Here is a 57,671-nt window from a genome sequence, read left to right on the forward strand (position 1 = left end):
CATTGTGGGAAAGCCCCGCACCAGGTAACTGGTGCGGGGCTTTTCTGCGTTTACGGGCAGATCGGCGACCCGCGCCGGGGCGCACCGTTCCACCAGTCCGCCGGAGGGCTCGGGGAGGCTATAGGCGGCCGGCGGACTTGAGGGCCAGGTAGGCGTCGGCGAGGGCCGGGGCGAGGGTGTCGGGGGTGGTGTCGACGACGTGGACGCCGTGGCGGGAGAGCTGCTCGGCCGTACGTCGGCGCTGGGCCTGGGACTGGGTGCCCGCGGCGGCCTCGTAGATCGCGGCCGCGTCGCCGCGGGAGCGGGTCATCTCGGCGACGTGCGGGTCCGCGACCGAGGCCAGCAGGACCGTGTGCCGCTGGGTGAGCCGGGGGAGGAGGGGCAGCAGGCCTTCCTCGATCGGGGCCGCGTCGAGGCTGGTCAGCAGGACGACCAGGGAGCGGCGCGGGGCGCTGCGGAGGATGGTGGAGACCAGGGCGCGGGAGTCGGTTTCGACGAGCTCCGGTTCCAGGGTGGCCATGGCGTTGACGAAGGCGGGCAGGGTGTCCGCGGCCGAGCGGGCCTGGACCAGCGCGCGGGGGCGGCGGTCGTGGGCGAGGAGGTCGACGCGGTCGCCGGCGCGGGTCGCCAGGGCGGCCAGGAGCAGGGCCGCGTCCATGGCGGAGTCCAGGCGGGGGGCGTCGCCGACGCGGCCCGCGGACGTACGGCCGGTGTCGAGGCAGATCAGGATGTGGCGGTCGCGCTCGGGGCGCCACGTACGGACGGCCACCGCGGGCCGGCGGGCGGTGGCGCGCCAGTCGATGGAGCGGGTGTCGTCGCCGGGGACGTAGTCGCGGAGGCTGTCGAACTCGGTGCCCTCACCGCGCGTCAGGAGGCTGGTGCGGCCGTCGAGTTCGCGGAGCCGGGCCAGTCGGGAGGGCAGGTGCTTGCGGCTGGTGAAGGGCGGCAGGACGCGGACCGTCCAGGGGACGGTGTGGGCTCCCTGGCGGGCGAGGAGGCCGAGCGGTCCGTACGAACGGATCGTCACGCGGTCGGCGTGGCGGTCGCCGCGGCGGGTGGGCAGCAGACGGGTGGTCAGGCGGCGGCGTTCGCCGGCGGGGACGACCAGGTCGTGCCGGGACGCCGCGGGTTCGGTGCCGGGGAGCCAGGCGCTCGGGGGCCAGGCGTCGCGGACGCGGGCGCGGAGCCTGCGGGTGCCCGGGTTGGTCACCGTCAGGTGCACGTCGGCCGGTTCGCCCAGGCGTACGGAGGTGTCGCCGGAGCGGTCCAGCCGCAGGGTGCGGACGGGCGCGGCGAGGGCGTAGTCGAGCGCGCAGGCCACGGCGAGGGGGCCGTTGACCGCGAGCATGCCCGTCCAGCTCGGTTCGAGGAGGCCTACGGGGATGCTGCCGAGGGCCGCGAGCAGCGCGGCGCGTCCGGTGAGGGCCATCAGCGCGGGACGGGGACGTGGGAGAGGATCGCCGAGATGACCGAGTCGGAGGTGACGCCTTCCATTTCGGCTTCCGGGCGTAGTTGTACGCGGTGGCGCAGGGTGGGCAGGGCGAGGGCCTTCACGTCGTCGGGGGTGACGTAGTCGCGTTCGCTCAGCCAGGCCCAGGCGCGGGCGGTGGCCAGCAGGGCGGTCGCGCCGCGGGGGGAGACGCCGAGGGTGAGCGAGGGGGATTCGCGGGTGGCGCGGCAGATGTCGACGACGTATCCGGCGATCTCGGGGGAGACGCTCACGTTCGCCACGGCGTCGCGGGCGGCCGCGAGGTCGGCGGGGCCGGCGACGGGGCGGATGCCGGCGGCGTGCAGGTCGCGCGGGTTGAAGCCGGCGGCGTGCCGGGTGAGGACGCCGATCTCGTCGGCGCGGGAGGGCAGCGGGACGGTGAGTTTGAGGAGGAAGCGGTCCAGCTGGGCTTCGGGGAGGGGGTAGGTGCCCTCGTACTCGACCGGGTTCATGGTGGCGGCGACGAGGAAGGGTTCGGGGAGGGCGCGCGGTGTGCCGTCGACGGTGACCTGTCGTTCCTCCATGGCTTCGAGGAGGGAGGACTGGGTCTTGGGAGGGGTCCGGTTGATCTCGTCGGCGAGGAGGAGGTTGGTGAAGACCGGGCCGTTCTGGAAGGAGAACTCGGCGGTGCGGGCGTCGTAGACGAGGGAGCCGGTGACATCGCTCGGCATCAGGTCGGGGGTGAACTGGACGCGCTTGGTGTCGAGTTCGAGGGAGGCGGCGAGGGCCCGTACGAGGAGGGTCTTCGCGACGCCGGGGACGCCTTCGAGGAGGACGTGGCCGCGGCACAGGAGCGCGACGACGAGGCCGGTGACGGCCGGGTCCTGGCCGACGACGGCCTTGCCGATCTCGGTGCGGATCGCTTCCAGTGAGGAGCGGGCGCTGTCCGTGGTGGCCGTCATGAGGTGCGGACCTCTCTTTCGAGGGCGTCGAGTTGGTCGGCGAGCGCGACGAGTGCCGCGTCGTCGGCGGGGATGGGGCCGAAGAGCAGGGTGGTGACGTCGTGCGCGCCGCCGGGGATGCGGGCGCAGACGCCGGGGACGAGCGCCTCGGGTGCGTGGGCCCGGCCGGGCGGTACGCCGACGAGTGCGGCCAGGCGTTCGCGGGTGGCGGCGCGCAGGACGGTGGCGGCGCGGTCGCGGGCCCCGGCCTTGCGGTAGAGACGGGCGCGGCCCTCGGCGGCCTCGGAGGCGCGGACGGCCACGGGCAGTTGTTCGGTGACGAGCGGGCCGAGGCGGCGGGCGCGCCAGAGGGCGGCGAGGGTGGCGGCCACCAGGAGCTGGAGCAGGGCCCAGCCCCAGCCGGCGGGGACGAGTTCCAGGAGGGACTTGTCCTCGGGGTCTTCGCCGGCGGGGGCGGTGTCGGCGGGGCTGGGCAGGTACCAGACGACCCCCGGGCGGGAGCCGAGGAGTTGGAGGGCGAGGGAGGCGTTGCCCTCGTGGGCGAGGGTGCGGTTGAGCAGGATCGTGTCGGAGCCGAGGAGGACGGTGTCTCCGCCGGGGGTGGCGGTGGGGAGGACGAGGAGGGTGGGGTTGCCGTCGCTGGGGTAACAGGCGGTGGCCCCGGGGGTGTCGGTGGCGTAGCGGTGCTCGCCGCCGGTGTCGGCGCGGCCCGCGGCGTGGGCGGCGGGGAGGGCGCAGCCGGGGTCGAGACGTTTGTGGTGGGCGGTGCCGTCGGTGCGGGCGCCGGGGGCGAGCTGCGGCAGGGTGGGGCCGCCGGGGGCGACGAGGACGGTGCGGCCGCCGGAGAGGTCGATGGCGGAGCGGACGGCGCGGAGCTGGCTGTCGCCGAGCAGGTCGGGGGCGGTGACCACGAGGGTGGTGCCCGGTCCGGCGGCGTCGGCGGCTTCGCGGGCGGTGGTGACGACCTGGCTGGTGACGCCGCGCTGCGCCAGCAGTTCGGCGAGGGCGCGGCTGCCGTAGGGGTCGGCGGAGCGGGGGTCGAGGTGGCCGTGGTGGTTGCCGGACTGGAGGGCGGCGAGGGCTGTGGAGCCGGCGAGGAGCACGGCGAGGGCGATGAGGAAGCCGCGGGTCCGGGTCCACAGCTGGGCGCCGGTGGGCGCGGTGGAGGTCCCGGTCATGCGGTGGGTCCCGTCAGGAGCGGCTTGGCGCGTTCCAGGGCGAGGTCGAGGGTGCGCAGCCGGGCGTAGGTGTCGGGGTCGCCGGTGCGGCCGCCGTAGGTGACGTCGTCGAAGGCGCGGGCCGCCGCGCGGAGGTCGGCGGCGTGATGGGGGAGGGGGCCGGCGGCTTCGGCGGCGGCCTCGTCGGCGGTGCGGCCGGGGCGGGGGTCGAGCAGGGTGCGCTCTTCCAGGGAGCGGACGACGGCGCGCATGCGTTCCTGGACGGCTTCGGTCCAGCGGCCGGCGGTGGCGTGGGCTTCGGCGGCCGCGCGGTGGTCGGCGGCGCTGCGCGGGCCGTCGTCGAAGAGGGTGCCGGGGTCGGTGGCGGTCCGGTGGGGGGTGCCGAGCCGCCACCAGAGGGCGGCGATGACGAGGAGGGTCAGCAGGAGGACGGCGAGGAGGCCGAGGCCGCCTCCGGGGGTGGCCCCGGAGGCGCGGCCGAAGAGTTCGTCGACCCATTCCCAGAAGCGGTCGAGGGCGCGTTCGATGAGCCCGGGGTCGTTCTGGTGGTAGACGGGCTTGGACAGTTCGCGTTCGGCCGCCTCGCGGGCGGGGTCGCGCGGTGTGGTCACCGGTGGTGTCGGTGCGCCGGGCAGTGCGGCCGCGGCGCGGATGATGAGGCCCCCCGTACTCATCGGCGCGTCAGCCTCCGGTGGGCGGGGCCGTCGCGTCGGCTCCGTAGTTCTCCAGGCCGGCCGCGCGGGCGAGTTCCAGGTCGAGGGCTTCGCGCCGGATGCGCTGGTCGATGTACAGGAGGACGGTGACGCCGGACTGGATCGGCATGGTGATGGTGAGGGCGATGACGCTGCCGATCGCGGTGAGGATCAGGGAGCCCCAGCTGTTGAGGGCGGTGCCGTCGGCGAGGCCTTCCAGTCCGCCGCCGAAGAGGGCGACGGAGACGGCCAGCAGCGGGTAGACGATGATCGCCGACACCAGGGCGGTGATGAGGGCGGTGAGCGCCGTGATGCCGAAGATCCGCCACCAGGAGCCGTTCACCAGCTTCGACGAGCGGGCCAGCGCGGTGCGGATGGTGGCCTTCTCCAGCATCAGCGCGGGTGAGGCGAGGCTGAGCCTGATCCACAGCCAGGTGACGAGGACGGCCGCGGCGAGGCCGCCGAGGACTCCGAGGCCGAGGCTGCCGGCCAGGACGCCGGGCAGGATCAGCAGGACGAAGACGGTGACGGCGCCGAAGCCGATGAGCAGGGTCAGTCCGGCGAGCCGGAGCAGCTGGCCGCGGGCGTCGCGCCAGGCGCCGCCGACGGTGGAGGGCCGGCCGAGGACGGCCCTGCTGAAGATCATGGTGAGCATGGCGGTGACCAGAAGTCCGCCGAGGAGCTGGAGGAGGTAGGCGGCGAGGGTCAGCAGGGCGCTGGTGTCGCTGAAGTCCTCCATGCGCGCCTGTGAGCCGGGCTCGATGGTGAGGCGGTCGCCGGAGTACTTCTGCACGAGCACGCTGAAGACCTGGACCAGTACCGCGACGGCGAGGCTGATGGAGAGCACCGAGCGCCAGTGCGTACGCATGGTGGTGACGGCGCCGTCGAGGATCTCGCCGAGGCCGAGGGGGCGCAGCGGGATGACGCCGGGCTTGGCCGCCGGGGGCGGCCCCCAGGTGCCCCAGCCGCCGCCCGCGCCGCCGGTGCCACCTGTGCCGTTCTGGCCGCCGTACGGGGTGCCGTACCCCCGGCTGTCACCCGTTTGGGCGTACGAGCGCCCGCCGGCGCCCTGCTGGGGCCGCTGCGGGGGTGTGGCGGGGGTGTCGGACGCTCCGGTGCCGGGGCTCGACCACTGGCCGGGCGGGGGCTGCTCGGCGGACCACTTCTGGTCGCCGGCGGGCCGCGCGGGCGGCTGGGTGCCCTCGGCGCCCTCGCCGTCGGACGGGGATCCGGGCGTCGCCCAGCCCGGAGAGTCGTTCATCGTCGCTCCTTCACGCGTGCCCGCCGGGGCGGGCGCGCTGGTCGGCTGCCATCGTGCCACGGGGGAACGCCGGGGGGACCGGCCGTCCCCCCGGTATCCCGGCCGCCCGTACTCTCAATTGTCGCCCGGATCCGGGGGAGACTGGAGGTCCTGATCACCACGCAGGTCCGAGGGGCGATTTCCAGCCCTTTTGGCTGTGGGACAGCTCACCGCCAGGTAACGATTAGCTAATGGGATGATGTCAAGCATGAAGGGACGAGTCCTTGTCGTCGACGACGACACCGCGCTGGCCGAGATGCTCGGCATTGTGCTGCGTGGAGAAGGTTTTGAGCCGTCGTTCGTAGCGGACGGTGACAAGGCGCTGGCTGCCTTCCGGGAGGCGAAGCCGGATCTCGTGCTGCTCGACCTGATGCTGCCCGGACGGGACGGCATAGAGGTCTGCAGACTGATCCGGGCCGAGTCCGGGGTGCCGATCGTCATGCTCACCGCGAAGAGCGACACGGTGGACGTCGTCGTGGGCCTGGAGTCCGGGGCCGACGACTACATCGTCAAGCCGTTCAAGCCGAAGGAGCTGGTGGCCCGCATCCGGGCCCGCCTGCGCCGGTCGGAGGAGCCCGCGCCCGAGCAGCTGGCCATCGGTGACCTGGTCATCGACGTGGCCGGGCACTCGGTCAAGCGGGACGGCGCCTCGATCGCGCTGACCCCGCTCGAATTCGACCTGCTGGTCGCCCTCGCGCGCAAGCCCTGGCAGGTCTTCACCCGTGAGGTGCTGCTGGAGCAGGTCTGGGGCTACCGGCACGCGGCGGACACCCGCCTGGTCAACGTGCACGTGCAGCGGCTGCGCTCCAAGGTCGAGAAGGACCCGGAGCGCCCCGAGATCGTAGTGACGGTGCGTGGTGTCGGCTACAAGGCCGGACCGAGCTGACGTGCAGCCCGGCAAGCCCCCCAGCGGCTCCCGCCGAGGAGTCCTGCGGGGCGGTCGGCCGCTCCGTGCGGCCGACGGCGCACCCGGCGGCCCCGTGCTGCGGCTGTTCATACGCCTCCTGCGCCGGCCGCTGCTTCCGGCTGTCCGGCTGTGGCGGCGCAACATCCAGCTCCGGGTGGTCGCGGCGACCCTGCTGATGTCGCTGGCCGTGGTGCTCGCGCTGGGGTTCGTCGTCGTCGCCCAGGTCAGCAAGGGCCTCCTCGATGCCAAGGAGCAGGCGGCGCAGAGCCAGGCCGCGGGCGGGTTCGCCGTCGCCCAGGAGAAGGCCAACACGCCGTCGGCCGCGGACGGGCCCGACGCCACCGACAACAAGGTCGGCCGGGACGCCAGTACCTGGATGAACTCGCTGGTCAAACAGCTCGCCAGTGGTGGCCAGACGGCCTTCGAGGTGGCCGCGCTCGGCGCCGGCACCGGTGAGCAGGGCCCGCCCGGCGCCCAGGGCGTCAAGGGCGCCCGCGCCTCCGGGAACGTGGATCCGACCGCGAGCGTCCCGCTGGGGCTGCGCAAGGCCGTCAACCACGCCACCGGCACCTTCAAGACCTTCTCGGAGATCAAGTACACCTCCGGGTCCGACGAGAAGGCGCCCGAGCCCGCGCTGGTGGTGGGCAAGCGGCTCACCGACATCAACGGCGACCCGTACGACCTGTACTACCTCTTCCCGCTGACCCAGGAGGAGGAGTCCCTCAACCTGGTCAAGGTAACCTTCGCCACCGCCGGCGTGTTCGTGGTCGTCCTGCTCGGCGCCATCGCCTGGCTCGTCGTACGCCAGGTCGTGACCCCCGTCCGGATGGCCGCCGGGATCGCCGAGCGGCTCTCGGCCGGGCGGCTCCAGGAGCGGATGAAGGTCACCGGCGAGGACGACATCGCCCGCCTGGGCGAGGCCTTCAACAAGATGGCCCAGAACCTCCAGCTCAAGATCCAGCAGCTGGAGGACCTGTCCCGGCTGCAGCGCCGCTTCGTCTCCGACGTCTCGCACGAGCTGCGGACCCCGCTCACCACCGTCCGGATGGCCGCCGACGTCATCCACGACGCCCGGGTCGACTTCGATCCCGTCACCGCACGCTCCGCCGAACTCCTTGCCGGGCAGCTCGACCGCTTCGAGTCGCTGCTCGCCGACCTGCTGGAGATCAGCCGGTTCGACGCGGGCGCGGCCGCGCTGGAGGCCGAACCCGTCGACCTGCGCGACGTCGTGCGCCGGGTCATCGACGGCGCCGAGCCGCTCGCGGAGCACAAGGGCACCCGCATCCGGGTCCTCGGCGACACCCAGCCGGTGATAGCGGAGGCCGACGCCCGCCGTGTGGAGCGGGTGCTGCGCAACCTCGTCGTCAACGCCGTGGAGCACGGCGAGGGCCGCGACGTGGTGGTCCGGCTCGCCTCGGCGGGCGGCGCCGTCGCCGTCGCCGTACGGGACTACGGGGTCGGGCTCAAGCCCGGCGAGGCCACCCGCGTCTTCAACCGCTTCTGGCGGGCCGACCCGGCCCGCGCCCGCACCACCGGCGGGACCGGCCTCGGCCTGTCCATCGCCGTCGAGGACGCCCGGCTGCACGGCGGCTGGCTCCAGGCGTGGGGCGAGCCGGGCGGCGGCTCCCAGTTCCGGCTGACCCTGCCGAGGACCGCCGATGAGCCGCTGCGCGGATCCCCGATCCCGCTGGAGCCCGAGGACTCCCGGGGCAACCGCGCCCGGGCCGCCGCCGAGGCGGCCGGCGCGGGCACCGCACCGGCCCACCGGCCCCGGGAGGGCGCGGACCGCTCGCCGATACCCCCGCGCTCCGCGGTCGCCGGCGCGCTCCCGGTCCCCGCGGACCCGACGGCCCTGCCGGGCAACGGGTCCCGCGTCGTGGCCAGGGGAGCCGACCAGGCAGCGCAGGAGCAGTCAGCAGAGGATGGAACAGGTGGACGCTGAGCCCAGGAGTTCCCGCGCGCCGGGCCGCCGGAGGCCCCCCGCGGGCCGGTGCGGCGCGCTCGGTGCGACCGCGCTGACCGGGCTGCTGCTCGCCGGCTGCGCCTCGATGCCCGACAGCGGCGAGATCCGGCAGGTGCAGGCCTCCCACGGCGTCGACTCCCAGGTCCGCGTGTTCGGGGTGCCGCCCGCCGACAAGGCCAGCCCGGCCGAGATCGTCGACGGCTTTCTTGAGGCGATGACGAGCGACGACCCGATGCTCGACACCGCCCGCAAGTACCTCACCGAGGACGCCGCGAAGAACTGGAAGCCCGGCTCCGCCGTCACCGTCCTGTCCGCCGGCCTCGACCGGTACCCGGTGCCCGGCGAGAAGGAGCCCGACCAGCCCCGCTGGAAGGTCACCGGCAAGAAGCTCGCCACGGTGGACGAGCGCAGCGCGTACCAGCCGGAGACCGGCGGCGGGCGGTACGAGGAGTACCTCCAGCTGGTCCAGGTCAACAAGCAGTGGCGGATCGCGACCCCGCCCAGCAGCCTCGTGCTCAGCGAGTCCGACTTCCAGCGCATCTACAAGCCGGTCAACAAGTACTACTTCGCGGGCGGCACGCTCGTGGCCGACCCGGTGTACGTGCGTCAGCGCAGCGACCCGGAATCGCGGATGGACCCCACCACGCAGACGGTGCAGTCGCTGCTGGCCGGGCCCTCGAAGTGGCTCGGGCCCGTCGTCACCTCCAGCTTCCCCAGCGGGACGGCGCTGCGCGACGGCACCAAGTCCCTTTCGTACGACGGCCAGAACACGCTGCGGGTGCCGCTGAACGCGAAGGCCGACAACGTCGCCCACCCGCAGTGCCAGCGGATGGCCGCCCAACTCCTGTACACGGTCAAGGACCTGACGGCCTCGCGGCTCGACCGGGTCGAACTCCTGCTCTCCGACGGCAAGTCCTCGCTGTGCTCGGTGACCGGCGGGGCGGCGGCGGCCATCGCCAACCGGGTGCCGAGCCCCGACCACCAGTACTACGTCGACAAGGACTCCCGGCTCGTCCGGATGACCCTCGACGTCACCAGCGAGGACCAGCAGCACCAGGCCAAGCCCGAGCCGGCGCCCGGGCCGCTGTCCACCGCCACCGCGTTCAAGGTCGGCTCGGCGGCGGTCTCCTACGACGAGAAGCGCGCCGCGGTGGTCTCCCAGGACGGGCGCGGGCTGTACGTCGTCAACCTGACGACGGCCGGCCCGATGCCGGCGTCGGTCCTCAGCAGCGCGGCGGGCAAGCTGACCGCGCCCAGCTGGGACGCCCTGGGCGACCTGTGGATCGCGGACACGGATCCGCAGAACGCGGCGCTGTGGCGGGTGCCGGGCGGGACGGGGACCCCGCAGAAGGTCGAGGTCGCCGGGCTCGGCAGCGGGCGGATCTCCGCGCTGAAGGCCTCCTCCGACGGGGTGCGGATCGCGCTGCTCGTCGAGAAGGAGGGCTCGCGCAAGAACCTGTTCATCGGGCGCGTCGAGCGGCCCGAGAGCAAGGCGGACGCCTCGGCGGTGTCGGTGCGCGAGCTGCGCCCGGGGGCCCCGCAGATGGCCGAGGTGACGGCGATGAGCTGGGCGCCGCGCGGCCGGCTGCTGGTGGTCGGCCGGGAGAGCGGCGGGGTCATGCAGGCCCGTTACATGCTGGCCGACGGGTCGATGGTCGCGGCGGGGCTGCCCGGGGCGGCCGGACTGAGCGCGATCGCGGCGTCGGAGGACGAGAGCAAGCCGGTGGTGGCGTTCTCTGAGGACGGCATCGTCTGGCTGCCGCCGGGTGCGCAGTGGCGTACGGCGGCGGCGGGCGGCAGGGCGCCGGTCTATCCGGGCTGACCGGCTGCCCACCGGCTGCCGCTCGTGGCTGACCGGCGCTGACCGGCGCTGACCGGGGCCGAGCTGCGACTGCTCGCGGCCGACCGGGGCTGAGCTGCGGCTGACCGCGGGTGAGCTGCGGCTGACCGCGACTGACCGCTGCCGGGCCGCGGGTTTCGCGCCCCTGTGCGGGGTTGTCCACAGGGGTGGCGCGGTGCTGCCCGGCGCGGCACGGTGAGCGGTGTGCGCGGATGGTGGCGGGAGCTCGCGGGGCTGGTGCTGCCGGTGGGCTGCGCCGGCTGCGGGGCCGGCCGCGAACCGCTGTGCGGCGGGTGCCGGGCGGCGCTCAGTGGGGCCGGGGCGGGGTGTGTGCGGCCCGCTGCGGCGCCGGCGGGGCTGCCCGCGGTGTATGCGGCCGCCGCGTACGGCGGGGCGGTACGAGGGGTCGTACTGGCGCACAAGGAGCGCGGGGCGCTGCCGCTGGCCGGGGCGCTCGGCACGGCCCTCGCGGCGGCCGTCCGGACCGCCGCGCCGGGGTGCGCGGGGGAGTTGGTGCTGGTTCCGGTTCCGTCGGCGCGCCATCGCGTGCGGGCGCGCGGGCACGACCCGGGGCGCAGGATCGCGCTGGCCGCCTCCGCGCGGCTGCGGCGGACCGGGGTGCCGGCGCGGGTGGCGCCCGTACTGAGGCTCAGGCGTGCGGTGGCGGACCAGGCGGGTCTGGGGGCGCGGGAGCGCCGGGCGAACCTGGCGGGGGCCCTGGAGGTGTCCCGGGGCGGGGTGGAGCTGCTGGCCAGGGGGGCCGCGGCGGCGCCGGAGGGCCGGCCGGGCGGGCCCCGGATCGTGCTCGTGGACGATGTGGTCACCACCGGCGCCTCGCTCGCCGAGGCGGCCCGGGCGGTGCGCGCGGCGGGGATCGGCCCGGTGGCCGCGGCGGCCGTGGTCGCCGCTCCGGCGGGCGCGTTCGGATGGGGAGATACCCCCCGCAACCCGGACAGAGCAAAAAACCCGTGAATAGATTTGGAACTGGAGGGGAAGGCGCATCGTTGCAGGTAGTACGAGGGACAGACCACCTGATCGGAGGTACGTTCCGGTAGCGGGTGCCGACAACCGCCATAGAGGGATATGTTCGGTTGTGAGGAACTGGCGAGCCTTGGGCCCCACGCATCGGATCGCATGTTTCGAAATATTTCGGATCTTCGTGTCAGAGGCTGTCTCTCGACTCCGAAGTCGGTGGGGTGTAGATCTTGCCGATGGGGGAGGAGGAGGTGAAAGTCGCCAAGTCCGAGGCTCCGGTGCTCACCGGAGTCTGGTGCGAAAGGGAGACGCTTCGCCCCTGGGGCGGAGCTATCCGGGAACGGAGTTCTGCGTGGACATCGTCGTCAAGGGCCGCAAGACCGAAGTGCCCGAGCGGTTCCGCAAGCACGTGGCAGAGAAGCTGAATCCCGAGCGGATCCAGAAGCTCGACGCCAAGGTGATCAGCTTGGACGTCGAGGTGTCCAAGGAGCACAACCCGCGCCAGGCCGACCGTTCCGACCGCGTGGAGATCACCCTGCACTCGCGGGGACCCGTCATCAGGGCGGAAGCGGCAGCCGCCGACGCGTACGCGGCGCTGGACCTGGCTCAGGACAAGCTGGAGGCCCGGCTGCGCAAGCAGCACGACAAGCGCTACACGCGCCGTGGCAACGGCCGGCTCTCGGCGGCGGAGGTCGCCGACGTGGTGCCGGGCGTCGCGCAGCTGAACGGCAACGGCCAGCCGTTCACCGAGGAGCAGGCGGACGCGATCCCGACGACGCGGATCGGCTCTCTGGAAGTGCAGGGCGAAGGCCCGCTCATCGTCCGGGAGAAGACCCACTCGGCCGCGCCCATGTCGCTCGATCAGGCTCTGTACGAGATGGAGCTGGTCGGCCACGACTTCTACCTGTTCGTCGACTCCGACACGAAGATGCCGAGTGTCGTCTACCGGCGCCACGGCTATGACTACGGAGTGATCCACCTCAACGCCGACGAGGCTTCCTCCTCGGCCGAGTCCGCCGCGGGCGCCGGCGGGGCGCTCGGCGGCTGACCTTCGTTCGCTGCCCCCGCGGGACGCGTGTCGTGTCCCGCGGGGGCACCTGTGTGAGTGACCCGGGCGGCGCGCGGACGGCGTGTATGCGCCAGCGTGGCTCGCGAGAGCCCCCGGGGGATGCCCCGGGCATGGAATCATGGCGGGCAGTCAACCGGCGGCCGACCCCGCACGGTTGGCGCGGCGGCTCGGCACATGCACATGCAGGGGGAGGAACGATGGCGGACGGCTTCGGACCGGTGCGCGGCGACGACGGTGCGAACTGCGGGGCTCCCGAGAGCCCTGCCGGGGAGCCGATCCGAGTCCTCGTGGTGGACGATCACGCGCTGTTCCGGCGAGGGCTGGAGATCGTGCTCGCCCAGGAGGAGGACATCCAGGTCGTCGGCGAGGCCGGGGACGGCGCGGAGGCCGTGGACAAGGCGGCCGACCTGCTGCCGGACATCGTGCTGATGGACGTGCGGATGCCGCGGCGGGGCGGGATCGAGGCGTGTACCTCGATCAAGGAAGTGGCCCCCTCCGCGAAGATCATCATGCTGACGATCAGCGACGAGGAGGCGGACCTCTACGACGCGATCAAGGCCGGCGCGACGGGATACCTGCTGAAGGAGATCTCGACGGACGAGGTGGCCACGGCGATCCGCGCGGTGGCCGACGGCCAGTCGCAGATCAGCCCCTCGATGGCGTCGAAGCTGCTGACCGAGTTCAAGTCGATGATCCAGCGCACCGACGAGCGCCGGCTGGTGCCGGCGCCGCGGCTGACGGACCGGGAGCTGGAGGTCCTGAAGCTGGTCGCCACCGGGATGAACAACCGGGACATCGCCAAGGAGTTGTTCATCTCCGAGAACACCGTGAAGAACCACGTGCGCAACATCCTGGAGAAGCTGCAGCTGCACTCCCGGATGGAAGCCGTGGTCTACGCGATGCGCGAGAAGATCCTCGAAATCCGCTGATCAGAGCGCCGCGAGCGCCGCCCTGACGGATTCCGCCTCCGCCGGGGAGGCGGCGCGCTCGACGCGGACCGCGTCGCAGCCGACCCAGCTCGCGGCCTCGCGCAGCGCCTGCGCCATCGGGCCGGCCGCCTTCGGGCTGGTCAGGGAGAGCTGGCGGGCCACCAGCGTGGTGCCCTCGCGGGCCGGGTCGACCCGGCCCTGGAGCCGGCCGCCCGCCAGCAGGGGCATCGCGAAGTAGCCGTGCATCCGCTTGGGCTTGGGGACGTACGCCTCCAGCCGGTGGGTGAATCCGAAGATCCGCTCCGTGCGCGGCCGGTCCCAGACCAGGGAGTCGAAGGGCGAGAGCAGCGTCGTGCGGTGGCGGCCCCGGGGCGGGGCGGCCAGGGCCTCCGGCGCGGCCCAGGCCGACTTGGACCAGCCCTCGACCTGCACCGGGACCAGGCCCGACTCCTCGACCACCGCGTCGAACTGCTCGCCCCCCAGGCGGTGGTAGTCCGCGATGTCGGCCCGCGTGCCGACTCCCAGGGACTGCCCGGCCAGGGCGACCAGGCGGCGCAGGCACTCGCGGTCGTCGAGGTCGTCGTGGAGCAGGGCGTCGGGTACGGCGCGCTCGGGCAGGTCGTACACCCGCTTCCAGCCACGGCGTTCGCTGCAGACCACCTCGCCGGTGTCGAGCAGCCACTCCACCGCGATCTTGGTCTCGGACCACTCGAACCACTCGCCGCCGTTCTTGGCGCCGCCCAGCTCGGTCGAGGTCAGCGGGCCGTCGGCCCGCAGGCGGTCCAGGACGGCCTTCGTCGAGAGCTCCTTGTCGCGCAGGACGTGCCAGCGGTGGCCGCGCGCCCGGCGGGCGCGGCGGCGGAACGCGAAGTGCGGCCACTCCTCGATGGGCAGGATGCAGGCCGCGTGCGACCAGTACTCGAAGGCGTGCCCGTCGCTCCAGTACGCCCGCTCCACCGCCGGCCGGCCGACCGCGCCCAGGCGCGCGTACGGGATCAGCTCGTGCGACCTGGCCAGGACTGAGATCGTGTCGAGCTGGACGGCGCCCAGGTGCCGCAGCACCCCGCGCACCCCGCCGCGCCGGTCCGGCGCGCCGATGAACCCCTGCGCGCGCAGGGCGATCCGCCGGGCCTCGTCGGCGGACAGGGACACGGTCGGGGTCGGCTGCGGTGCGGCGGCGGTGGTCATGCCGGCACCCTAGACGGCGTCACTGACAGCGGGCAGGTAGGGCAGCGCGGAGGGCAGCCCGAGGTCCGAGGGGAGCAGGGCGCCCACCCAGCAGTCGCGCAGGGTGTCCCTCGTCCGGAGCGCGGCCCGCATCGTGCCCTCCACGCGGAAGCCGGCCTTCTCGGCGACGGCCAGGGAGCCGTGGTTGCCGACCTCGGCGCGCCATTCCAGCCGTACGGCGCCCAGCTCGGTGAAGGCCCAGCGGGCGGCGGCCAGGACGGCCTCGGTCGTGTAGCCCCGGCCGCGGTGTTCCCTCACGGCCCAGTAGCCGATCTCGTACAGCCCGGGCCCGGGCAGGTGGATGCCGACGGAGGCGACCAGGGGGCCGTCCGGGGCGAGGCGCACGGCGAAGGCGTACCCGCTCTCCTCGCGCCAGCCGGCCGGGGCCACCTCGCCCACGAAGGACCGCGCGTGCTCGCGCCCGTAGGGGCTGGGGACCAGCGTCCAGCGCTGGATGCCGGGGTCCTGGCAGGCGGCGTACACCTCCTCCTCGTCGTCGGGACCGAAGGGGCGCAGCCGCAGCCGCGCAGTGTTCAGGGTGAGGGGCTCCATGACCGGATTCTGCGCGCCGCCGGCCGGACCCGGCGAATCAGTTTTCGCGCACACCGGCACCTTCCGGGTATCCCGTACGTTCTCATTCCGGGCACCCGTGCCCTGCGGATAGTGCGGACCTCCCGACGCGACCGCGTCCTCGCTTACGATGGCCGTTGCGGTGGGGCCCACCCTCCGTGCCCGTGTACGAACCAGTGCCAGGCCCGACCGGCAAGGAGACAAACCTCGGTGTCCGTCTTCAACAAGCTCATGCGTGCAGGCGAAGGCAAGATCCTGCGCAAACTGCACCGCATCGCGGACCAGGTCAACTCCATCGAAGAGGACTTCGTCAACCTCTCCGACGCCGAGTTGCGTGCGCTCACTGACGAATACAAGCAGCGCTACCAGGACGGCGAGAGCCTGGACGACCTGCTCCCCGAGGCCTTCGCGACCGTTCGCGAGGCCGCGAAGCGCGTCCTCGGCCAGCGCCACTACGACGTCCAGATCATGGGCGGCGCCGCGCTGCACCTCGGTTACGTCGCCGAGATGAAGACCGGTGAGGGCAAGACCCTCGTCGGCACGCTCCCCGCGTACCTGAACGCGCTGTCGGGCAAGGGCGTCCACCTGATCACGGTGAACGACTACCTCGCCGAGCGCGACTCCGAGCTGATGGGCCGGGTGCACAAGTTCCTCGGCCTGGAGGTCGGCTGCATCCTGGCGAACATGTCGCCGGCGCAGCGCCGCGAGCAGTACAACTCGGACATCACGTACGGCACGAACAACGAGTTCGGCTTCGACTACCTGCGCGACAACATGGCGTGGTCGCAGGACGAGCTGGTCCAGCGCGGCCACAACTTCGCCGTGGTCGACGAGGTCGACTCGATCCTCGTCGACGAGGCCCGTACGCCGCTGATCATCTCCGGCCCCGCCGACCAGGCCACGAAGTGGTACGCCGACTTCGCGAAGCTGGTCACCCGCCTGACCAAGGGCGAGCCCGGCCAGCCCCTCAAGGGCATCGAGGAGACCGGCGACTACGAGGTCGACGAGAAGAAGCGCACGGTCGCCATCCACGAGGCCGGTGTCGCCAAGGTCGAGGACTGGCTCGGCATCGAGAACCTCTACGAGTCGGTGAACACCCCGCTCGTCGGCTACCTGAACAACGCCATCAAGGCGAAGGAACTGTTCAAGGCCGACAAGGACTACGTCGTCATCGACGGCGAGGTCATGATCGTCGACGAGCACACCGGCCGTATCCTCGCCGGCCGCCGCTACAACGAGGGCATGCACCAGGCGATCGAGGCGAAGGAAGGGGTGGACATCAAGGACGAGAACCAGACGCTCGCCACGATCACCCTTCAAAACTTCTTCCGCCTCTACAGCAAGCTGTCGGGCATGACCGGTACGGCCATGACCGAGGCCGCCGAGTTCCACCAGATCTACAAGCTCGGTGTCGTCCCGATCCCGACCAACCGCGACATGGTCCGCAAGGACCAGGCGGACCTGATCTACCGCACCGAGGTCGCGAAGTTCGCCGCCGTCGTCGACGACATCGCGGAGAAGCACGAGAAGGGCCAGCCGATCCTGGTCGGCACCACCTCGGTCGAGAAGTCCGAGTACCTCTCGCAGCAGCTCTCCAAGCGCGGCATCCCGCACGAGGTGCTGAACGCGAAGCAGCACGAGCGCGAGGCCTCGATCGTCGCCCAGGCCGGCCGCCGCGGCGCCGTCACGGTCGCCACGAACATGGCCGGCCGCGGTACCGACATCAAGCTCGGCGGCAACCCGGACGACCTCGCCGAGGCCGAGCTGCGCCAGCGCGGCCTGGACCCCGAGGAGCACATCGAGGAGTGGGCGCAGGCCCTGCCCGAGGCGCTCCACCGGGCCGAGGCGGCCGTGAAGGCCGAGTTCGAGGAGGTCAAGGACCTCGGCGGGCTGTACGTGCTGGGCACCGAGCGGCACGAGTCGCGCCGCATCGACAACCAGCTGCGCGGCCGCTCCGGCCGTCAGGGCGACCCGGGCGAGTCCCGCTTCTACCTGTCGCTGGGCGACGACCTGATGCGTCTGTTCAAGGCGCAGATGGTCGAGCGCGTCATGTCGATGGCCAACGTGCCGGACGACGTGCCGATCGAGAACAAGATGGTGACGCGCGCGATCGCCTCGGCGCAGTCGCAGGTCGAGACCCAGAACTTCGAGACGCGCAAGAACGTCCTGAAGTACGACGAGGTCCTCAGCCGCCAGCGCGAGGTCATCTACAGCGAGCGCCGCCGCGTGCTCGAAGGCGAGGACCTGCAGGAGCAGGTGCGCCACATGATGGACGACACCATCGACGCGTACATCGCGGCCGAGACGGTCGAGGGCTTCGCCGAGGAGTGGGACCTGGACCGCCTGTGGGGCGCGTTCAAGCAGCTCTACCCGGTGAAGGTCACCGTGGAGGAGCTGGAGGAGGCCGCGGGCGACCGGGCCGGCATCACGGCCGAGTTCATCGCGGAGTCCGTCAAGGACGACATCCACGAGCAGTACGAGACGCGCGAGAAGACGCTCGGCTCCGAGATCATGCGCGAGCTGGAGCGGCGCGTGGTGCTGTCGGTGCTGGACCGCAAGTGGCGCGAGCACCTGTACGAGATGGACTACCTGCAGGAGGGCATCGGCCTGCGGGCGATGGCCCAGAAGGACCCGCTGGTCGAGTACCAGCGCGAGGGCTTCGACATGTTCAACGCCATGCAGGACGGCATCAAGGAGGAGTCCGTCGGCTACCTGTTCAACCTGGAGGTCCAGGTCGAGCAGCAGGTCGAGGAGCTTCCGGTGCAGGACGCGGCGCCGTCGCTGACGAAGGAGCCGGCCGCGCGTCCCGAGATCCGCGCGAAGGGCCTGGACGCGCCGCAGCGTCCGGACCGGCTGCACTTCTCCGCGCCGACGGTGGACGGCGAGGGCGGTGTCGTCGAGGGCGAGTTCGACAGCGAAGCCGGTGACGGGATGACCCGTGCCGAGCGGCGCAAGGCGCAGAAGGCGGCCGGCGGCCGTCGTCGCAAGAAGTAGCCCCGCGCGCTGGGGCACCCCCGCCGGGGCCGGACACCGTACGAGGTGTCCGGCCCCGGCGTCTTCGTACGGCCGGTTCCTCACGGGCGGGGGCCCTGGATCTCGACCGCCGCGCAGCGCCAGCGCAGGTCGGGGCCCTGCTCCAGGCGGAAGGCCATCGCCGAGACGCGCTCGCCGGTGGCGATGCGGGCGAAGGCCTCGATGACGCCGGGGCCCGGGTGGAAACGGCCGCAGTGGCGCAGCACCGGGCGCAGGCGCTCGCGCGGCGGCCCGGCGGTCGCCAGGGTGACGAGCTGCTCGTAGGCGGGGCCGACGGTGAGTCCCAGCAGCGAGTGGACCGGGCGCTGGCCGCTGACCACCGCCAGCAGGCGTTCCGCGAACCAGTCGTGCGGGCCGCGCGGGCGGCGCTGGTCGCGGCGGCCGGGAGGGCGGGTGGTGTTCCTGGTCCTGGTCCTGGTCATGGCGGTCGTCCCCGAGGAGGCCGGGCCCGGCGGTGGTACCGGGCGGTAACTTGGTTGGGGACCTTCTACGGGCCCGCGAACACGCTCCGCAACGGCCCGCGCCCCGCCGGCGCGGGGCGCGCGTCCTCACCTATCCGGGTGGCGGGCCGGAACCACCGCGCCGCCGCGCCCGCCCCGAGGGGCGGGGGGTGGACGCGGTTGCCCGGCCGGGCGGCGGTCCGAAGGGGGACGGCGACGGCCACCGGACGGAGCCGCCGCCGGGCGCGCGGGCCGGGCCCGGGACGGGTGGCGGTACCCCGGGGGGCGTGGGGGTTTCGCCGCGTCAGTCGTATCCTGAGGGCGTTTCCGACTACCGAAAGCAGCCGGCCATGCGCGTGTACGTCCCCCTGACCCTCCAAGGGCTCGCCGAGGCGCACGAGGCGGGCGAGCTGGGCCCCGCCCCGCTCCGCGCGTACGCCGTCACCCCCGGGCTGCGGGAGTGGTACGTCTCGGACGACATCGAGGAGCTGGAGTACGCGGCGCTCGGCCGGGCCGCCACAGCCTCGCTGCGGCTGCTCGCCGCCGACGCCGCCGCCCCGCGCAAGCGGGTCGTAGTGGCCGTCGACGTCGAGGACAAGGCCGCCACCGCGACGCCCGGGCTCGACGAGGCCACCCTCGGCCAGGTCACCCTCGCGGCCGCCGTACGGCTCACCGTGGCCGCCGCGGTCCACGTGGACGCCGAGGACGCCCGCGAGGACGTCGCGGCCGCCGCGGCGGCCGTCGACGCCGCCGACGGCGGGGACGACGACGCGCGGTTCACCGTGGACGGCGCCGAGGACCACGAGCTCCTCTGGTTCGGGGTGCAGGAGATTCCGGGGCTGCTGAAGTGACTGTTGCCGAAGTGAGCGGGATAGCCGTCGCCGGCCCGCACATCGTCTGGGACTGGAACGGCACGCTGCTCCACGACATCGACGCCGTCATCGTGGCGACGAACGCCTCCTTCGCCGAGCTCGGTTTCCCGCCGATCAGCCTGGAGACGTACCGCGACCTGTACGTCGTCCCCGTGCCGAAGTTCTACGAGCGCCTGATGGGCCGGCTGCCCACCGACGAGGAATGGCTCGTCATGGACGAGACCTTCCACCGGCACTACTGGGCGGCCGCCGAGGACTCCGGGCTCGCCGAGGGCGCCCGGGAGCTGCTCGCGGACTGGTCGGGCGCCGGGTCCACCCAGTCGCTGCTGTCCCTCGCGCCCCATGACAAGCTCGTACCGCTGGTGCGCGTCCACGGCATCGACGGGCACTTCGTCCGCGTCGACGGCCGCGTGGGTCCCTCGCACACCAGCAAGGCGGGCCACCTCGTACGCCATATGGCCGCCATGGAGGCGGCCGGTGTGACCGCCGCGCGTACGGTCCTCATCGGAGACGCCGTGGACGACGCCCTCGCCGCCGCCCACGTGGGCGCGCGGGCCGTGCTCTACACGGGTGGTTCGCACAGCCGCGCCAGTCTCGAATCGGCCGGAGTGCCCGTCGTGGACTCGCTGGCGGAGGCCGTCCGCACTGCTCGCGAACTGGCCGGATAGCGACTGGCACGAGCGGGCGCCGCCGTCACTGCGCACATCGTCAAACTTAGGCACCTGCTTTTGTACAGATCCGGCCCGTGACGGGCAGGGGGTCCGGCGAGATAGCCTGGTACCCGTGATCAGCGCGATAGTCATCGGAGGCATTGCAGCCTCCGGCCAGCGCCCGGCGCACGACCGTGCCCGGGCTTTCGCTGATCCCCGCTGCCGGGACCTCTCGCCGATCATGGCCGATTCCCTCCACGGCGGCTCTCACGACGGCATAGCGTCGATCCCGAACGGACACCCCGCCTCGCGGCGCTACGTCATTCCTTCCTTCACCTACGTCACGCAATGGCGCGCGACAGGAGCCAGAGGACATGCAGACCAAGCTGGACGAAGCAAAGGCCGAGCTGCTCGCGCGGGCGGCCCGGGTAGCTGAGAACAGCCCGGCCGGGGGGCTACTTCCGACTGGGTCCGAGCAGGGGGAGCGTCCAGACCGGGACACGGTGCTCGCCTACCTCCAGCGCTACTACCTGCACACCGCCCCCGAGGACCTCTTGGACCGGGATCCGGTCGACGTGTTCGGGGCAGCGCTCTCGCACTACCGGCTCGCCGAGAAGCGGCCGCAGGGCACCGCGAACGTGCGCGTGCACACCCCCACGGTCGAGGAGAACGGCTGGACCTCCAGCCACTCGGTCGTCGAGGTCGTCACCGACGACATGCCCTTCCTGGTCGACTCCGTCACCAACGAGCTCTCCCGGCAGGGCCGCGGCATCCACGTCGTGATCCACCCGCAGGTCGTCGTCCGCCGTGACGTCACCGGCAAGCTGATCGAGATCCTCGGTGCCGACTGCGACGCGCACGGCCCCAAGACCGCGCGCCCCCACGACTCCCTCGTCGAGTCCTGGATCCACGTCGAGATCGACCGCGAGACCGACCGCGCCGACCTCAAGCAGATCACCGTCGACCTGCTGCGCGTCCTGTCCGACGTCCGCGAGTCCGTCGAGGACTGGGAGAAGATGCGCGACGCCGCGCTGCGCGTCGCCGACCAGCTCCCGGACGAGCCGACCGCCCCGGACCTGCGCGAGTACGAGCTCGAAGAGGCCCGCGAGCTGCTGCGCTGGCTCGCCGACGACCACTTCACCTTCCTCGGCTACCGCGAGTACGACCTCGTCGACGGCGACTCCCTGTCCGCCGTGCCCGGCACCGGTCTCGGCATCCTGCGCTCCGACCCGCTGCACAGCGGCAAGGAGGACGGCCACCCCGTCTCGCCCTCCTTCAACCGGCTGCCCGCCGACGCGCGCGCCAAGGCCCGCGAGCACCGCCTGCTCGTGCTGACCAAGGCCAACAGCCGCTCCACCGTGCACCGCCCGTCCTACCTCGACTACGTCGGCGTCAAGAAGTTCGACGCCGAGGGCAACGTCGTGGGCGAGCGCCGCTTCCTCGGCCTGTTCTCCTCCGCCGCGTACACCGAGTCCGTGCGCCGCGTCCCGGTCATCCGCCGCAAGGTCGCCGAGGTCCTGTCCGGCGCCGGCTTCGCGCCGAGCAGCCACGACGGCCGCGACCTGACGCAGATCCTGGAGACCTACCCGCGCGACGAGCTGTTCCAGACCCCGGTCGACCAGCTCCAGGCCATCGTCACCTCCGTGCTGTACCTCCAGGAGCGCCGCCGGCTGCGGCTGTACCTGCGCCAGGACGAGTACGGGCGCTACTACTCCGCGCTGGTCTACCTGCCGCGCGACCGGTTCACCACCGGCGTCCGGCTGCGGCTGATGGACATCCTGAAGGAGGAGCTCGACGGCATCAGCGTCGACTTCACCGCCTGGAACACCGAATCGATCCTCTCCCGGATCCACTTCGTCGTCCGCGTCCCGCAGGGCACCGAGCTGCCCGTCCTGACCGACGCCGACGTCGAGCGGGTCGAGGCCCGGCTCGTCGAGGCCGCCCGCTCCTGGGCCGACGGCTTCGGCGAGGCGCTGATCGCCGAGACCGGCGAGGAGCGCGCCGCCGAGCTGCTGCGCCGCTACGGGGGCTCCTTCCCCGAGGGCTACAAGGCCGACCACTCGCCGCGCGCCGCCGTCGCCGACCTGGTCCGCCTGGAGCGGCTGTCCGCCAGCGACAGCGACTTCGACCTCTCCCTCTACGAGCCCGTCGGCGCCGGCCCCGGCGAGCGCCGCTTCAAGATCTACCGCCAGGGCGAGCAGGTCTCCCTGTCCGCCGTGCTGCCGGTCCTGCAGCGCCTCGGCGTCGAGGTCACCGACGAGCGCCCGTACGAGCTGCGCTGCAGCGACCGTACGAACGCGTGGATCTACGACTTCGGCCTGCGGATCCACACCCCCGCCGGCAACGGCGACAGCTACCTCGGCGACGACGCCCGCGAGCGGTTCCAGAACGCCTTCGCGGCCGTGTGGACCGGGCAGGCCGAGAACGACAACTTCAACACCCTGGTGCTCAGCGCCGGGCTGACCTGGCGGCAGGCCGTCGTCCTGCGCGCGTACGCCAAGTACATGCGCCAGGCGGGCTCCACCTTCAGCCAGGACTACATGGAGGACACCCTCCGCAACAACGTCCACACCACCCGGCTGCTGGTCTCGCTCTTCGAGGCCCGGATGTCGCCCGGCCGCCAGGCCGCCGGCAGCGAGCTCGTCGACGCCATGCTGGAGGAGCTGGACGGGGCCCTGGACCAGGTCGCCTCGCTCGACGAGGACCGCATCCTGCGCTCCTTCCTCACCCTCATCAAGGCGACCCTGCGCACCAACTTCTTCCAGAGCGCCGGCGAGGGAAGCGGCAGCAGGAGCCAGGACGGCGGCGCGGGCGAGCAGCACGCGTACGTGTCGATGAAGTTCGACCCGCAGGCCATCCCGGACCTGCCGGCGCCGCGCCCCGCGTTCGAGATCTGGGTGTACTCCCCGCGCGTCGAGGGCGTCCACCTGCGCTTCGGCAAGGTCGCCCGCGGCGGCCTGCGCTGGTCCGACCGGCGCGAGGACTTCCGTACGGAGATCCTCGGCCTGGTCAAGGCGCAGATGGTCAAGAACACCGTCATCGTCCCGGTCGGCGCCAAGGGCGGCTTCGTCGCCAAGAACCTGCCCGACCCGTCGGTGGACCGCGACGCCTGGCTCGCCGAGGGCATCGCCTCGTACAAGATCTTCATCTCGGCGCTGCTCGACATCACCGACAACATGGTCGGCGGCGAGGTCGTGCCGCCCAAGGGCGTCGTCCGCCACGACGAGGACGACACCTACCTCGTCGTCGCCGCCGACAAGGGCACCGCGACCTTCTCCGACATCGCCAACGGGGTCGCCGAGTCTTACGGCTTCTGGCTGGGCGACGCGTTCGCCTCCGGCGGCTCGGCCGGCTACGACCACAAGGGCATGGGCATCACCGCCCGCGGCGCGTGGGAGTCCGTCAAGCGGCACTTCCGCGAGCTCGGCCACGACACCCAGACCCAGGACTTCACCGTCGTCGGCGTCGGCGACATGTCCGGTGACGTCTTCGGCAACGGCATGCTGCTCTCCGAGCACATCCGCCTGGTCGCCGCCTTCGACCACCGGCACATCTTCATCGACCCGACGCCGGACGCCGCGACCTCGTACGCCGAGCGCCGGCGCCTGTTCGAGCTGCCGCGCTCCTCGTGGGCCGACTACGACACGGCGCTGCTCTCGTCGGGCGGCGGGATCCACCCGCGCACCGCCAAGGCCATCCCGGTCAACGCGCAGATGCGCGCGGCCCTCGGCATCGAGGCCGGCGTCACCAAGATGACCCCGGCCGAGCTGATGCAGACGATCCTCCAGGCCCCCGTGGACCTGCTGTGGAACGGCGGCATCGGCACGTACGTCAAGGCCACCGCCGAGACGCACGCCGACGTCGGCGACAAGGCCAACGACGCCATCCGCGTCAACGGCGCGGACGTCCGCGCCCGGGTCATCGGCGAGGGCGGCAACCTGGGCCTGACCCAGCTCGGCCGCATCGAGTTCGCCCGGACCGGGGCCGGCGGCGAGGGCGGCAAGGTCAACACCGACGCCATCGACAACAGCGCGGGCGTGGACACCTCCGACCACGAGGTGAACATCAAGATCCTGCTGAACTCGCTCGTGTCGGAAGGCGACATGACGGTGAAGCAGCGCAACAAGCTGCTCGCCGAGATGACGGACGAGGTCGGCCGTCTGGTCCTGCGCAACAACTACGCGCAGAACACCGCCCTGGCCAACGCCGTGGCCCAGGCGCCGAGCCTGCTGCACGCCCAGCAGCGCTTCATGCGCCGCCTGGAGCGCGCCGGACGACTGGACCGGAGCCTGGAGTTCCTGCCCAACGACCGGCAGATCCGCGAACTGCTCAACAACGGCAAGGGCATGACCCAGCCGGAGCTGGCCGTCCTGTTCGCCTACACCAAGATCACGGCGGCGGACGAGCTCATCGCCACCGAGCTGCCGGACGACCCGTACCTGCGCCGCCTGCTGCACGCGTACTTCCCCGGCGCCCTGAACGAGAAGTTCCAGGACCAGATCGAGGCGCACGCGCTGCGCCGCGAGATCATCACCACGGTGCTGGTCAACGACACCGTCAACACCGGCGGTTCGACCTTCCTGCACCGTCTGCGCGAGGAGACCGGGGCCTCCACGGAGGAGATCGTCCGCGCGCAGCTCGCGGCCCGCGAGATCTTCGGCCTGGCCGAGGTCTGGGACGACGTCGAGGCGCTCGACAACAAGGTCGCGGCCGACGTCCAGACCCGGGTGCGGCTGCACTCGCGGCGCCTGGTCGAGCGCGGCACCCGCTGGCTGCTCAACAACCGGCCGCAGCCGCTGGAGATCACCGCCACCATCGAGCTCTTCAGCGACCGGGTCAGCCAGGTCTGGGAGGAGCTGCCGAAGCTGGTGCGCGGCGCCGACCTGGAGTGGTACCAGTCGATCGTGGACGAGCTGACCGGCGAGGGCGTGCCGGAGGAGCTGGCCGCCAAGGTCGCCGGGTTCTCCTCGGCCTTCCCGACGCTCGACATCGTGGCGATCTCCGACCGCACCGGCGTCGACGCGCTGGGTGTCGCCGAGGTCTACTACGACCTCGCCGACCGCCTGGAGATCACCCAGCTGATGGACCGGATCATCGAACTGCCGCGGTCCGACCGCTGGCAGTCCATGGCCCGCGCCTCCATCCGCGAGGACCTGTTCGCGGCGCACGCGGCGCTGACCGCCGACGTGCTGGCGGTCGGCAACGGCGACTCGACTCCCGAGGAGCGCTTCAAGGCGTGGGAGGACAAGAACGCGGCGATCATCGGGCGGGCCCGGACGACCCTGGACGAGATCCGGGGCTCGGACGACTTCGACCTGGCGAACCTGTCCGTGGCGATGCGCACGATGCGTTCGCTGCTGCGGGTGCACGGCTAGTCGCCCCGTAGACGCCCACGAGGGGCGCCCGGGACCGCTCAGCGGTCCCGGGCGCCCCTCCGGCGTTCCCGGCCGGGTTTCCCCGCCCGGGCGGCTGCGGGCCGGTCAGGCCCGGCGGGTGAAGGCCTCGTACGCGTCGCAGACCTCGGCGGCGGGGCCGTCCATGCGCAGCACCCCCGACTCCAGCCAGATCGCCCGGTCGCAGGTGGCGCGGACGGTGGCGATGCCGTGGCTGACGAGGAAGACGGTGCCGGCGCGCTCGCGGAGCTCCTCGACGCGTTCTTGGCTGCGGCGCTGGAAGGCGGCGTCACCGGTGGCCAGGGCCTCGTCGATCATCAGGACGTCGTGGTCCTTGGCGGCGGCGATCGAGAAGCGCAGCCGGGCGCCCATGCCGGAGGAGTACGTCCGCATCGGCAGCGAGACGAAGTCGCCCTTCTCGTTGATCCCGGAGAAGTCGACGATGCCCTGGTAGCGCTCGCGGATCTGCCCGCGGGACATCCCCATCGCGAGGCCGCCGAGGATGACGTTGCGCTCGCCGGACAGGTCGTTCATCAGGGCGGCGTTCACCCCGAGCAGGGAGGGCCGGCCCTGCGAGTAGACCCGGCCGCGGGTCACCGGCTGGAGGCCGGCGATGGCTTTGAGCAGGGTGGACTTGCCGGAGCCGTTCGTACCGATGAGGCCGATGGCCTCGCCCCTGTACGCGGTGAAGCTGACGCCCCTGACGGCGTGCACCTCGCGCACGCCGGGGCCGGGGCGGCGGGAGAGGAGCCGGCCGAGGGCGGCGGTGGCGCCGCCCTTGCGGCCGCCTGCGTGGACCTTGTAGACGACGTGGACGTCGTCCGCGATGACGGTGGGATCAGCCACGGCCGTACTCCTCCTCGGCCTTCCAGAAGTAGAGGAACCCGCCGACGCCCGCGAGCAGTGCCCAGCCGATGGCGAGCGGCCACACGTGGTGCGGGAGCGAGCGGGCGGTGAAGCTGTCGATCAGCGAGAAGCGCATCAGGTCGATGTAGACGGCCGCCGGGTTGGCCTTGAGGGCCAGCGCCACCCAGTGCGGGAGGTCGTCCCGCTTCAGCACCTTGTCGATGGACCACATGACGCCCGAGGAGTACATCCAGGTGCGCAGGACGAACGGCATCAGCTGGCTGACGTCGGGGCTCTTGCTGCCGATCCGGGCCATGACGAGGGCGCAGCCCGCGCAGAAGACGGCCGTCAGGAGCAGGGTCGGGAAGGCCAGCAGCCAGGAGGGGCCCGGGGTCTGGCCGAGGGCGAGCAGCAGGACGACCAGGGTGCCCATGGTGACGAGCAGCTGCTGGAAGAGCTGGATGACGGTGGAGAGGGGCAGGCTGGCGCGCGGGAAGTGCAGGGCGCGGACCAGGCCGAGGTTGCCGTGGATGGCGCGGGTTCCGGCGTTGACGGAGCTGCCGATGAAGTCCCAGACGAAGATGCCGGTGAGCAGGAACGGGACGTAGTCCGGGACGTTGTGGCTGGCGTTCATGACGACGCCGAAGATGAAGTAGTAGACGGCGGCGTTGAGCAGCGGGGTCGCCAGGTGCCAGAGCTGGCCGAGCCTGGCCGTGCTGTACGTGGCGTGCATCCGGGCGGTGGCGTACGCGGTCACGAAGTGGCGCCGGCCCCAGAGCGCGGCGATGTAGCGGGTCAGGGAAGGCCGGGCGCCGCTGACGATCAGGCCGTGGGCCGCGGCCAGGGCGGCGGGGCTCGACGGGGCGGTGGCGCCCTTCGGGCGGCCCGGTCCGGGCGGCCGGGGCCGGGCGGGCGCGGTGGGAACGGTCACGGGGCGGCGCCCCTTTCTACGGTCTTCCACGGGCTTCCACGGCGTTTTGCGATGGAACGGGTCCGTATCGTCGCTACGGCGAGATTAGGGCGCGCCACGACGGAACGCAACCGTATCGTCGTGACGGGTGGGTGACGGCGTGCCCGGCTATGCTCGGTGCATGACCACGGATCCCGCCCCCGCCCCCTCCCGCCGCGCCCCCGCCGGGGCCGCCGTCCTGCGCGAGGACGTCACCGAGGCGATCCGGGCGGCCGTGCTGGAGGAGCTGGCCGCCGTCGGGTTCTCCCGGATGTCCATCGAGGGCATCGCGCGGCGCGCCGGGGTCGGCAAGACGGCCGTGTACCGGCGCTGGAAGTCGAAGCTGCACCTGGTCCTGGACCTGGTGGGCGCCTTCGCGGCGGACGGGCTGCCGGTGCCGGCCACCGGGTCCCTGTACGGCGACGTACGGGCGCTGCTGGAGGTCATGTCACACGTGCTGCGGCACCCGGTGGCCTCGGCGGTGATCCCCGACCTGCTCGTCGAGGCGGCCCGGAACCCGGAGATCGCGGACGCGGTGCGCGGCGCCCTGCTGGACGGGGAGCGGCGGATGGCCGAGGGCATCCTGACCGACGCGGTCGCGCGCGGGGAGCTCCCGGCCGGCGTGGACGCGGCGCGCGCCCTCGACCTGGCGATCGGGCCGCTGTACTGGCGCCAGGTGGTCGTCCGCGAGCCCGTCCCGGCGCCCTACCTGGACGACCTGGCCCGCTCGGTCGTCGCCGGCCTGAAGGACTCCCGTACCGCTTAGGCCCGCCGGCCCGGCGCGAGGCGGGCCGGCGTCAGCTCCGGGGAGCAGGGCGGCGCCGGGCGGCGGTCTTCGAGGGGGATCACCTCCGGGACCGGACCCGGCTGGCCGAGGAAGACGCGGCGGACCACCCGCTCGGCCGCGTGGCCGTCGTCGTGGGAGCAGAACCGGGCCCGGAACGCGGCGCGCAGCTGCGCCGAGCGGGAGCCCTGCCAGTGGCCCGTGGCGAAGATGTCCACCAGCTCGTCCTCGCTCCGGGCGATCGCCCCCGGTGGACAGGCCCGCAGGTCGAAGTACGTGCCGCGGGCGGCCTCGTACGCCTCCCAGTCCTCCGCGTGGATCACGATCGGCCGGTCCAGCGAGGCGTAGTCGAACATCAGCGACGAATAGTCCGTCACCAACGCGTCCGAGGCCAGACAGAGTTCCTCCACCGACGGGTGGGAGGAGACGTCGACGAGCCGCGGCCGCGCCTCGTGCGCAGAGGCCGTGTCCGCGTACGTCAGGTGCGTCCGCGCCAGGATCGTGAACCGCGGCCCCAGATCGCGCAGCACCCGCTCGAAGTCCAGGTGCTCCGGCCGGCTGCGCCGGTAGTCGCGGTGCGTGGGGGCGTACAGGATCGCCACCGCGCCCACCGGGATGCCCAGGCGCTCGCGCAGCTCCAGGACGTCCGCGCGGGTGGCGCTGTGGAAGACGTCGTTGCGCGGGTAGCCGTACTCCAGCGTCGTGTACGAGGACGGGACCGCCTTCTCCCACACCAGCGTCGAGTGGCGGTTCGCGGACAGCAGGAAGTCCCACTGGTCGGCGCCGCGCAGCAGCCCCGCGAAGTCCGTCGTCGGCGTCGCCGCCGGGCGGTCCAGGAGGTCCAGGCCGACCCGCTTGAGCGGGGTGCCGTGCTGGGTCTGGAGCAGGATCTGCCCCGGCCGCTTGACGAGGGCCCGGTCGAAGTTGACGTTGGTCACCAGGTAGGTGGCCCGTGCGAGGGCCGTCCAGTACGCGGCCGAGCCCGGGCGCACCACGGCCGTCTCCGGGGGCAGCGTGTCCGCGTGGGCCGGGTCGCAGATCCACGCCGTCCGCATCCGCGGCGCCAGCTCCCGCAGCTTGGCCTCGATCGCCGCCGGATTGCAGGCGTAGCCGCCGTGCCAGTACGCGGAGAACACCGCCAGCTCCGGCCACAGCGGGAGCAGCCGCTGGAGGCGGTAGTGCAGCCGCAGCGCCGCCTCCCGCAGCCCCCGCCCCGCGGACACCCCCGTCCGGGCCGCCGCCAGCGCGACCGCGCGGCCCGCCGACAGCGCCCGGTAGGCGTGCCGCAGCCCGAGCCGCATCAGCGCGTGCCGCACCCGGTCCGTCCGGGACGGCGCCGGAGCCGGGGACGGCGCCGCGCCGTGGCCGCCCGCCGGGCGGTGGCGCCGCAGCAGCAGGGAGGCCCGGCGGAAGAACTCCGCCCGGCTCGCGCGCGGCAGGCGGCGCGGATCGGCGTACAGGGCGCAGAAGTGCTCGGCCATCGCGCGGTGCAGCGCGGGGCGCCAGCGCTCCAGCTCGGGGCGGGTGGCGAGCCGGCCGAAGACCCGGTCGTACTGGTCGAAGACGTCGAGGTGGCGGCGGGTGGAGGTGGTCGGGATCGAGCCCGTCCGGCGCCGGCGGTCGTGGACGCAGACCCGGTCGAGTACGGCCACCGACTCCGCCGCCAGCAGGGCGGGACAGGTCCAGGGGGCGTCCTCGTAGAAGCCGGGCGGGAATTGGAGCCCCTCGCGCTCCACGTACTCGCGGCGGTACGCCTTGTTCCACACCACCATCGGCATGCCGAGCAGCGCCGGCCGGTCGGTGAGGCGGAAGCTGGCCGGGCCGTCCTCGCCGAGCCGGTGCGCGGGGCTGTTGCGGACGGTCTCGCCGCTCCAGAAGGTGCGCGCGTAGTCGTAGACGAGGACGTCGGGGGAGCCGGTGGCCTTGAGGCGGTCGGCGATGGCCTGGAGGGCGCCCGGGGCGAGGGTGTCGTCACCGTCGAGGAAGATCAGGTAGTCGCCGGTGGCCCGGGCCAGACCCGCGTTGCGGGCCGGGCCCGGCCCCAGGTTGTGCGCCAGGCGCACGCCCGTGACCCGGGGGTCGCGGGCCGCGTGGTCGTCGATGATCGAACCGCAGGCGTCAGGGGAGGCGTCGTCGACCGCGATCAGTTCCAGATCCGCGTACGACTGGGTCAGGACCGACTCCAGGCTCTCCTGGAGGTACGCCTGCACCTTGTACGCGGGCACGATGACGCTGAACCGGGGCACGGCACATCCAGGGGTCGGCGCGGGCATGTCCAACAGGAACCCCCGGTGTGGCGTTCGGGTTACGCCCCGCGCCCCGTTCGGGTCGCACAGCGTCAACTCCGCACGTCAACCGCATGATCAACAAGGGCTTCGGTGCCGTCACTTGATCGCTCCGGCCATCACCCCCGAGACGAACTGCCGCTGGAACGCGAAGAAGACGACCAGGGGCACGACCATCGACAGGAACGCTCCCGGCGCCAGCACGTCGATGTTGTTGCCGAACTGCCGGACCTGCTGCTGGAGCGCCACCGTGATCGGCGGGTTCGCCGAGTCCGCGAAGACCAGCGCCACCAGCATGTCGTTCCACACCCACAGGAACTGGAAGATGCCGAGCGAGGCGATCGCCGGACCGCCCAGCGGTAGGACCACCCGCGCGAACAGCCGCAGTTCACCCGCCCCGTCGAGCCGGGCCGCCTCCAGCAGCTCCCGCGGGATCTGCGCGAAGAAGTTCCGCAGCAGGAACACCGCGAACGGCAGCCCGAACGCCGTGTGGAACAGCACCACCCCCGCCGTCGTCTCGAACAGGCCGATGGTGCCGAAGAGTTCGGACACCGGGATCAGCGCGACCTGGACGGGAACCACCAGCAGACCCACGACGATCAGGAACAGCCAGTCCCGGCCCGGGAACTCCAGCCACGCGAACGCGTACCCGGCGAGCGAGCCCAGCACCAGGACCAGCAGCGTCGCCGGAACCGCGATCGCCACCGTGCTCAGCAGCGAACCCGTGATGGTGTCGTTGGCCAGCAGCCGCTCGTAGTTCTCCGCCGTCAGCTTCGACGGGGCCGTCAGCGCCCGCCACCAGCCGCCCTCGTTCAGCTCGGTGGGGGAGAGGAACGAGGAGATCAGCAGCCCGAGCGTGGGCAGCAGCCAGAACAGGGCCGCCAGGACCAGGAAGATCCGCAGGACGCCGCCGCCCGCCCGCGCGGCCCATCCGCGCACCGTGTTCATCGGCGGGCCTCCCTGCGCATCCGGCGGATGTTGTAGAACATGACCGGCGCCACCAGCGCCAGCAGCAGCACCGCGATGGCACTGCCCAGCCCCGGATCCGCGTTCGTCCCGAACGAGGTGCGGTACAGCTGGAACGCCAGGACGTTCGCGTCGTCCTGCACGGCGCCCGGCGCGATCACGAAGACCAGGTCGAAGATCTTCATCACGTTGATGACGAGCGTGACCAGCACCACCGCCAGCACCGGAGCCAGCAGCGGCACCGTGATCCGGCGGAACACCTGCCACTCGCTCGCCCCGTCCACCCGCGCCGCCTCCAGCAGCTCCCTCGGTACGGCCGCCAGCCCGGCCCCGATCAGCACCATCGCGAACCCGGCCCACATCCACACGTACGCCCCGATGATCGCCGGGGTGACCAGCGCCGGACCGAGCCACTCCACTCCCGAGTACGCCTCCCGGAAGTTCGAGGCGGGCAGCCGCAGCAGCGCCCCGTCGGCCTTCGCGGACAGCGTGAAGGTGCCGTCGGCGCGGGCCGTCGCCGCATCGACCACCCGGCCGTCCTTGACCGCCTCGATCCGCATCCCGGCATACGCGGACTCCGCCGGGTCGACCGTGTTCGTACGGCCCCCGCCGCCCCGGGTGAAGTCCTGCCAGGCCGTCCCGGTGACCCGGCCGGGCTCGGCACCCGCCGCCTTCGCCGGACGGGTCCCCTCCGGCAGCGCCTCGGCGGCCACCCCGACCAGCGGCAGCAGCACCGGCACCCCCGCCCGTACGGGATCACGCGTCACGAAGGCGCCCCCGTCGGCCGGGACCAGCGGGGAGTCCCGCCCCGGCCGGGCCTTCGGGAACGCCGAGGACTCCGCGAAGGTGTCGTGCACCCCGACCCAGACGGCGTTCGCGACGCCCCGGTGCGGATCGTGGTCGTAGACGAGCCGGAAGATGATGCCCGCCGCCAGCATCGAGATCGCCATCGGCATGAACACGAGCAGCTTGAACGCCGTCCCCCAGCGCACCCGTTCGGTCAGCACCGCGAAGATCAGGCCCAGCGCGGTCGCCGTCGTCGGCGCCAGCACCACCCACAGCGCCGTGTTCCGCAGGGCCGTACGGATCGAGTCGTCGCGCAGTATCTCCAGGTAGTTGTCCGCGCCGACGAAGGTGCCGCCGGAGCGGTCGAAAAGGCTCCGGTACACCGAGTAGCCGATGGGCTGCACGACGAGCGCGCCGAGCAGGACGAGCGCCGGGAGGAGGAACGCCGCCGCGACCAGGCGGCGGCGCCGGACCTCGGCGGACTTCGGCGAAGCCGTGGCCGCCACCGGATCAGCCCCCGTAGGCCTTGGCCGCTTCCGCCTCCAGCTTCGCCTGCGCCCCCGCCACGTCCGACGGGTTCGCCAGGAAGTCCTGGAGCGCCTTCCACTCGCCGGCGCCCGGCGTCCCGCCGAAGCCCGCCGGCGCCTGGTCCGACATGTCGAAGCGGAAATCGTCGCCCGCCGCGATCAGCGACTTCGCGATGTTCCGCTGGATGGCGTTCGGATAGGCACCCGGATCCACTGCCTTGTTCGGCGAGACGAACCCGCCCTCGCGGGCCTGGATCTCCGCCGCGTCCGGCGACGCCAGGAACGTCAGCAGCGCCTGCGCGCCCTTCGACGGCTTCAGCGCGACCGCCACGTCACCGCCCGAGACCACCGGCGCCTTGGCACCCACCGCCGGGAACGGGAAGACCAGGGCGTCCTCGCCCACCTTCGCCTCCGTCTGCGCGATGTTCACCCCCACGAAGTCACCCTCGAAGACCATCGCCGCCGCCGGCCGGTCGCCGCCGGTGAAGGTCTGCGTCACCGACTTCGGGAACTCCGTCGACAGCGCCCCGCTCTGACCGCCCGCCAGGAAGTCCTTGCGGCCGAACAGCTGGCCGAGCGTGGTCAGCGCCTGCTTGACGCTGTCGTCCGTCCACTTGATCTCGTGCTTCGCCAGCTGGTCGTACTTCTGCGGACCCGCCTGCGAGAGGTAGACGTTCTCGAACCAGTCGGTCAGGGTCCAGCCGTCCGCGCCGGCCACCGACACCGCGGGAGTGCCCGACGCGGACAGCGTGTCGGCCACCTCCAGCAGTTCCTTCCACGTCTTCGGCGGCTGGACCCCCGCCGCCTCGAACGCCTTCGCGTTGTACCAGATGAGCGACTTGTTGGCGGCCTTGTAGTACACGCCGTACTGGGTGCCGTCGACCGCGCCCAGCTTCTTCCAGCCCTCGCCGTAATTGGCGTTCAGCTGCGCCTGCGCCTCCGGCCCCACCGGCTGCGCCCACTTCTTCTCCACCGCCGCCGCCAGCGCGCCGACCTGCGGGAGCAGCGCCACGTCCGGCGGGGCGCCGCCCGCGATCTTCGTACCGAGGAAGGTGACGATCGGGTCCTGCGCCGGGACGAAGGTGACCGTGGCGCCCGTGCGCTTCTCGAACTCCTTGAGGACCTTGGTGAAGTTCTCCTGCTCCGGGCCCGTCCAGACCGCCGCCACCTCCAGCTTCTCGCCGGGCAGCTTCGGTAACTCCACCCGCCGTCCGGCCGGTGTCGCACCGCCGGGCGGGTCGGCCTTCTTGTCGCCGCCGTCCCCGCACCCGGTGAGCGCCAGCGCGCCCGCCGCGGCCAGGGCCGCCCAGGTACGGGCCCTGGCTCGGGCCCTCGTACGCCGCTTCGCGCTGCTGCGGCCCGTGGCGCCGCTCGCCGGCCCGCCTGTCGTCCGGTCCGTCGTCCGGTCCGTCGTACGGCCCGTTCCCTGCCGACCGCGCATGGTTACGCCCCCGATGCCTGTCCGCTGCCCGTGGTGTGTCCCGTGCCACAAGGTCTACGCCGAGCGGTCCGCCCCCGCAATACCGCGTCCCGGGATCCGGGTGGCCCGAAAGGGCCTACGGAGCGGCCGGGAACGGCACGGGTATCGCCGAGACCAGGTGCGCGGCCCGGTCCAGGGCACTGGCCAGCAGCGCCAGGTCCGTCGGTCCGTTGCCCAGCTCGCGCACCGGACGGCGGGCCGGAGGATCACCCATTCGCTCCCACTCCACCGGGACCACCGTCGGCCGCAGCGTCGCGGTGCGCGGGATCCGGCCGGTGACCCGGCCGCCCTGGAACGGCACCGCGGAGCCGTCGGCGCGCAGCAGCCGGCCGCGGCCGGGACCCGGCTGGTCGGGGGCGTCCAGCTCGACCCGCAGGGCCGTCAGCCGGGCGAGTTCGGTGTCCGCCGTCCGGTCCGGCCGGGCGCTGGTCGCCACCAGGTGCACGCCGAGCCGGACACCGTCACGGGCCACCGCCTCCAGGGCGCGGACCACCGAACCGGCGGCGGGCCGGCCCATGTTGCCGAGGCCGGGCGAGACCAGTGCGTCGAGGTCGTCGACCAGCACCACCAGACGGGGCAGCGGACTCGGCCCCGCCGCCGGCTCCGTGCGGAACGCGGCCGAACGCAGCCGGAGCGTGCCGGTGCGCTGCGGCTCCAGATCACCGCGCAGCTCACCGGAGGTGGGCCGGCGGGGCGCGACCATCCGGTCGCCGGCCTCGCGGCGGGCGTGCCACTCCGCGAACGGCACCCCGTCGAGGAGCTCCGCGCGGCGCCTGAGCTCGGCGCCGAGGGCCTGCGCGAACTCCCGCATGCGCAAGGGGTCCGAAGCCACGAGGTGCGCCGAGACGTGCGGCAGGTCGGTGCAGGGGCGCAGCCCGTCACCGCGCTCGCCGCCCGCGCCGTCGAGGAGGACGAGGCCGAGCCGGTCGGGGCGGGCCGCGGCGGCCAGGGAGGCGGCGACCGAACGCAGCAGCTCCGTACGGCCGCTCCCGGCGGGGCCCTCGATCAGCAGGTGCGGGCCGTCGTGGACCAGCTCGGCACCGACGGGGCCGCGCCGGCCGGCACCGAGGACGACCTCGACGAGCCCGCCGACGCCCTGGCCCTGCTCGGTCGCCGCCGCCCAACGGGCCATCAGGGACGCGGGGGTGGCCCGGGCCAGCCCCAGCTCGTCCAGCAGCCGCGAGGTCTGCGGGAGCGCGGCCGCGACGGTCCGGGACGGCTCCGCCTGCGAGGCGTCGGCCCGCAGCGGCGCGAGGGCGCGGGCGAACCGCTCCGCCCAGGCGGCGGAGACGGCGTCGGCGGTGGCGGTCTCGCCGGGCGGCACCGGCAGGCCGCCGCTGACCACGAAGGTCCGTACGGCCGTGGCGACGTCTCCGCTGAGCAGGGCGACCGCGCCGCACTCGCGGAAGGCGGGGGTGCTCGCGCAGGCGGTCTCGTACGTCTCGGTGAGGGGAGAGGCGGGGGTGGCGGACGGCGCGTCGGCCAGGCAGAGCAGGTGGATCCCGGCGGCGGGACCGTGGGAGGCGAGCCGGGCCGTGACGTCGCGCAGCGCGCCGGTGCCGGGGTCGCCGTCGAGGACGAGGAGGGTGTACGGGCCCTCGTACGCGGCGGCGGCCTCCCGTATGGCGGCGCGGTCGGCGCTCGCCCAGCCGGTACCGAGAGGACCGTCGTCGAGCCGCCGGGTCAGCTCCCCCGCCCGCGCGGCGGCCTGGTCCCGGTCGTACGCGAGCAGCAGCCGGCAGTCCTGGCCGTGCGCCGGGCGCAGGTGCGGCAGCCAGCCGAGCCAGCCCCAGTCGCGGCGCCGGTCCGCGAGGGCGCGGGCCCGGTCGGTGCTGATCAGTACGATCTCCAGCTGCGCCGGGGCGTGCAGCGCGGCGAGCTGGGCGATCACGGAGCGGGCGACGCCGGTGAGGCGGGCGCGGGGTCCGGCGACGCCGAGGGCGCCGACGTCCTGGAACGCGACCCGGCAGCCGGCGCCGAGGCCGACGTCGAGCGCGCCGGGGCGACGGGACCACAGCCGCCGGGTCGGTCCGAGCGCGGCGAGCAGCAACGCTGCCGGATCGTCGGCCGCGGGCCGCGCCGACACGGCTGCCGCCGCCGCCCGCACGTCCTCGGCCTGCCCGGCCTGCTCCCCCCGCACCCACTTCCGGGCCCAAGCCCCGATCCCCCGCCGCCGCGCCCCCTCGCCCCCGCCGCCGGCTTCCGAGCCCGCACCGAAGCGGTCCGCACCGGCTTCCGGACCCGCACCGGGACGCCCCGCACCGGGTTCCGAGCCCGCGCTGAAGTGGCTCGCGCCGGGTTCCGGGGCCGCGCCGAAGCGGTTCGCGCCGGGTTCCGGGGTCGCGCCGAAGTGGCCCGCGCCGGGTCTGGCGGGGCCGGCCGCGTCGGGTCTGGCGGGCCGGGCCGGGCCGGGGGCGCCGCCGCGCTGCGTCATGGGGTCTGCGGCCGGGCCGGCGGGGTGCGCGCCGCCGCGCGGGCCCGCGACGGGGGCGTCGGGGTGCGGGGTTCCGGGGCCGAGCCCCGAGGTGGGGCCGGGGACGGAGCCCCCGTTGCGGGAAGGGGCGGGGTGGGGGAGCAGCCCCTGCGCCCCGGACCGCGACCCCGCGTAACCGCCGGCGGAGCCGTCGGCGCGTCGCGCATCGGGGTACGCGCCGCCCCGCCCGTCGCCGGGCGCACCCGCGGCCGAGCGGCCCGCCGGGGGGATCGAGAGGTGGCCCTCCTGGTCCGGGGTGACCGGCAGCGGGATGCTCGCGCCGACGGTCAGCCGCAGGGTGGATTCGCCGACCCGGAGCAGGGCCCCCGGCGCGAGCGCCACCGCCCGTTCCCCGACGGCCACGCCGTCCAGCGTCGTCCCGTTCGTGGAGTTCAGGTCCGCCACGGCCACCCGGCCGTCCGGCATCACCGTCACCGCGCAGTGCGCCCGCGACACGTCCGGGTCGTCCAGCGGCACGTCCGCGTCCGCGGAGCGCCCGATCCGTACCGCTCCCGGGTGCAGCAGGTGCACCCCGCCCGCGTCCGGCCCCGCCACCACGTGCAGCTGGGGCGTCCCCAGGCCCTCCTCCGCGTCCGGCAGGACATCCGGCACCGGGCCGTGCAGCGCCAGCACCGCCCCGTCCACCAGCGGCGGCTCGCCCAGCACCCGCCGCTGCGGGTCGAGCCGCTCCGCCCCGGCGTACAGCACGACCGTGCCCCCGGTGTCGGGCCCGCCGACGGTGGCCGCGAGCCCGGAGGCCACCGCGGCGAGCGCGGTTCCGGCGGGCGCGGTGACGAGTACGTCGCAGCTCGTCGGCGCGGTGGCGGTCTGGTGGCCGCTGCGCGACCCAAGGACGGTCAGCCGGATCTGCATCGCCGTCAGCGGTCCCTTCTGCGCGGTGCTCGGTGCGCGGTGCGCGCGCCCGGCAGGGGGACGACAGGGGCGTGGCCGCCCGATCACCCCCCACCCGGCACGGCGCTTCGTCCGGTCAGGTCTGCCCGGAAGGCGGGCTCCCGTCCCGGCCCTTCCGTACGGGTGCATCCTCGCACCTGTCGCGGACAACACGCCCGGCACCCGACAAGAAATGATCTTGATCGATCGCGGGCCCGTCCACACCCCGCACAATTTCAGTCAGCAAGCCGAGGAAAATCGCCCCCGGCATACGCCATAAACATCACCCTTCGTACATATGTGCGGCAACCAACCTTTGGTGCCCCGCGTCTTCTCCTGGGACACCCCCTAGAGTGGGCCGGAAAAACGAACCACAGCAGGACGACAGCAGGGAGCGCGAGACGTGCGGCCAGTCGGCAGCAAGTACCTGCTCGAGGAGCCGCTCGGACGCGGCGCCACGGGCACCGTCTGGCGTGCCCGCCAGCGTGAGACCGCCGGTGCGGAGGCGGCCGTCGCCGGCCAGCCCGGTGAGACCGTCGCCATCAAGGTCCTCAAGGAGGAGCTGGCCCAGGACGCGGACATCGTCATGCGCTTCCTGCGCGAGCGCTCCGTCCTGCTGCGCCTGACGCACCCCAACATCGTGCGCACGCGCGACCTCGTGGTCGAGGGCGATCTCCTGGCCCTGGTCATGGACCTGATCGACGGCCCGGACCTGCACAAGTACATCCGGCAGAACGGCCCCTTCACCCCGGTCGCCGCGGCGCTGCTGACCGCCCAGATCGCGGACGCGCTCGCCGCCAGCCACGCCGACGGCGTGGTCCACCGTGACCTGAAGCCCGCCAACGTCCTGCTCGACGAGCGCGGCGGCCAGATGAAGCCGATGCTCACCGACTTCGGCATCGCGCGCCTCGCCGACTCCCCGGGCCTGACCCGCACCCACGAGTTCGTCGGCACCCCCTCCTACGTCGCCCCCGAGTCCGCCGAGGGCCGCCCGCAGACCTCCGCCGTCGACATCTACGGCGCCGGCATCCTGCTCTACGAGCTGGTCACCGGCCGCCCGCCGTTCGCCGGCGGCACCGCGCTCGAAGTGCTCCACCGCCACCTCAGCGAGGAGCCGCAGCGCCCGTCCACGCTGCCCGAGCCGCTGTGGACCGTCATCGAGCGCTGCCTGCGCAAGGAGCCGAACGAGCGCCCGAGCGCCGAGAACCTGGCCCGCGGGCTGCGGGTCGTCGCCTCCGGCATCGGCGTGCACTCCTCGCCGGAGCAGGTCGAGGCCGCGCTCGGCGTCGGCGCGCTGCTCGCGCCCGACCCCTCGCCCGCGCCCGTCCCGCAGACCCCGGGGGCCGCCCCGGCGGGCGCCGCGGCGGCCGGGGCGATGGACGCCTACGACCCGAACGCGATGACCAGCGTGCTGCCGCCGGTCGGCGGCGCCGACGCCACCACCGTGCTGCCCAGCACCGGGGCGCCCGGTCCGGACCCGACCTCGGTCATGCCGCCCGTGCGGCAGCCGGACGCCGCGCACCCCTGGCAGTCGCAGATGCGGGCCGCGCGCGACCGCAACGAGCAGACCCAGATGCAGTACCTCGACCCGAGCGAGGACCCGCTGCGCCGGCGCCCGCAGCGGCAGGCACCCCCGCCGCCGCAGCAGCGACCCCAGCAGCCCCAGCAGCCTCCGCAGTACCGCCAGGGCCCGCCTCCGCAGCAGTACCGGCAGCAGCCGCAGCAGCCCCCGCAGTACCAGCAGCCTCCGCAGCAGCAGTACGCCCCGCCGCCGCCTCCGCAGCACTACCAGCAGCAGCGCCAGCCCCAGCAGTACCAGCAGCCGCAGCAGCCCCAGTACCGCCAGCCGCAGCAGCAGCCCCCGCAGGCTCCGCCGCCGCAGCAGCGTCCGCCGCGCGAGCCGCGCGAACCGCGCCGCCGCAGCGCCAACCCGGTGCGGATCCCGGGCCTCGGCTGCCTCAAGGGCTGCCTGGTCCTGATCCTGCTGTTCTTCGTGGCCGGCTGGCTGGTCTGGGAGCTCACCCCGCTCCAGGAGTGGGTCGGCACCGGCAAGGGCTGGTGGGACCAGGTGGGCACCTGGGTCAGCGACGCCTACGACTGGGTGAGCTCGGTCGGAAACTCCGCGGACGGACCCCAGTCCTGAGCGGAGCGGGGGCCCCGTAGCGCCGAGTTCGTGGATTTGTCGACTTCTGGGACGTGATTTCGCCCGCAGAAGTGAAGGTCGCCGCGAATCGGAGCCCCTGCTGGCCTACAACCCCCATTCGGCCGCGTAGCTTTGGTGCGGTACGCCAGCCGCTGAGGGAGCAGTCGTGGCACGGAAGATCGGCAGCCGGTACACCGCGCACCAGATCCTGGGGCGCGGCAGCGCGGGGACCGTATGGCTGGGCGAGGGGCCTGACGGCCCCGTCGCCGTCAAACTCCTGCGCGAGGACCTCGCGTCCGACCAGGAGCTGGTGGGGCGGTTCGTCCAGGAGCGCAGCGCGCTGCTCGGGCTGGAACACCCGCATGTGGTCTCCGTCCGCGATCTCGTCGTGGACGGCAACGACCTCGCCCTCGTCATGGACCTGGTGCGCGGTACGGACCTCCGTACGCGCCTCGACCGCGAGCGGCGACTCGCCCCCGAGGCGGCCGTGGCGATCGTCGCGGACGTCGCGGACGCGCTGGCGGCCGCGCACGCGGCCGGTGTGGTGCACCGGGACGTCAAGCCGGAGAACGTCCTGCTGGACATGCAGGGCCCGCTCGGCCCCGGTGGCGCGCACCCGGCGCTGCTGACCGACTTCGGCGTCGCCAAGCTGATCGACTCGCCGCGGCGGACCTCCGGCGGACGGACCACGGCGCCCACGACCCGGATCATCGGCACGCCGGACTATCTGGCGCCGGAGATCGTCGAGGGGCTGCCGCCGCGGGCCGCGGTGGACATCTACGCGCTGGCCACGGTGCTGTACGAGCTGCTCGCCGGGTTCACCCCCTTCGGCGGGGGACACCCGGGGGCGGTGCTGCGGCGGCATGTGACGGAGACCGTCGTTCCGCTGCCGGGGATCCCCGAAGAGCTGTGGCAGCTGATGGTGCAGTGCCTGGCGAAGGCCCCGGCCTCGCGGCTGCGGGCCTCGGAGCTGTCGGTCCGGCTGCGGGAGCTGCTGCCGATGCTGGCGGGGATACCGCCGCTGGACGTGGACGAACCGGACGAGCCGGAGCAGCCGGAGCAGCAGGAGGAACCCGCCGCGGACCCGGTCCGGCGGCGGGGCGTGGTCCCGCTGGTGCCCGGTTCCGCGACGGACTCGAACCGGGACACGCACACGTCGATGCGGGTGCCGGGGCCGGACGAGCTGGCGGGCGGCGCGCTGGGGACGGCGCGGGTGCCGAGGCCCGCCGGCGGACACCGGCCGGGCTCGGCGCGGCACCGGGCGGAGACGGTGCGCAAGCGGAGGCTGGCGCTGTCCGCCGCCGCCGTGGTGCTGGTCGCGGCGGTGGGGGTGGGCAGCTGGCTGGCCTCCTCCGGCGACACGGCCACGCCGCCCGCCCAGGACGGCAAGAACTCCGCCCCGGCGAGACCCGCGCCGTGAACGCGGGCGGGGCCGGGGGACCGGCCCCGTCGGCGGCCGGTCAGGATTCGACGAGTTCCGGGTGCCAGCGACGGGCCACTGCGGGGTGCGCGCGGACCCAGCCCTTGAGTTCGTTGCGGCCGTACTCGGCGTGGAGCGGGTTCGACGCGTCGTGCGCGACGCCCGGCGCCGAGCGCAGGTACTCCCCGGGGACGGTCTCCACGACCGCGTCCAGCCGCGGGTTGTAGAAGAACGGCACCGAATAGCGCTCCACCGCGCCCGGCGGGCTCACCACGCGGTGGTCCGTCGCCGTCAGGTACCCCTCCGTCGCGATCTCCAGCAGCTCGCCCAGGTTCACCACGAACGCCCCCGGCAGCAGCGGCACGTCCACGTACGCCCCGTCCCGGACCACCTGGAGACCGCCCACCGAGTCCTGGAGCAGCAGCGTGAGGAACCCGTAGTCCTTGTGCGCGCCCACGCCCTGGTCCGCGCCCGACGGCGCCGATCCCGGGTACCGGATCAGCTTCGTGTGCAGGTGCGGCCGGTCCGCGAAGGCGTCGTCGAAGAAGTCCGCCGGGGCCCCGATCGAGGTCAGCAGCTCCCGCAGCAGCCGGTGGGCCACCGCCGCCAGCCGGGACTGCCACTCCAGCACCACCGTCCGCAGCTCCGGCAGCGCCTGCGGCCACTGGTTGGGGCCCTCCAGCCACAGGTACGGCGGGTCGCCCGGCCCCACCTGCGGCGCCGGCCGCTCCGCGCCCACGTCCAGCTGGTCACGCCAGTCCGAGGCGCCGCCCGTCAGCTCGTGCCCGATCCGGGTGTAACCGCGGAAGTGCGGGGAGTTCAGGTTGCTCACGGCCAGCCGGTCGGCCTCCGGGAGCGCGAAGAAGGTCCTGGTCAGCTCCAGGATCCGGGCGCTCTCGGCGGCGGTTATCCCATGGCCGGTGAGGTGCAGGAAGCCGGTGTCCCGGGCGGCCGCGTGCAGCTGCTTCAGGAAGTCGGCCCGCTCGGCGGGATCGTCGGCCAGGGAGAGGTCGAGAACGGGGAGGGAGTGCGCGGACGGCATGACGGCTCCGTTTCGGATGTCACGGGGTCCTGTTCCCGGGGTTGTCGGGACGGCGGGTGGAGAGGGCGCCGGCAAGGGTGGTGCCGGGGCTGCGGGGCCGCCTACAGGACCAAGTCGGATCGGTGTTGATCAGGCTCGTGCTCGGTCCGGCGGCAGACAGCTCGTCGTGGTGACACGCATGTGGTCCACATGGCGGCGCTTCACGAGTAGAACGGTCATACGGTGAGGGTACGCCCGTACCCGCCGTGGTCAGAACGGGCCGAGCCCGGCCTGGCCGGACGGGGCCGTCCGGCGACCGGCTACGCTGGACCCGTGGCAGTCGTCGATGTTTCCGAAGAGCTCAAGTCCCTCTCCTCGACCATGGGGTCGATCGAGGCCGTCCTGGACCTCGACAAGCTGAGGGCAGAAATCGCCGTGCTTGAGGAGCAGGCCGCCGCGCCGTCCCTGTGGGACGACCCGGAGGCCGCCCAGAAGATCACGAGCAAGCTTTCGCACCTCCAGGCCGAGGTCCGCAAGACCGAGACCCTGCGCGGGCGCATCGACGACCTCGCGGTGCTGTTCGAGCTCGCCCAGGAGATGGACGACGCGGACACCCTCGCCGAGGCGGAGAACGAGCTGACCTCCGTGCGCAAGGCGCTGGACGAGATGGAGGTCCGGACCCTGCTCTCCGGCGAGTACGCCGAGCGCGAGGCCCTGGTCAACATCCGCGCCGAGGCCGGCGGCGTCGACGCCTCCGACTTCGCCGAGCGCCTCCAGCGCATGTACCTGCGCTGGGCCGAGCGCCACGGCTACCCGACCGAGGTGTACGAGACCTCGTACGCGGAAGAGGCCGGCATCAAGTCGACCACCTTCGTGGTCAAGGCCCCGTACGCGTACGGCACCCTCTCCGTCGAGCAGGGCACCCACCGCCTCGTGCGCATCTCGCCGTTCGACAACCAGGGCCGCCGCCAGACCTCCTTCGCGGGCGTCGAGGTGCTGCCGGTCGTCGAGTCCAGCGACCACGTCGAGATCGACGAGGGCGAGCTGCGCATCGACGTGTACCGCGCTTCCGGCCCCGGTGGCCAGGGCGTCAACACGACCGACTCGGCGGTGCGCATCACGCACCTCCCGACCGGCATCGTGGTCTCCTGCCAGAACGAGCGCTCGCAGATCCAGAACAAGGCCAGCGCCATGAACGTCCTCCAGGCCAAGCTGCTGGAGCGGCGCCGCCAGGAGGAGCAGGCCAAGATGGACGCCCTCAAGGACGGCGGCAGCTCCTGGGGCAACCAGATGCGCTCCTACGTCCTGCACCCGTACCAGATGGTCAAGGACCTGCGGACGGAGTTCGAGGTCGGCAACCCCCAGGCGGTGCTCGACGGCGAGATCGACGGCTTCCTCGAAGCCGGCATCCGTTGGCGCAAGCAGCAGGAGCAGACCGCGTAACGCGGACGAACGTGTGAGCAGGGCCCGGACACCCCAAGGTGTCCGGGCCCTGTCGCATACGGGGCACGGGTACGAGTACGAGAACGTACGGGTACGGGTACGGGCTGTCGCCTAGGCGGTCTGCTGGGCCACCAGCGCCAGCGCCGCGACCAGCACCACCAGAAGCACGATGAGCGCCATGGGGTTCAGGTCGGTGAAGGGACCCTCCTGCTGGAGGCGCTCCCTGTTCGCCCGGCACACCGGGCAGCGGCCCTGGCTGACGGGTGCGGCGCAGTTCGCGCACACGAGCCGGTCATACGTCATGCGCTCCTCCTCTCGTCCCCTCGTACACCACACAACGGCTTGGGGAGCGAGGCCGTTCCCCTACCACTGTGCCAGCTCCCGCGACATTCGGCGCGGCCCGTCCGGGCAATCGCGGTCGGGCCCCTCCGGTACCGGGGGATATATCGGGCAACTCCGGCCGCCGGGTCCCCACTGCCCGCCCGTTCGCGTAGGGTCACGCACACCTACTCCCGGCGACCGTGGTGCACCCGTGATCCGATTCGACAGTGTCTCCAAGTCCTACCCGAAGCAGAACCGTCCCGCACTCAGAGATGTCTCCCTGGACATCGCGAAGGGCGAGTTCGTCTTCCTGGTCGGCTCCTCCGGCTCCGGCAAGTCCACCTTCCTGCGGCTCGTGCTGCGCGAGGAGCGGGCGAGCCACGGCCAGGTGCACGTGCTGGGCAAGGACCTCGCCAAGCTCTCCAACTGGAAGGTCCCGCACATGCGGCGCCAGCTGGGGACCGTGTTCCAGGACTTCCGCCTCCTCCCCAACAAGACGGTGGCCGAGAACGTCGCCTTCGCGCAGGAGGTCATCGGCAAGCCGAGGGGCGAGATCCGCAAGGCCGTCCCCCAGGTCCTGGAGCTGGTCGGCCTCGGCGGCAAGGAAGGGCGGATGCCCGGCGAGCTCTCCGGCGGTGAGCAGCAGCGCGTGGCCATCGCCCGCGCCTTCGTCAACCGCCCCGCCCTGCTGATCGCGGACGAGCCCACCGGCAACCTCGACCCGCAGACCTCCGTCGGCATCATGAAGCTGCTGGACCGGATCAACCGGACCGGCACCACCGTGATCATGGCCACGCACGACCAGCAGATCGTGGACCAGATGCGCAAGCGCGTCATCGAACTCGAACAGGGCCGTCTCGTCCGCGACCAGTCGCGCGGCGTCTACGGCTACCAGCACTGAAAGGCCCTGAGACGCGATGCGCGCCCAGTTCGTCATGTCGGAGATCGGCGTCGGTCTCCGTCGCAATCTCACGATGACCTTCGCGGTCATCATCTCCGTCGCCCTGTCGCTGGCCCTGTTCGGTGGCTCCCTGCTCATGCGCGACCAGGTCAGCGCCATGAAGGGGTACTGGTACGACAAGGTCAACGTCTCGATCTACCTCTGCAACGAGGCGGACGCCAAGGACAGCGCCGACGCCAAGGGCGGCCAGGCCGGCGCCGCGGGCGGGGGCGGGGGCGCGGTCTGTTCCAAGGGCGCGGTGACCGCCGAGCAGAAGAAGTCCATCGAGACCGACCTCAAGGCGATGGACCTCGTCGACTCGGTCCACTACGAGTCCTCCGACGAGGCCTACAAGCACTACAAGGAGCGCTTCGGCCACACCGCCCTGGCCTCGGTGATCACCCCGGACCAGATGCCGGACTCCTTCCGGGTGAAGCTCAAGCAGCCCGAGAAGTACAAGGTCATCACCAGCTCCTTCGCCGGCCGTGACGGCGTCCAGTCGGTGGAGGACCAGCACAACCAGCTGGACAACCTCTTCGGGATGCTCAGCGCGCTCAACTGGGCCGCCCTCGGCATCATGCTGATCATGCTGGTGGTCGCGCTGCTGCTGATCGTCAACACGGTGCGCGTCTCGGCGTTCAGCCGGCGCCGCGAGACCGGGATCATGAGGCTCGTGGGTGCCTCCAGCTTCTACATCCAGGTCCCGTTCATCATGGAGGCCGCGTTCGCCGGCCTCATCGGCGCGGTCGTCGCCTGCGGCATGCTCGGCGTCGGCCAGTACTTCGTGATCGACCACGGTGTCGCGCTCCGCGCGAAGATGGAGCTGATCAACTTCATCGGCTGGGACTCCGTCCTCACCAAGCTGCCGCTGGTGCTCGCCATCGGCGTGCTGATGCCCTCGCTCGCGGCCTTCATCGCGTTGCGCAAGTACCTGAAGGTGTGACAAGCGCCCCGTGCGCGGTCCGGTCAACCCTCCTTGCCGGCACGGGGCTTGTCCTAGACTCGGCGCCATGCCCGGTCTGCCCGCCCGATGTCCCCGGCCCCGCGACCTGCGTCGCGGGGCCGTTTTGACGTGGGTGTTCCTCGTGGCCGTCGGCGCCGCGGCGAGCACCGGATGCTGGGACCGCACCGGTGCCGCCGGCGCCGCCGGCAGCGCCGCCGTCTTACCTTCCGTCCGTACGAGCGCTCCCGCGCCGCAGGCGTCCCGCCCGGCCGGCACCGCCGACCGGGAAGCCGTCGCCCGCGCCGCCGCCGAGGCCGTCGCGGAGGGCAAGTCCGGCAAGAAGGCCGCCCAGGAGGTGGTCAGCCGCAGCGGGGACCGCTGGGGCGCCGTCTACGACCAGGGCGAGTACGCCGCCTTCGCCGAGGACCTCGACGGCCGCTGGACCGGCGTCGGGCTGTGGGCCGGGCGCGGCCGGGGCGGCCGCGTCGAGGTCGAGCGGGTCCAGCCCGGCGGGCCCGCCGCCCGGGCCGGGCTGCGCGCCGGCGACCGGCTGCTGAGCGTCGACGGGCACGCGGTCACCGGCCTCGCCGTCGCCGACGTGGTGGCCCTGCTCCGCGGGGCGGCCGGAACCCCGGCCGTGCTCTGCCTCAGCCGGGACGGCGCCGACTTCACCGAGACCCTGCGGCGCGAACAGCTGCGCGCCGAGCCCGTGACCGTACGGGAGCTCCCGGGCGGGATCACCGTCATCAAGGTCGCCTCCTTCACCCGGGGCTCCGGCGAGCGTGTGCGGGCGGCCGTGCGCGCGGCCCCGGCCGGCGCCCGCCTGATGCTGGACCTGCGCGGCAACCCGGGCGGGCTGGTTACCGAGGCGGTCACCGCCGCCTCCGCGTTCCTCGACGGCGGCCTCGTGGCGACGTACGACGTACGGGGCACCCAGCGCGCCCTGTACGCGGCCCGCGGCGGGGACACCACGCGGCCCCTGGTGGCGCTGGTCGACAGCGGCACCATGAGCGCGGCCGAGCTGCTGACGGGCGCCCTCCAGGACCGCGGCCGGGCGGTGGCCGTCGGGACCCGCACCTTCGGCAAGGGCTCGGTGCAGATGCCGACGCGGCTGCCGGACGGCTCGGTGGCGGAGCTGACGGTGGGTACGTACCGCACGCCGGGGGGCCGCAGCCTGGATGGCGCCGGCATCACCCCCGACGTGCCGGCCGACGAGGGGGCCGAGGAACGGGCCCGCACGGTATTGGGTGGCCTCGGGGTGGGTCCGTAGTGCGAAAATGACCGCACTATGGCTAAGGAAAAAGGGCGCAAGCTGATCGCCCAGAACAAGAAGGCGCGGCACGACTACACGATCATCGACACCTACGAGTGCGGTCTCGTGCTCACGGGTACCGAGGTCAAGTCCCTGCGCCAGGGACGTGCCTCGCTGGTGGACGGCTTCGTGTCGGTGGAGAGCGGCGAGGCCTGGCTCTACAACGTGCACGTGCCGGAGTACAGCCAGGGCACCTGGACCAACCACAGCGCCCGCCGCAAGCGCAAGCTCCTCCTGCACCGCGAGGAGATCGACAAGCTGGATTCGAAGACCGGCGAGACGGGCAACACGATCGTGCCGCTCGCGCTGTACTTCAAGGACGGCCGGGCCAAGGTCGAGATCGCGCTGGCGAAGGGCAAGAAGGAGTACGACAAGCGCCAGGCCCTGCGCGAGAAGCAGGACACGCGCGAGACGAACCGGGTGATCTCGGCCGTGAAGCGCAAGGAACGCGGTCAGCTGTAATCATCTGGCATCCCGTGGTCCACTTCGCGTACCATGGCGTCAGCGCACCGCCCCCGGGTGGTGCACTTTGAAAAAACAACATGGGGATGATCGGTTTCGACAGCGGATGTCGATGCAGGGGAAGCGAGCCGAGGAAGCGGCAATGATCTCGCTAACCACATGTCGCAAAAAATAATCGCCAACTCCAAGAGCGATAACTCCCGCTTCACCCTCGCTGCCTAATAACAGTGAGCTGAAGCCTCTGTGAGGAGCGTCAGCCCGGAAGTGGTCCCGGTCCGGATCCTGGCGTCAACTAGGGATCTAAACCTCTAACCCCGGTCACGGGGGCTGGAGGGAAATCAAACAGTGACTGAGCCCGTCGGAGACTTGTCCGTGTGATCTCCGGGGCCGAGAAACTCGTAGCGGACTGCGCTCGGAGAAGCCCTGCTTCTGCACCGTTGGACGCGGGTTCGATTCCCGCCATCTCCACCACCCCATGTGGGCAAAGGCCCCGCAGCCTCAAGCTGCGGGGCCTTCGTCATGCCCGGCCCGCGGCGTCAGTAGTGATACCGGGCCTTGAGCACCTTCACTTCCTTGTCGTCCGCCCGGTACACGAGGCGGTGTTCGTCGTCGATCCGGCGGGACCAGTAACCGGTCAGTTCGCCCTTCAGGGGCTCGGGCTTGCCGATCCCGGTGAACGGGTCGCGCTGGATCTCGCCGATCAGGCGGGTGATCCGACGGGCCGTCTTGCGGTCGGAGGAGAGCCGGAACAGGAAGTCCTCCCAGGCGGCGGGGTCGAAGTGAACGCTCCTCACTCCTCCCCTCCGGCCAACCGCCTCAGCTCTTCCATGGACTTGGTGACCGCGGGCGCGCCCTCGCGATCGCGGGCGACGGCCTCCATCAGCCTCTGGGCGTTGGCGGGGGAGCGCAGCAGGTAGACCGTCTCCTGCCAGGAGTCGTAGTCGTCGGCGGACATCAGGACGGCGTCGCCGTTCTTGGAGGTGATGCGCACCGGGTCGTGGTCGGTGTTGACGCGTTCGATCAAGGGGAACAGGGTCGCCCTGGCTTCACTGGCGCTTATCGACATGGTCCGCTCCTCCGGTTGTGGTACGAGTTTACGGTACCTGGCTCGTACCGGAAAGTCGTACCGGATATGTGTGGGTGGCGAGGCTCGCGGCGGCCAGGAGGGCCGCGGTCGCGGGGAGGGCGTAGGGGGTCGTGGTGCCCAGGTGGTCGACGGCGGCGCCCGCGGTGGCGGAGCCGGCGGCTATGCCGGTGAGGATGGCGGTGACGGCCAGGGTCATGGACTCGTTGAGGCGGCCCTCGGGGGCCAGGGCGTGGACCTCGGACATGGCGGTGACCATCGTCGGGGCCGTGGCCATGCCCGCCAGCAGCAGCGCGCCGGCCAGCAGGGGGAGCGAGCCGGTGGACGCGGCCGCCCACGGCAGCGTCATCGCCGCCGCCATGGCGAGCAGGCAGCCGCGCAGGCCGCGCGGGCGCAGGGTGCCGTAGAGCAGGCCCGCCGCGCAGGAGCCGGCGGCCTGAAGGGCCAGTACCGGCCCGGAGGCGGCCCCCAGTCCCCGCGCGTCGAGGTGGGCGATCGAGGTGACCTCCATCGAGCCGAACACCGCGCCCAGGCAGAGGAAGAGGGCCAGCAGGGGCAGCAGCGGGCGCAGCGGGGACGGCTGCCGGGTCGCCGGGGCGCCCGAGGGCGGCGGCTCCGTGCCGCGCTGCGCGGTGAAGACCAGCATCCCGGTCAGGAGCAGCAGCGCGCCGGTCAGGGTGCCCGCCTCCGGGAAGACGGCGGTGCACAGGAACGCCGCGAGGACCGGGCCGGCCATGTAGCAGAACTCGTCGGCGGCCTGCTCGAAGGACATCGCGGTGTGGTGCGCGCCGGGGGAGCCGCGCAGCAGCAGGGTCCAGCGGGCCCGGGACATGCCGCCGATGTTGGGGGTCGTCGCGGTCGCCGCGTACGAGGCGAACAGGGTCCACGCGGGGGCGTCCAGGGCCACGCACAGGACGAGCGAGAGCGAGCCGAGGACCGCGATCAGGGTGGCGGGGACGGCGATCCGGGCCTGCCCGTGGCGGTCGACGAGCCGTGCCGTGAGCGGCGCGACGAACGCGGTGGCGGCCAGGCCGGTGGCGGTGACGGCGCCGGCGAGGGCGTACGAGCCGCGCTGCCCGGCGATCATCATGACCGCGCTGATCCCGAACATGCCCATGGGGAGGCGGGCGATGAGGTTCCCGGCGGTGAAGGCGCGGGTGCCGGGGAGGGTGAACAGGCGCCGGTAGGGGCCCTCGGGGGAGCGGCGCGCCGGGCGCCGCGGGGCGGCGAGGACGAGGGTGGAGCCGGTGACCGTCATGAGGCAGGGGGGCGCGGGGGGAGCGGGTGTCGCGGGCATGGATCAAGGTTCCGGCCGGGCCCGCACCGGCGTCCAACACCTGTTCCTTGCGGATTGACCGCCTCCTGTTGTTAGTCTCCGGGCGTGATGTCCCGAGACGTGGAACCCCGGCTGCTGCGCTCCTTCGTGGCCGTGGCGGAGGAACTGCACTTCACCCGGGCCGCCGCCCGGCTGTACGTCGCCCAGCAGGCGCTCAGCAGGGACGTGCGGCGCCTCGAACAGATCCTGGGCGCGGTGCTGTTCGTACGCACCACCCGGGCCGTCGAGCTGACCGCCGACGGGGAGCGGCTGCTGCCGCAGGCCCGGCGGGTGCTGGGGGCCCACGAGGAGCTCGCCGCGGCCTTCTGCGGCCCCCGGGTGCTGCTCGTCGACCTGAACACCGCCGGCCCCAGCAGCGGCCGCACCGTGCTGGAGCGGGCCCGCGAACTCGCCCCGGGGTGCGAGCTGATGGCCCGGTTCGAGAGCGGGCTCACCCACGCGGCCCGGGAGATCGCCGCCGGGCGCCTCGACGTGTCCTTCGGGTACGCCGCCGGGCTGGACCCGGGGCTGCGGGCCCGGCTCGCGTTCGCGCCCGTACGGTACGAACCGCTCGCGGTGCTGCTGCCCGCCGGGCATCCGCTGGCCGGGCTGGAGGAGGTACCGCTGGACGCGCTCGCGGGCGAGACCGTGTACGCCGGGGCGGGGAACCCGCGGACCGTGGAGTGGACGGGGCTGGCCCGCGAACTGTTCGCCGGGCGGGGCATCGCGACGGCGCCGCCCGCGCCCGTGGCCGTGGGCAAGGAGGAGTTCCGCCGGGTGATGGCCAAAACCCGCAATCCGGTGCTGGTGACCGTGGACTTTCCCGACATGCCGGGCAGTGTCAAAAGGCCGCTGGTCGCGCCCGTACCGCTGTCACCCCTGGCGATGGTGTGGCGCAAGGGGTTCACCCATCCCGCTCTGGACGCGCTCACCGAGGCCGCCGCCGGGCTCGCGGCCGAGCGGGGCTGGCTGGAAACACCCCCCGGGAGCTGGTTGCCGGCCGCGCTCACACCCGTGGCCGACCGGGGGTGAGTCCAAGGTTTCCCGCCGGTCACCGGGTGGGGACCGGGGCCGAAACGCGCCGTTCCTAGGATCGTCATCACGAACGCGACAGCAGTGGAGGCGTGTGATGACCGGTACGACCGCACCGCGCAAGGGGGCCCGCTGGATCGAGCGGTGGGATCCCGAAGACCCGGTGTTCTGGAGGGAGTCGGGCGAGCGCACGGCCCGCCGCAACCTCCTGTACTCCGTGCTCTCCGAGCACATCGGGTTCTCGATCTGGTCGCTCTGGTCGGTGATGGTGCTCTTCATGGGCCCCGGGTACGGCATCGACCCCGCCGGGAAGTTCTTCCTCATCGCCACCGCCACCTTCGTCGGCGCCCTGGTGCGGGTCCCCTACACCTTCGCCGTCGCCCGGTTCGGCGGCCGCAACTGGACCGTCGTCAGCGCCCTGCTGCTGCTCGCGCCGACCACGGCCGCGCTGCTGGTCATGGAGCCCGGCACCTCGTACACCACCTTCCTGGCGGTGGCCGCGCTGACCGGCGTGGGCGGCGGCAACTTCGCCTCCTCCATGACGAACATCAACGCCTTCTTCCCGCTGCGCAAGAAGGGCTGGGCGCTCGGCCTCAACGCGGGCGGCGGGAACATCGGCGTGCCCGTGGTGCAGCTCGCCGCGCTGCTGGTCATCGGGACCGCCGGCGCCGGACACCCGCGGCTGCTGCTGGCCGCCTACCTCCCGCTGATCGTGCTCGCGGCGGCCCTGGCCCTCGCCCGCATGGACAACCTGGCGCCCGTGCGCAACGACACCGGCGCCGTCCGCGACGCCGTGCGCGACGCGCACACCTGGATCATGGCGTTCCTGTACATCGGCACCTTCGGGTCCTTCATCGGCTACAGCTTCGCCTTCGGACTGGTCCTCCAGACCCAGTTCGGGCGCACCCCCCTCCAGGCCGCCTCGCTGACCTTCATCGGGCCGCTGCTCGGCTCGCTGATCCGGCCGGTGGGCGGCGCGCTCGCCGACCGGTTCGGCGGGGCGCGGATCACCCTCGCGACGTTCGTGGCGATGGCCGCGGCCACCGGGGTGGTCGTCCTGGCCTCCGTACGGGAATCCCTGCCGGTGTTCCTCGTCGGGTTCGTGGCCCTGTTCGCGCTGAGCGGGCTCGGCAACGGCTCCACGTACAAGATGATCCCCGGGATCTTCCAGGCCAAGGCGCTCGCCCGGGGCATGGACGACGAGGCCGCGGCCGCCTACGGGCGCCGGCTGTCCGGGGCCGCGATGGGGCTGATCGGCGCCGTCGGGGCGCTCGGCGGACTCGGCATCAACCTGGTGTTCCGCGAGGCGTTCCTGAGCTCCGGGACCGGGACGGCCGCCTTCGTGACCTTCCTCGGCTTCTACGGGGCGTGCTGCGCGGTGACCTGGGCGGTATACCTTCGCCGGCCCGCCGCCGTGATCGCCAAGGCTTCCGGGGCGGCGGCGAAACCGCAGCTCACCTCCGTGTAACGGGGGTTAACGGCGCCGAAATGCGACGGAACCGAGGCTGACACGGCCCGTTGGCAGGCTCGGTCCCGGCACCCCGCGACACCGACCCACTGGCAAGGCAGGTCACGATGGACGACCACACGCACACCGGCCCCAGGCTCCGGCCCGCGGCCCCGGCCGGCCCGAACGCCGGCACCGGGAACGGGACCGGACCGCTGGCGGGGTTCACCGTCGGGGTCACCGCCGCCCGCCGCGCCGACGACCTGATCGCCCTGCTGCGCCGGCGCGGCGCCCAGGTGCTGCACGCGCCCGCCCTGCGGATCGTGCCGCTGGCCGACGACACCGAACTCCTCGCCGCGACCAAGGAACTCATCGACAGCCCGCCCTGCGCGGTCGTCGCCACCACCGCCATCGGGTTCCGGGGATGGATCGAGGCCGCCGACGGGTGGGGGATCGGCGAGGAGCTGCTCGGCCGGCTGCGGAAGGCCGAACTGCTGGTGCGCGGGCCGAAGGTGAAGGGGGCCGTACGGGCCGCGGGGCTCGTCGAGGACTGGTCCCCGCAGTCGGAGTCGCTGGGCGAGGTCCTGGACCGGCTGCTCTGCGCCGGGGTCGCCGGGCGGCGCATCGCGCTCCAGCTGCACGGCGAACCGCTGCCCGGGTTCGTGGAGGCGCTGCGCGAGGGCGGCGCCGAGGTGGTCGTCGTCCCCGTGTACCGGTGGATGCCGCCGGAGGACCTCGGGCCGCTGGACCGGCTGCTCGACGCGGTCGCCGCCGGCGCGGTGGACGCCGTCAGCTTCACCTCCGCCCCGGCGGCGGCCTCGCTGCTGGCGCGGGCCGAGGCGCGGGGCGTACGGGAGGCCGTGCTGGCCTCGCTGCGGGGCGACGTGCTCAGCGCCTGCGTCGGGCCGGTCACCGCGCTGCCGCTCCAGGGGCACGGGATCGCCACCGTCCACCCCGAACGGTTCCGGCTGGGCCCGCTGGTGCAGCTGCTCTGCCAGGAGCTGCCCGGAAGGGCCCGGGTGCTGCCGGTGGCCGGGCGGCGGCTGGAGATCCGCGGGCACGCCGTGCTCGTCGACAGCGAGCTGCGGCCGGTGCCGCCCGCCGGGATGGCCCTGCTGCGGGCGCTGGCCCGGCGGCCCGGCTGGGTGGTGGGCCGGGCCGACCTGCTGCGGGCGCTGCCGGGGGCGGGGCGGGACGAACACGCCGTGGAGACGGCGATGGCCCGGCTGCGGGTGGCGCTGGGGACGCCGAAGCTGATCCAGACGGTGGTCAAGCGGGGCTACCGGCTGTCGCTGGACGCGGGCGACTGCGCCGCCGCCCGCTAGCCGTCGACCCGCCGGCGGGTCTGGCGGCGGGTCTGGCGGAGGCGGGGGCGGTTCGTTAGCGTGCTCGGATGATCATCGATGGGGTGGAGATGCGCGGCGTCACCTTCGACGACGCCGCCGGGCTGGCCGACGTACTGCTGCGCAACCGGGCGTACATGGCGCCCTACGAACCGTACCGCTCCGAGGAGTTCTACACCGAGGCGGGCCAGCGCGCCCGGCTGGAGGAGCAGTTCGCCGAGCGGGACGGCGGGCGGCTCCTGCCGTTCGTCCTCGTCGAGGCGGCGACCGGGGAGCCGGTCGGGACGATCAACCTCGGGAGCATCGCCCTCGGGCCGCTCCGCAGCGGCGGCGTCGGCTACTGGGTGGACCAGCAGTGGACCGGCAAGGGGCTCGCGACCGCCGCCCTGGAGGAGGTCTGCCGGATCGCCCGCGACGAGCTCGGCCTGCACCGCGTCGAGGCCGGGACCCTCGTCGACAACACCGCCTCGCAGCGCGTCCTGGCCAAGGCCGGCTTCAGCGAGTACGGGCTCGCGCCCCGCTTCCTCCACATCAACGGCGCCTGGCGCGACCACCGCCTCTTCCAGCGGCTGCTCCACGACGACCCCCCGCCCCGGTAGCCCCTCTCGTCGAAGCGGCGCCCGCCGGGACCCCGCGCGGGGGGTTCCGCAACGCCCGGCCGCCAGGCACTCTGAGGACACCCCCTAGCCAACCGAGGCGGTGACGGGCATGTGGTTCGACGCCGGGCGGATCTGCCTGGACCTGGTGGCCACCTCCGCTCCCCACGAGGGGATCCGGGACACCGACGAGCTGCGGCTGTGGCTCACCGGCGCCGGGCTGGTGCCCGACCGGACGCCGCTGGCCCGGCTCGGACCCGACTGGGTGGAAGCCTTCCGGGCCCTGCGCGACGACGTGGAAACCCTCGTACGGGCGGAAATCGCCGGCCGCGACGCCGACGAGGAAACCCTGGCCCGGGTCAACGCCCCGGCCGCCGCACCACCCCCGGGGCTGTGCGCCGTACGGGACCAACAGGGACACCTCGTACGGGAATTGTGCGGCGGGGTGGAATGCGCCGGGCTGCTCGCGGCCGTCGCCCGGGACGCCGTCGAACTGCTCACCGACCCCGGCGACCGGGCGCTGCTGCGGGCCTGCGAGGGCGACGGCTGCGCCCGCGTCTACCTGGACACCTCGCGCGGGCACCGGCGCCGCTGGTGCTCCAGCGAGCTGTGCGGCAACCGCGAGCGGGTGGCCCGCCACCGGCGCCGGCTGCTGGCGGCGGGGCGGGCGTAGGGGCCGGTGCGGGGGCCGGCGCGGGGGGTGTCGCGACGGTCCGTCGGTGGACCCGGCATGATCGACGCGTGGGACGGTCGCGGAACGGGCGTGCGGCAGGGCCCGCCTTCGCGTACGGTTGACGGTCGCCCACGCACGTCAGAAGGGGGCCTTGGTGGCCGCGCAGAATGCCGCTGTCGACAGCACGGCGGATTCCGTCCGCGATCGGGAGATCGCGGTCGAGCAGACGCACCTGGACCAGGTGTACCGCCGCCTTGAGGAGAAGATCCACGAGGCCGAGTTCCTGATGAACGACGCCGCCAAACGCGGCCAGGTCGGCACGCCCGGCGCGCTCGCCGAACGCGACGCGCAGGTCTTCCGCGCCGGAATCCACCTGAACCGGCTCAACAACGAGTTCGAGGACTTCCTCTTCGGCCGGATCGACCTCGTCCGCGGCAAGGACGGGGAACGCGGCCCCGACGGCGCCCACACCTCCGTCGAGCCCGCCGACGACGCGATCCGCCCCGACCTCACCGCCGACATCGCCGAAACCCTGCACATCGGGCGCATCGGCGTGCTCGACACCGACTACGCGCCGCTCGTCATCGACTGGCGCGCCCCGGCCGCCGCGCCGTTCTACCGCTCGACGCCCAAGGACCCCGGCCGCGTCGTGCGCCGCCGCGTCATCCGCTCCAAGGGCCGCAAGGTCCTCGGAGTCGAGGACGACCTGATGCGCCCCGAGGTCACCGCCACGCTGGACGGCCGGGAGCTGCCCGCCATCGGTGACGGCGCCCTGATGGCCGCGCTCGGGCGGGCCCGTACGCACTCCATGCGGGACATCGTCTCCTCCATCCAGGCCGAGCAGGACCTGGTCATCCGCGCGCCCGCCGCCTCCGTCGCCGAGGTCGCGGGCGGACCCGGCACCGGCAAGACCGCCGTCGCCCTGCACCGCGCCGCCTACCTGCTCTACCAGGACCGCCGCCGCTACTCCGGCGGCATCCTGATCGTCTCCCCGACGCCGCTGCTCGTCGCGTACACCGAGGGCGTCCTGCCCTCCCTCGGTGAGGAGGGCCAGGTAGCCATCCGGGCGCTCGGCTCGCTGGTCGACGGCGCCGAGGCGACCACGTACGACGATCCGGCCGTGGCCCGGATCAAGGGCTCCTCGCGGATGCTGAAGGTGCTCCGCAAGGCCGTACGGGGCGCCCTGGAGCTCGGCAACGCCGCCGGCCCCGCCCCGGACCGGCTGCGCGTGGTCGCCTTCGGGCGGCGCCAGGAGCTGGAGGCCGACGAGCTGAACCGGATCCGGCAGAACGTGCTCGGCGGCACCGCGCCGGTGAACCTGCTGCGCCCGCGCGCCCGCAAGCTGCTGCTCGACGCCCTGTACGCCAAGTCGGGGCAGTCCGGGCGGCACAGTGACCCCGAGCTGGCCGCCGAGCTGCGCTCCGCGTTCGACGAGGACATCTCCACCGAGGACGCCTTCATCGGGTTCCTGAACGCCTGGTGGCCGGAGCTCACCCCACGCGCGGTGCTGGCCGCGATGGCCGACGAGCGGGGGCTCGGCCGCTGGTCGCGCCGGGACCTGAACCCGCGCGAGACGCGGCAGCTGGCGCGCTCGCTGCGCCGGGTGGGCGCGGACGGCAAGGGCCCCCTGTCGGTGCACGACGTGGCGCTGCTGGACGAGCTCCAGCAGCTGCTGGGCGCGCCGGCGCGGCCGAAGCGCAAGCGGGACCTGGACCCGCTGGAGCAGCTCAGCGGGCTGGAGGAGCTGATGCCGACCCGCGAGGAGACCCAGTGGGAGCGGGCCGAGCGGATCGCGGCGGAGCGCACCGAGTACGCGCACGTCATCGTGGACGAGGCACAGGACCTGACGCCGATGCAGTGGCGGATGGTCGGCCGCCGGGGCCGGATGGGCACCTGGACGGTGGTCGGCGACCCGGCGCAGTCCTCCTGGACGGATCCGGGCGAGGCGGCGGCGGCGCGTGACGAGGCCCTGGGGACGCGGCCGCGGCGCCGGTTCACCCTGACGGTGAACTATCGCAACCCGGCGGAGGTCGCGGAGGTCGCCTCCCGGGTGCTGAAGCTGGCGATGCCGGGGATGGAGCCGCCGACGGCGGTGCGCTCCACGGGGCTGCTGCCGCGCTTCACGGCGGTGGCGCAGGAGCTGCGGGACACCGTCCGGGAGGAGACCCGGCGGCTGCTGGCGCAGGTGGACGGCACGGTGGGCGTGGTCGTCGCCATGGACCGGCGCGCGGAGGCCGCGGGCTGGCTCGCGGACCTGGGGGAGCGGGCGGTGGCGCTGGGCAGCCTGGAGGCGAAGGGGCTGGAGTACGACGCCACCGTGGTGGTCTCCCCGGCCGAGATCGCGGACGAGTCCCCGGCCGGTCTGCGGGTCCTGTACGTGGCCCTCACGCGCGCGACGCAGCAGCTGACGGTCGTCTCCGCCGCCGCCGACGCCCCCGGCCCGGACGGCGTCCCGGCGCTGCTCAGGCCGTAGGGATCCGGCCGGGCCGCCGGCGTACCGCCGGATGGCCCGCGGCCGGGGGTGTGGTGAGACGAGGTCAACTGCCCGGAGGGGGATCGCTTCCGGCGATCCTTTGTTAGCCTGGGTGAGGCACCGGCTCGATCCAAGCCCCCGGGCCCAACCTTCGTCGCTTAGAGCGACCACTTGCCGCGAGGCGAGCATGGCGGGTCGGTGTCATCAGGCGTAGCACCAGGTCTGCCCCCTCTGTTCCGACAGAGGGGGCAGACCTGTTTTGCGTGGCCGAACGGGTGGGTGAGGGC

At 73.0% G+C, this 57,671-nt stretch carries 44 protein-coding genes and 1 other RNA gene; 25 read left to right on the top strand and 20 right to left on the bottom strand.

Going from position 1 to position 57,671, the window contains the following annotated elements; translation table 11 throughout:
• Positions 1-118: 118 nt before the first annotated feature.
• Genes IE248_RS18735 through IE248_RS18755 form a run of 5 tightly spaced genes read right to left on the bottom strand, consistent with a single transcriptional unit; the run spans position 119 to position 5,522 of the window.
• Entirely contained in the window at positions 119-1,429 is a 1,311-nt protein-coding gene (locus tag IE248_RS18735) for a DUF58 domain-containing protein (RefSeq protein ID WP_073797433.1), read from the bottom strand.
• Positions 1,429-2,391 (bottom strand): AAA family ATPase, encoded by a 963-nt coding sequence (locus IE248_RS18740; RefSeq protein ID WP_037797692.1) that lies wholly within the window; start codon positions 2,389-2,391, stop codon positions 1,429-1,431. Before IE248_RS18740 ends, IE248_RS18735 begins: the two co-directional genes overlap by 1 nt.
• Positions 2,388-3,569, bottom strand: coding sequence for a DUF4350 domain-containing protein (locus tag IE248_RS18745; protein ID WP_190031225.1), 1,182 nt, complete (start codon positions 3,567-3,569; stop codon positions 2,388-2,390). Before IE248_RS18745 ends, IE248_RS18740 begins: the two co-directional genes overlap by 4 nt.
• Positions 3,566-4,243, bottom strand: coding sequence for a DUF4129 domain-containing protein (locus tag IE248_RS18750; protein WP_124288876.1), 678 nt, complete (start codon positions 4,241-4,243; stop codon positions 3,566-3,568). Before IE248_RS18750 ends, IE248_RS18745 begins: the two co-directional genes overlap by 4 nt.
• A gap of 7 nt (positions 4,244-4,250) precedes the next feature.
• Positions 4,251-5,522, bottom strand: a complete 1,272-nt coding sequence (locus tag IE248_RS18755; protein ID WP_073797438.1) for a hypothetical protein — start codon at positions 5,520-5,522, stop codon at positions 4,251-4,253.
• Positions 5,523-5,757: 235 nt separating this feature from the next.
• On the opposite strand from IE248_RS18755, the gene mtrA reads away from it, so the two are divergent.
• The 6 genes from mtrA (at position 5,758) to IE248_RS18785 (ending at position 13,244) form a co-directional block, all read left to right on the top strand.
• A complete protein-coding gene (gene mtrA, locus IE248_RS18760) occupies positions 5,758-6,447 on the top strand; it encodes a two-component system response regulator MtrA (protein ID WP_189973359.1) in 690 nt (229 codons plus the stop codon).
• Position 6,448: 1 nt separating this feature from the next.
• Positions 6,449-8,410, top strand: coding sequence for an MtrAB system histidine kinase MtrB (gene mtrB, locus IE248_RS18765; protein WP_047960593.1), 1,962 nt, complete (start codon positions 6,449-6,451; stop codon positions 8,408-8,410).
• Positions 8,391-10,253, top strand: coding sequence for an LpqB family beta-propeller domain-containing protein (locus IE248_RS18770; protein ID WP_417810632.1), 1,863 nt, complete (start codon positions 8,391-8,393; stop codon positions 10,251-10,253). The genes mtrB and IE248_RS18770 overlap by 20 nt, the downstream gene beginning before the upstream one ends.
• 222 nt (positions 10,254-10,475) lie before the next feature.
• On the top strand, positions 10,476-11,243 hold the full coding sequence (locus IE248_RS18775) for a ComF family protein (protein WP_190031226.1): 768 nt from the start codon (positions 10,476-10,478) through the stop codon (positions 11,241-11,243).
• 355 nt (positions 11,244-11,598) lie between these two features.
• Positions 11,599-12,294, top strand: coding sequence for a ribosome hibernation-promoting factor, HPF/YfiA family (gene hpf / locus IE248_RS18780; RefSeq protein ID WP_037795443.1), 696 nt, complete (start codon positions 11,599-11,601; stop codon positions 12,292-12,294).
• Between the two features lie 218 nt (positions 12,295-12,512).
• Entirely contained in the window at positions 12,513-13,244 is a 732-nt protein-coding gene (locus tag IE248_RS18785; protein ID WP_008743924.1) for a response regulator, read from the top strand.
• Here IE248_RS18785 and IE248_RS18790 read toward each other — a convergent pair whose 3' ends face one another.
• Together IE248_RS18790 and IE248_RS18795 are read right to left on the bottom strand one after the other, a co-directional pair.
• The gene (locus IE248_RS18790; protein WP_190031227.1) at positions 13,245-14,432 is read right to left on the bottom strand and encodes a winged helix-turn-helix domain-containing protein; all 1,188 of its coding nucleotides are present in this window, start codon (positions 14,430-14,432) and stop codon (positions 13,245-13,247) included.
• A 9-nt stretch (positions 14,433-14,441) separates the two neighbouring features.
• Complete coding sequence (locus IE248_RS18795; RefSeq protein WP_190031228.1) at positions 14,442-15,023, bottom strand: GNAT family N-acetyltransferase; 582 nt, start codon at positions 15,021-15,023, stop codon at positions 14,442-14,444.
• 228 nt (positions 15,024-15,251) lie between these two features.
• On the opposite strand from IE248_RS18795, the gene secA reads away from it, so the two are divergent.
• A complete protein-coding gene (gene secA, locus IE248_RS18800; RefSeq protein ID WP_073797445.1) occupies positions 15,252-18,035 on the top strand; it encodes a preprotein translocase subunit SecA in 2,784 nt (927 codons plus the stop codon).
• An 80-nt stretch (positions 18,036-18,115) separates the two neighbouring features.
• Here the strand turns inward: secA and IE248_RS18805 are convergent, their stop codons facing one another.
• The gene (locus IE248_RS18805; protein WP_100582635.1) at positions 18,116-18,496 is read right to left on the bottom strand and encodes an Rv3235 family protein; all 381 of its coding nucleotides are present in this window, start codon (positions 18,494-18,496) and stop codon (positions 18,116-18,118) included.
• 368 nt (positions 18,497-18,864) lie between these two features.
• Between IE248_RS18805 and IE248_RS18810 the strand changes: the two genes are divergently transcribed.
• From IE248_RS18810 to IE248_RS18820, 3 genes are all read left to right on the top strand, one after another.
• Positions 18,865-19,365 carry a DUF6912 family protein gene (locus IE248_RS18810; RefSeq protein WP_008743919.1) on the top strand — a complete coding sequence of 167 codons (501 nt, stop codon included), beginning with the start codon at positions 18,865-18,867 and terminating at the stop codon, positions 19,363-19,365.
• A gap of 20 nt (positions 19,366-19,385) precedes the next feature.
• Positions 19,386-20,054 carry an HAD family hydrolase gene (locus tag IE248_RS18815; protein ID WP_073797477.1) on the top strand — a complete coding sequence of 223 codons (669 nt, stop codon included), beginning with the start codon at positions 19,386-19,388 and terminating at the stop codon, positions 20,052-20,054.
• Between the two features lie 356 nt (positions 20,055-20,410).
• Positions 20,411-25,411, top strand: a complete 5,001-nt coding sequence (locus tag IE248_RS18820) for an NAD-glutamate dehydrogenase (protein ID WP_190031229.1) — start codon at positions 20,411-20,413, stop codon at positions 25,409-25,411.
• 105 nt (positions 25,412-25,516) lie between these two features.
• On the opposite strand, the gene IE248_RS18825 is transcribed toward IE248_RS18820, so the two are convergent.
• Both IE248_RS18825 and IE248_RS18830 read right to left on the bottom strand, forming a co-directional pair.
• The gene (locus IE248_RS18825) at positions 25,517-26,275 is read right to left on the bottom strand and encodes an ABC transporter ATP-binding protein (RefSeq protein WP_190031230.1); all 759 of its coding nucleotides are present in this window, start codon (positions 26,273-26,275) and stop codon (positions 25,517-25,519) included.
• Positions 26,268-27,206, bottom strand: a complete 939-nt coding sequence (locus IE248_RS18830) for an ABC transporter permease (RefSeq protein WP_190031231.1) — start codon at positions 27,204-27,206, stop codon at positions 26,268-26,270. The genes IE248_RS18825 and IE248_RS18830 overlap by 8 nt, the downstream gene beginning before the upstream one ends.
• A gap of 160 nt (positions 27,207-27,366) precedes the next feature.
• Here IE248_RS18830 and IE248_RS18835 point away from each other — a divergent pair, with 160 nt between their 5' ends.
• On the top strand, positions 27,367-27,990 hold the full coding sequence (locus IE248_RS18835; protein WP_037797676.1) for a TetR/AcrR family transcriptional regulator: 624 nt from the start codon (positions 27,367-27,369) through the stop codon (positions 27,988-27,990).
• Here IE248_RS18835 and IE248_RS18840 read toward each other — a convergent pair.
• The 5 genes from IE248_RS18840 to IE248_RS18860 all read right to left on the bottom strand — a co-directional run bounded on the left by IE248_RS18840 (position 27,987) and on the right by IE248_RS18860 (position 37,398).
• Positions 27,987-30,281, bottom strand: coding sequence for a bifunctional glycosyltransferase/CDP-glycerol:glycerophosphate glycerophosphotransferase (locus tag IE248_RS18840; RefSeq protein WP_190031232.1), 2,295 nt, complete (start codon positions 30,279-30,281; stop codon positions 27,987-27,989). The two genes, IE248_RS18835 and IE248_RS18840, sit on opposite strands and share 4 nt — an antisense overlap.
• Positions 30,282-30,392: 111 nt before the next feature.
• Complete coding sequence (locus IE248_RS18845; protein WP_073797450.1) at positions 30,393-31,241, bottom strand: carbohydrate ABC transporter permease; 849 nt, start codon at positions 31,239-31,241, stop codon at positions 30,393-30,395.
• On the bottom strand, positions 31,238-32,551 hold the full coding sequence (locus IE248_RS18850) for a carbohydrate ABC transporter permease (protein WP_073797451.1): 1,314 nt from the start codon (positions 32,549-32,551) through the stop codon (positions 31,238-31,240). Before IE248_RS18850 ends, IE248_RS18845 begins: the two co-directional genes overlap by 4 nt.
• A 4-nt stretch (positions 32,552-32,555) precedes the next feature.
• Entirely contained in the window at positions 32,556-34,013 is a 1,458-nt protein-coding gene (locus tag IE248_RS18855) for an ABC transporter substrate-binding protein (RefSeq protein ID WP_079196180.1), read from the bottom strand.
• Positions 34,014-34,128: 115 nt separating this feature from the next.
• Complete coding sequence (locus IE248_RS18860) at positions 34,129-37,398, bottom strand: FtsK/SpoIIIE domain-containing protein (protein WP_190031233.1); 3,270 nt, start codon at positions 37,396-37,398, stop codon at positions 34,129-34,131.
• Between the two features lie 421 nt (positions 37,399-37,819).
• Between IE248_RS18860 and IE248_RS18865 the strand changes: the two genes are divergently transcribed.
• Both IE248_RS18865 and IE248_RS18870 read left to right on the top strand, forming a co-directional pair.
• Positions 37,820-39,559 carry a serine/threonine-protein kinase gene (locus IE248_RS18865; RefSeq protein ID WP_190031234.1) on the top strand — a complete coding sequence of 580 codons (1,740 nt, stop codon included), beginning with the start codon at positions 37,820-37,822 and terminating at the stop codon, positions 39,557-39,559.
• Between the two features lie 166 nt (positions 39,560-39,725).
• Positions 39,726-40,979, top strand: coding sequence for a serine/threonine-protein kinase (locus tag IE248_RS18870; protein ID WP_008743437.1), 1,254 nt, complete (start codon positions 39,726-39,728; stop codon positions 40,977-40,979).
• Positions 40,980-41,019: 40 nt separating this feature from the next.
• Here the strand turns inward: IE248_RS18870 and IE248_RS18875 are convergent, their stop codons facing one another.
• Positions 41,020-42,021, bottom strand: coding sequence for an isopenicillin N synthase family dioxygenase (locus tag IE248_RS18875; protein ID WP_190031235.1), 1,002 nt, complete (start codon positions 42,019-42,021; stop codon positions 41,020-41,022).
• Positions 42,022-42,333: 312 nt separating this feature from the next.
• Here IE248_RS18875 and prfB point away from each other — a divergent pair, with 312 nt between their 5' ends.
• Positions 42,334-43,443, top strand: coding sequence for a peptide chain release factor 2 (prfB, locus tag IE248_RS18880; protein WP_008743439.1), 1,110 nt, complete (start codon positions 42,334-42,336; stop codon positions 43,441-43,443).
• Positions 43,444-43,554: 111 nt separating this feature from the next.
• Here prfB and IE248_RS18885 read toward each other — a convergent pair whose 3' ends face one another.
• Positions 43,555-43,746 carry a hypothetical protein gene (locus tag IE248_RS18885; protein ID WP_190031236.1) on the bottom strand — a complete coding sequence of 64 codons (192 nt, stop codon included), beginning with the start codon at positions 43,744-43,746 and terminating at the stop codon, positions 43,555-43,557.
• 229 nt (positions 43,747-43,975) lie between these two features.
• On the opposite strand from IE248_RS18885, the gene ftsE reads away from it, so the two are divergent.
• The 5 genes from ftsE (at position 43,976) to ssrA (ending at position 47,892) form a co-directional block, all read left to right on the top strand.
• Positions 43,976-44,665 (top strand): cell division ATP-binding protein FtsE, encoded by a 690-nt coding sequence (gene ftsE / locus IE248_RS18890; RefSeq protein WP_008743441.1) that lies wholly within the window; start codon positions 43,976-43,978, stop codon positions 44,663-44,665.
• 16 nt (positions 44,666-44,681) lie between these two features.
• Positions 44,682-45,647, top strand: coding sequence for a permease-like cell division protein FtsX (gene ftsX / locus IE248_RS18895; RefSeq protein ID WP_008743442.1), 966 nt, complete (start codon positions 44,682-44,684; stop codon positions 45,645-45,647).
• A gap of 67 nt (positions 45,648-45,714) precedes the next feature.
• Positions 45,715-46,917, top strand: a complete 1,203-nt coding sequence (locus tag IE248_RS18900; RefSeq protein ID WP_190031237.1) for a S41 family peptidase — start codon at positions 45,715-45,717, stop codon at positions 46,915-46,917.
• Positions 46,918-46,935: 18 nt separating this feature from the next.
• On the top strand, positions 46,936-47,421 hold the full coding sequence (gene smpB, locus IE248_RS18905) for an SsrA-binding protein SmpB (RefSeq protein WP_008743446.1): 486 nt from the start codon (positions 46,936-46,938) through the stop codon (positions 47,419-47,421).
• Positions 47,422-47,503: 82 nt separating this feature from the next.
• Positions 47,504-47,892, top strand: a transfer-messenger RNA (tmRNA) gene (gene ssrA, locus IE248_RS18910).
• Positions 47,893-47,957: 65 nt separating this feature from the next.
• On the opposite strand, the gene IE248_RS18915 is transcribed toward ssrA, so the two are convergent.
• From IE248_RS18915 to IE248_RS18925, 3 genes are read right to left on the bottom strand one after another with little or no spacing between them, the layout of a single operon-like run.
• Positions 47,958-48,215 carry a Txe/YoeB family addiction module toxin gene (locus IE248_RS18915; protein ID WP_073797456.1) on the bottom strand — a complete coding sequence of 86 codons (258 nt, stop codon included), beginning with the start codon at positions 48,213-48,215 and terminating at the stop codon, positions 47,958-47,960.
• Positions 48,212-48,487 carry a type II toxin-antitoxin system Phd/YefM family antitoxin gene (locus IE248_RS18920; protein ID WP_008743448.1) on the bottom strand — a complete coding sequence of 92 codons (276 nt, stop codon included), beginning with the start codon at positions 48,485-48,487 and terminating at the stop codon, positions 48,212-48,214. Before IE248_RS18920 ends, IE248_RS18915 begins: the two co-directional genes overlap by 4 nt.
• A gap of 28 nt (positions 48,488-48,515) precedes the next feature.
• The gene (locus IE248_RS18925; RefSeq protein WP_190031238.1) at positions 48,516-49,802 is read right to left on the bottom strand and encodes an MFS transporter; all 1,287 of its coding nucleotides are present in this window, start codon (positions 49,800-49,802) and stop codon (positions 48,516-48,518) included.
• A gap of 87 nt (positions 49,803-49,889) precedes the next feature.
• On the opposite strand from IE248_RS18925, the gene IE248_RS18930 reads away from it, so the two are divergent.
• The 6 genes from IE248_RS18930 (at position 49,890) to IE248_RS18955 (ending at position 57,384) form a co-directional block, all read left to right on the top strand.
• Entirely contained in the window at positions 49,890-50,852 is a 963-nt protein-coding gene (locus IE248_RS18930; protein ID WP_073797458.1) for a LysR family transcriptional regulator, read from the top strand.
• Between the two features lie 97 nt (positions 50,853-50,949).
• On the top strand, positions 50,950-52,320 hold the full coding sequence (locus IE248_RS18935) for an MFS transporter (RefSeq protein ID WP_190031239.1): 1,371 nt from the start codon (positions 50,950-50,952) through the stop codon (positions 52,318-52,320).
• Between the two features lie 107 nt (positions 52,321-52,427).
• Positions 52,428-53,624 (top strand): uroporphyrinogen-III synthase, encoded by a 1,197-nt coding sequence (locus tag IE248_RS18940; RefSeq protein WP_190031240.1) that lies wholly within the window; start codon positions 52,428-52,430, stop codon positions 53,622-53,624.
• A gap of 68 nt (positions 53,625-53,692) precedes the next feature.
• Positions 53,693-54,241 carry a GNAT family N-acetyltransferase gene (locus IE248_RS18945; RefSeq protein WP_124288866.1) on the top strand — a complete coding sequence of 183 codons (549 nt, stop codon included), beginning with the start codon at positions 53,693-53,695 and terminating at the stop codon, positions 54,239-54,241.
• Between the two features lie 109 nt (positions 54,242-54,350).
• Positions 54,351-54,911 carry a CGNR zinc finger domain-containing protein gene (locus IE248_RS18950; RefSeq protein WP_037795029.1) on the top strand — a complete coding sequence of 187 codons (561 nt, stop codon included), beginning with the start codon at positions 54,351-54,353 and terminating at the stop codon, positions 54,909-54,911.
• Between the two features lie 154 nt (positions 54,912-55,065).
• Positions 55,066-57,384, top strand: coding sequence for a HelD family protein (locus tag IE248_RS18955; protein WP_190031241.1), 2,319 nt, complete (start codon positions 55,066-55,068; stop codon positions 57,382-57,384).
• Positions 57,385-57,671: the final 287 nt, after the last annotated feature.

Origin of the sequence: Streptomyces goshikiensis, assembly GCF_014650555.1 — a bacterium.
Taxonomy (GTDB): domain Bacteria; phylum Actinomycetota; class Actinomycetes; order Streptomycetales; family Streptomycetaceae; genus Streptomyces; species Streptomyces goshikiensis.

Bases quoted from the DNA above. Each gene is read 5' to 3' on its own strand.
- IE248_RS18735 (WP_073797433.1), bottom strand. From the start codon at position 1,429: ATGGCCCTCACCGGACGCGCCGCGCTGCTCGCGGCCCTCGGCAGCATC.
- IE248_RS18740 (WP_037797692.1), bottom strand. From the start codon at position 2,391: ATGACGGCCACCACGGACAGCGCCCGCTCCTCACTGGAAGCGATCCGC.
- IE248_RS18745 (WP_190031225.1), bottom strand. From the start codon at position 3,569: ATGACCGGGACCTCCACCGCGCCCACCGGCGCCCAGCTGTGGACCCGG.
- IE248_RS18750 (WP_124288876.1), bottom strand. From the start codon at position 4,243: ATGAGTACGGGGGGCCTCATCATCCGCGCCGCGGCCGCACTGCCCGGC.
- IE248_RS18755 (WP_073797438.1), bottom strand. From the start codon at position 5,522: ATGAACGACTCTCCGGGCTGGGCGACGCCCGGATCCCCGTCCGACGGC.
- mtrA (WP_189973359.1), top strand. From the start codon at position 5,758: ATGATGTCAAGCATGAAGGGACGAGTCCTTGTCGTCGACGACGACACC.
- IE248_RS18770 (WP_417810632.1), top strand. From the start codon at position 8,391: ATGGAACAGGTGGACGCTGAGCCCAGGAGTTCCCGCGCGCCGGGCCGC.
- IE248_RS18785 (WP_008743924.1), top strand. From the start codon at position 12,513: ATGGCGGACGGCTTCGGACCGGTGCGCGGCGACGACGGTGCGAACTGC.
- IE248_RS18790 (WP_190031227.1), bottom strand. From the start codon at position 14,432: ATGACCACCGCCGCCGCACCGCAGCCGACCCCGACCGTGTCCCTGTCC.
- IE248_RS18795 (WP_190031228.1), bottom strand. From the start codon at position 15,023: ATGGAGCCCCTCACCCTGAACACTGCGCGGCTGCGGCTGCGCCCCTTC.
- IE248_RS18805 (WP_100582635.1), bottom strand. From the start codon at position 18,496: ATGACCAGGACCAGGACCAGGAACACCACCCGCCCTCCCGGCCGCCGC.
- IE248_RS18810 (WP_008743919.1), top strand. From the start codon at position 18,865: ATGCGCGTGTACGTCCCCCTGACCCTCCAAGGGCTCGCCGAGGCGCAC.
- IE248_RS18820 (WP_190031229.1), top strand. From the start codon at position 20,411: ATGCAGACCAAGCTGGACGAAGCAAAGGCCGAGCTGCTCGCGCGGGCG.
- IE248_RS18835 (WP_037797676.1), top strand. From the start codon at position 27,367: ATGACCACGGATCCCGCCCCCGCCCCCTCCCGCCGCGCCCCCGCCGGG.
- IE248_RS18840 (WP_190031232.1), bottom strand. From the start codon at position 30,281: ATGCCCGCGCCGACCCCTGGATGTGCCGTGCCCCGGTTCAGCGTCATC.
- IE248_RS18845 (WP_073797450.1), bottom strand. From the start codon at position 31,241: ATGAACACGGTGCGCGGATGGGCCGCGCGGGCGGGCGGCGGCGTCCTG.
- IE248_RS18855 (WP_079196180.1), bottom strand. From the start codon at position 34,013: ATGCGCGGTCGGCAGGGAACGGGCCGTACGACGGACCGGACGACGGAC.
- IE248_RS18860 (WP_190031233.1), bottom strand. From the start codon at position 37,398: ATGCAGATCCGGCTGACCGTCCTTGGGTCGCGCAGCGGCCACCAGACC.
- IE248_RS18875 (WP_190031235.1), bottom strand. From the start codon at position 42,021: ATGCCGTCCGCGCACTCCCTCCCCGTTCTCGACCTCTCCCTGGCCGAC.
- IE248_RS18885 (WP_190031236.1), bottom strand. From the start codon at position 43,746: ATGACGTATGACCGGCTCGTGTGCGCGAACTGCGCCGCACCCGTCAGC.
- ftsX (WP_008743442.1), top strand. From the start codon at position 44,682: ATGCGCGCCCAGTTCGTCATGTCGGAGATCGGCGTCGGTCTCCGTCGC.
- IE248_RS18900 (WP_190031237.1), top strand. From the start codon at position 45,715: ATGCCCGGTCTGCCCGCCCGATGTCCCCGGCCCCGCGACCTGCGTCGC.
- smpB (WP_008743446.1), top strand. From the start codon at position 46,936: ATGGCTAAGGAAAAAGGGCGCAAGCTGATCGCCCAGAACAAGAAGGCG.
- IE248_RS18920 (WP_008743448.1), bottom strand. From the start codon at position 48,487: ATGTCGATAAGCGCCAGTGAAGCCAGGGCGACCCTGTTCCCCTTGATC.
- IE248_RS18925 (WP_190031238.1), bottom strand. From the start codon at position 49,802: ATGCCCGCGACACCCGCTCCCCCCGCGCCCCCCTGCCTCATGACGGTC.
- IE248_RS18930 (WP_073797458.1), top strand. From the start codon at position 49,890: ATGTCCCGAGACGTGGAACCCCGGCTGCTGCGCTCCTTCGTGGCCGTG.
- IE248_RS18935 (WP_190031239.1), top strand. From the start codon at position 50,950: ATGACCGGTACGACCGCACCGCGCAAGGGGGCCCGCTGGATCGAGCGG.
- IE248_RS18940 (WP_190031240.1), top strand. From the start codon at position 52,428: ATGGACGACCACACGCACACCGGCCCCAGGCTCCGGCCCGCGGCCCCG.
- IE248_RS18945 (WP_124288866.1), top strand. From the start codon at position 53,693: ATGATCATCGATGGGGTGGAGATGCGCGGCGTCACCTTCGACGACGCC.
- IE248_RS18950 (WP_037795029.1), top strand. From the start codon at position 54,351: ATGTGGTTCGACGCCGGGCGGATCTGCCTGGACCTGGTGGCCACCTCC.